The sequence below is a fragment of the Streptomyces sp. NPDC059785 genome (assembly GCF_042732375.1).
Lineage (GTDB): Bacteria > Actinomycetota > Actinomycetes > Streptomycetales > Streptomycetaceae > Streptomyces.
This window is the reverse complement of record NZ_JBHWHV010000020.1, coordinates 1-57,671: the sequence shown is the minus strand read 5'-3', so window position 1 is coordinate 57,671 and position 57,671 is coordinate 1. Positions and strand designations below refer to the sequence as shown.

General features: G+C 74.8%; 16 protein-coding genes (1 of these 16 running past the window's edge). 13 read left to right on the top strand and 3 right to left on the bottom strand.

The window, feature by feature from the left end:
- Positions 1 to 633, bottom strand: the 5' portion of a protein-coding gene (locus ACFV6E_RS17385) for a cytochrome P450 (protein WP_385462578.1). 582 nt of this gene lie to the left of the window's left edge; 633 of the gene's 1,215 nt are visible here — the first part of the coding sequence; its start codon is at positions 631 to 633; the stop codon falls past the left edge of the window.
- Positions 634 to 1,199: 566 nt separating this feature from the next.
- Between ACFV6E_RS17385 and ACFV6E_RS17380 the strand changes: the two genes are divergently transcribed.
- From ACFV6E_RS17380 to ACFV6E_RS17350, 7 genes are all read left to right on the top strand, one after another.
- Positions 1,200 to 3,671: a BTAD domain-containing putative transcriptional regulator gene (locus ACFV6E_RS17380; RefSeq protein ID WP_385462483.1), complete on the top strand. Its 2,472-nt coding sequence runs from the start codon at positions 1,200 to 1,202 to the stop codon at positions 3,669 to 3,671.
- A gap of 402 nt (positions 3,672 to 4,073) precedes the next feature.
- Positions 4,074 to 5,327 (top strand): cytochrome P450, encoded by a 1,254-nt coding sequence (locus ACFV6E_RS17375; RefSeq protein WP_385171413.1) that lies wholly within the window; start codon positions 4,074 to 4,076, stop codon positions 5,325 to 5,327.
- A 55-nt stretch (positions 5,328 to 5,382) separates the two neighbouring features.
- Entirely contained in the window at positions 5,383 to 6,993 is a 1,611-nt protein-coding gene (locus ACFV6E_RS17370) for a BBE domain-containing protein (RefSeq protein ID WP_385171410.1), read from the top strand.
- Between the two features lie 7 nt (positions 6,994 to 7,000).
- Positions 7,001 to 8,347 (top strand): crotonyl-CoA carboxylase/reductase, encoded by a 1,347-nt coding sequence (gene ccrA, locus ACFV6E_RS17365; RefSeq protein WP_385171407.1) that lies wholly within the window; start codon positions 7,001 to 7,003, stop codon positions 8,345 to 8,347.
- A 38-nt stretch (positions 8,348 to 8,385) separates the two neighbouring features.
- Positions 8,386 to 9,414 (top strand): 3-oxoacyl-ACP synthase III family protein, encoded by a 1,029-nt coding sequence (locus ACFV6E_RS17360; protein ID WP_385462480.1) that lies wholly within the window; start codon positions 8,386 to 8,388, stop codon positions 9,412 to 9,414.
- Positions 9,411 to 10,313, top strand: a complete 903-nt coding sequence (locus ACFV6E_RS17355) for a 3-hydroxybutyryl-CoA dehydrogenase (RefSeq protein ID WP_385171402.1) — start codon at positions 9,411 to 9,413, stop codon at positions 10,311 to 10,313. The genes ACFV6E_RS17360 and ACFV6E_RS17355 overlap by 4 nt, the downstream gene beginning before the upstream one ends.
- Positions 10,310 to 11,083: a thioesterase II family protein gene (locus ACFV6E_RS17350; RefSeq protein ID WP_385171400.1), complete on the top strand. Its 774-nt coding sequence runs from the start codon at positions 10,310 to 10,312 to the stop codon at positions 11,081 to 11,083. Before ACFV6E_RS17355 ends, ACFV6E_RS17350 begins: the two co-directional genes overlap by 4 nt.
- Positions 11,084 to 11,110: 27 nt before the next feature.
- On the opposite strand, the gene ACFV6E_RS17345 is transcribed toward ACFV6E_RS17350, so the two are convergent.
- On the bottom strand, positions 11,111 to 11,896 hold the full coding sequence (locus ACFV6E_RS17345; RefSeq protein ID WP_385462575.1) for an endonuclease/exonuclease/phosphatase family protein: 786 nt from the start codon (positions 11,894 to 11,896) through the stop codon (positions 11,111 to 11,113).
- A 1,199-nt stretch (positions 11,897 to 13,095) separates the two neighbouring features.
- On the opposite strand from ACFV6E_RS17345, the gene ACFV6E_RS17340 reads away from it, so the two are divergent.
- The 6 genes from ACFV6E_RS17340 to ACFV6E_RS17315 all read left to right on the top strand — a co-directional run bounded on the left by ACFV6E_RS17340 (position 13,096) and on the right by ACFV6E_RS17315 (position 56,250).
- Positions 13,096 to 14,304, top strand: a complete 1,209-nt coding sequence (locus ACFV6E_RS17340) for a cytochrome P450 (RefSeq protein WP_385462477.1) — start codon at positions 13,096 to 13,098, stop codon at positions 14,302 to 14,304.
- 234 nt (positions 14,305 to 14,538) lie between these two features.
- On the top strand, positions 14,539 to 15,888 hold the full coding sequence (locus ACFV6E_RS17335) for a serine hydrolase domain-containing protein (RefSeq protein WP_385462474.1): 1,350 nt from the start codon (positions 14,539 to 14,541) through the stop codon (positions 15,886 to 15,888).
- A 108-nt stretch (positions 15,889 to 15,996) separates the two neighbouring features.
- The gene (locus ACFV6E_RS17330; protein ID WP_385462471.1) at positions 15,997 to 35,355 is read left to right on the top strand and encodes a non-ribosomal peptide synthase/polyketide synthase; all 19,359 of its coding nucleotides are present in this window, start codon (positions 15,997 to 15,999) and stop codon (positions 35,353 to 35,355) included.
- Positions 35,356 to 35,368: 13 nt separating this feature from the next.
- Positions 35,369 to 55,276 carry a non-ribosomal peptide synthase/polyketide synthase gene (locus ACFV6E_RS17325; protein WP_385462468.1) on the top strand — a complete coding sequence of 6,636 codons (19,908 nt, stop codon included), beginning with the start codon at positions 35,369 to 35,371 and terminating at the stop codon, positions 55,274 to 55,276.
- A 91-nt stretch (positions 55,277 to 55,367) separates the two neighbouring features.
- Positions 55,368 to 55,571, top strand: a complete 204-nt coding sequence (locus tag ACFV6E_RS17320) for an MbtH family protein (protein ID WP_385173583.1) — start codon at positions 55,368 to 55,370, stop codon at positions 55,569 to 55,571.
- Between the two features lie 166 nt (positions 55,572 to 55,737).
- The gene (locus tag ACFV6E_RS17315; protein ID WP_385462465.1) at positions 55,738 to 56,250 is read left to right on the top strand and encodes a GNAT family N-acetyltransferase; all 513 of its coding nucleotides are present in this window, start codon (positions 55,738 to 55,740) and stop codon (positions 56,248 to 56,250) included.
- Positions 56,251 to 56,425: 175 nt separating this feature from the next.
- Here the strand turns inward: ACFV6E_RS17315 and ACFV6E_RS17310 are convergent, their stop codons facing one another.
- On the bottom strand, positions 56,426 to 57,343 hold the full coding sequence (locus ACFV6E_RS17310; protein ID WP_385462462.1) for an aminoglycoside phosphotransferase family protein: 918 nt from the start codon (positions 57,341 to 57,343) through the stop codon (positions 56,426 to 56,428).
- Between the last annotated feature and the right edge of the window lie 328 nt (positions 57,344 to 57,671).

The following is a 57,671-nucleotide window of genomic DNA, read 5'->3' as shown; positions in this document are numbered from 1 at the left end:
GCTGAGCAGGTCCTCGCCGGGGTTCTCGCGCTTGACCCGGATCAGCTTCACCAGGTACTCGCGCATCGCCTGGGTGGCCTCTTCGTAGCCCTCGGGAGCGAGGTCGGACAGCACAGTAGCCGCGTACCGCCCAAAAGCGAGCCGCTCGGCCTCGGGCACGCCGAGGAGCGTGCAGAGCAGCTCCATCGGCACCGGGTAGGCGAGCGCCTCCAGCAGGTCGGTCTCCTCGTGCCGGTCCATCTCGTCGAGCAGCTTGGTGGTCAGCTCCTCCAGCATGGGCCGCATGGCCTCGACCCGGCGGGGGGTGAACGCCTTGTTGACCAGGCGGCGCATCCGGGTGTGGTCCGGCGGGTCGCTGGCCAGCATGTGGCCGACGAGCGCCTCGTCGTACTGCTTCGGGGCGTGGCCCTCCTTGGTCTGCTTGGTCATCAGTTCGTTGAGACCCTTGAAGTTCTTGCTCAGGCCCTGCTCGCCGAGGGCCTGGCGCACCTCGTCGTAGCGGGTCACGATCCACACCAGTGAACCGTTCGGCAGCATCACCTTCACTGCGGGTCCGGCCTCGCGGAGCCGCTTCAGCACCTCGTGGGGAGTCTGCACGAAGCTGACATCCAGTTCCTCGGTCACCTGCTGCATCTCCTGCACGACTGCGCCCTCCTGGCCACGGGTTCGCTTCCCTGCTCCGGGTCCTGCCGGGTTGCTGCGGGGAGCATGTCCCGCCCCCCTTGCCGGGCGCTGGCGGTACGCCTTGCGGAACGCTGAACGGTGCCTTGCGGTGACCTTGCGGGCGGGCATGGCGGCGTAAATGCGTAATGCCATGGCCATGTCATTCCGGTCGGGCGGAATATTCGGATGCCGGGCGGGACCGGGCCACCGGAAAACGTGTCCCGATTCATGCACCGGATATGAACCCGCCATTCGCATTCCCGCAAGTCGCCGGTGCCTTCGGCCTGTCAGCAGGTCAGGCGGGCGAAACGCCTGAACGGCCGACGCCGTACTCATGGGGCGACAAGTGTTCTACGATCGCGCCAGTACCACTGAACGCAGAATTCCGGTGTTCGGGGCCAGTACTGACGCCGATCCGTGTACGGACGACCGCGGCCGAGGAGGTGAACGCAGGCAGGTCTTCCCGCAGTTGGCACCGTGTGCGAACGGTCGGCGTGCGATTGGCCCACCCCCCGCCCCGTGAACGAAGGAAGGGCATGGCTGAACCCTCCGAGCGCGTGACCGTGGAAGAGGCGAGCGTGACGACGCTCGCGCCGAAAGGGGCCGCGCCGGCTCCAGGCCGAAGAGATGAAACACCTCACCCCGCATGGGAGTTGCGCGTCTTCGGCTCGCTCACTCTCCTGCACGAGGGTAACCCGCTGCCCTTGGGACCCTTGCGCCACCGCGCGCTGCTCGGGCTGCTGCTGGTCCGCTTAGGCAACGTTGTCACGGCCGGGCAGCTCGTCGACGAACTCTGGGGCACCCGCCCGCCCCGCCAGCCCGTCGCCACCCTCCAGACCTACGTGTCCCATCTGCGCCGCGCCCTCGCCCGGGCCGAGGAACGGGGCGGCGGCCACGCCCGGCTCCGCTACCGCGCCCCCGGCTACGTCTTCGAGCTCGACCCCGAACTCGTCGACGCCTACCGCTTCGAGCGGCTCCTCGAGCGCGGCCGGCGGCACATCGCCGACCGCCGCTTCGACCGGGCCCGCGACGACCTGACGCGGGCACTCTCCCTCTGGGACGCCCAGCCGTACCACGAACTCGTCTCCTACGGGCCCATCGCGCACGAGAACGAACGCCTCGGACAGCTGCGGCTGACGGCCCTGGAAGCCCAGGCCGACGCCTGTCTGGCGCTCGGCGACGCGGACTGGGTGGTACGGGCGCTGTACCCGGAGGTCCAGCACAATCCCACCCGCGAACGGCTGGTGGGCCACCTGATGACCGGCCTGTACCACCTGGGCCGCCAGGCGGAGGCACTGCGGCTGTACGAGCAGACCCGCCTCCATCTCGCCGAGGAACTGGGCGTGGACCCGGGCGGCGAACTCCAGCGCGTCCACGCGGACATCCTCCGCCAGCGCCTCGACCTGCTCCGGTCACCGGTACGGCTGGTCGGCGGGGGAGCCGGCGAGGAGGGAACGGACGGCGGGGAGCCGCCGACGGGGACGGACGCCCCGGGACGACCGATGGAGCCCCCGGCAGCGGAACCCGTACCGCCGGGCGACATGGACCTTTTGGAGGACACGGACGGCGCCGACCCCGTCGCTTCCGCGGTCGCGCCCGTCGCTTCCGCTCCCGGTACCGGCCTCCGCGCGGCACCCCACGACATCCTGGCCGCCGCGGACCCGATATCCGGCACTGCCCCGGCCGCCCCGGGCGGACTCACCCCCGGCGCCGGCCGCCGCGCCAGGGGCCTGTTCGTGGGGCGGGGCCGCGAGAGCGCCCTGCTCGGCGCGCACGTCCTGGACGCGCTGAACGGCGGCAGCCATCTCACCGCCGTACTGGGGGAGATGGGCGTCGGCAAGACCGAGCTGGTCGAGGAGGTCGCCGCGGACCTCAACGACCTGCTCCAGGAGGTGGTGTGGGGCTGCTGCACCTCGGGGGAGGGCGTACCGGCGTACTGGGTGTGGTCGCAGGTCTTCCGCCAGCTCGCGGTCTCCCGCCCCGAGGCGTTCCGCCGCGCCGAGGCCCGCTTCGGGAGTCTGCTCGCCCCGCTGATGCTCGACCCGGAGGCGGGGCGGCGGTCCCTGACCGCGGAGGACCCGCCGACCCTGGCCCGCTTCCTCATCCAGGACGCGATGTGCGAGACGCTCCTCGCACTGGCCGCCGAGGAACCGCTGGTCGTCGTCCTGGAAGACCTCGACCAGGCCGACGAACGCTCGCTGGAACTCCTCGGGCTGCTGCGCACGCGCCTGCACGGTGAACCGCTCGGCGTCGTCCTCATCGCGGAGGACACCGGAGTCGCCGCGGACTTCATGAAGGGCGGCGCGGTCACCGACATCCTCAGCGACCCCCGCACCCGCACCCTCCGGCTGACCGGCCTCTCGCCCGGCGAGACCGCCGACCTCGTGGGGGTCAGGACGGGCGCCAGGGTGCCGGACGACGTACTGCGCGTCCTGCACGAACGCAGCCGCGGCAACCCGTACTTCCTGCACGAGTTCCTGGCGGGCGTCGGCGACCCGCGGTACCTGCGCGACCGTACGACGACGGAGGCGGCGCTGGTGGACGTGCCGCTCGGGGTGCGGCAGGCGCTGGGCCGGCGGATCGCCGCGCTGCCCGAGGGGGTGGTGGAGGTGCTGCGCTGCTGTGCGGCGCTCGGTGCCCACTTCGACCTGGGGCTGGTCAGGGACGTCGTACCGCCGGACACGGATCCGGAGCCGGCTCTCGAGGCGGCGGCGCGGTGCGGGCTGCTGCGCAAGGAGCCGCGGCCGCCGTTCCGGCTCGCGTTCCGCGAGACGCTGATCCAGGAGGTGCTGCTCGCCGAACTGAGCAGCACGGAGCGGACGCGGCTGCGCGCGAGCGCGCTGCGGGCCGTCCTACAGAAACCGGGCCCGGTCATCACCGAGCGCGACCAGACCCGCCGCCCGCCCCGCCGCACCTCACCGGGGTGCACGGACACCCCGGACACGTGCCGCCCGACCCGCTCGGAGGGCTGGTCCGACCTCGTCAGCACACCCCCGCGCACCGCCTAGAGACCCCCGCCCACCGCCCGGCCTCTCCCGCGCACCGCCTGAGACCCCCGCCCACCGCCCGGCCTCCCCCGCCCATCGCCCGGCCTCTCCCGCCCACCGCCCGGCCTCCCCCTCGCGAGGCGCCCCGCACGGCCGCTCCTCCCTTCCCGCGAGGCGACCGGGCCACCCGTTCGAACCGACCCCACCACCCCCTCGACCCCTCCCGCGACGATCACCAGCCCCCGTGACCTGCCCCGGACGGCCGTCCCCCCACCCCGCGACGCCGTCCCGGCAAGTGAGCCGCAAGCGGTCCCACAAGGACCCGGCAAGGGGGCGGCCGCATGCTCGGCGGTGCGTCGGCACACCAGGCCGTGCCGATCCCCACGGCCCCCCGCGTGCCGCTTCCCCGAGGAGGAGACCCTGGTGACCACCGCGGCCCGGCAGTTCGACACCGCCGACATCTCGTCCATCGACTTCTGGTCGCAGCCCCCGGCGGCGTGGGACGACACCTTCCGCGTCCTGCGCGACGAACGCCCGGTCTCCTGGCACAAGGCACCCGAGGGCAGCCTCCTGCCGACGCCCCCGGACGACGGGTTCTGGGCGGTCGTGCGGCACGCCGACATCGTGGCCGTGAGCAGCCGGCCCGACCTGTTCATCTCCAGCAAGGGCGTGCAGTTCGAGGAGTTGCCCGAGGACATCCTCCAGGCCACCCAGTCCATCGTCGCCATGGACGCGCCCCGCCACCTGAAGGTGCGCAGCCTGGTCACGGCCGCCTTCAGCCCCGCCCGCATGGAGCAGATGCGCGGCTCGATGGAGGCCGAGGTCCGCCGGATCGTCGAGGACTTCGCGACCGCCGGCGAGTGCGACTTCGTCGCCAAGGTGTCGATGCCGATGGCCCGCTGGACGATGACGTACATGCTCGGTCTGGACACCGAGGAGCTCGACCGCTTCACCGAGGCGATCACCATCATGCTGTCCAGCCGCGACGAGGCGGAGAAGTCGGGACGCGAGCGCGGCGACATCGTCAACGAGGTCGTGGGGCTCGTCTCCGGCAAGGCCGTCGAGCTGGCGCAGGCCCGCCGCAAGGAGCCACAGGACGACGTCATGACCGACCTGGTGCAGGCCCGGGTCGACGGCGAAGGTCTGACGGACGCCGAGATCAGCGCCTTCCTGCTGCTGCTGATCGGTGCCGGTTTCGACACCCCGCGCCAGACCATCAGCCACGCGGGCAAGGCCCTGTCCGACTTCCCCGAGCAGCGCGCCTTCCTCACCGCCGACTTCGACGCCCGCGCGGGCAAGGCCATCGACGAACTGCTGCGCTGGTCCACGCCGGTGCTCACGCTGCGCCGCACCGCCGCCCGCGACACCGAGCTGCACGGGCTGCGCATCAGCGCGGGCGACAAGGTGGCCCTGTTCTACCCGTCGGGCAACCGCGACGAGCGGGTCTTCACCGATCCGCACGTGCTGGACCTCGCCCGTACGCCCAACCGGCACATCAGCTTCGGCGGCGGCGGCCCCCACCACTGCCTGGGCAACGTCCTCGCCAAGATGGAGCTGCGCGTCCTGCTGAAGGAACTGCTGCGGGCCGCCCCGGACTTCCACATCGGCGAGCCGGTCCGCGTCACCAGCAACTTCGTCAGCGCCATCACGAGCATGCCGGCGGTGGCCCGTGCCTGAACCGGGCCGCAGGCAGCTACTGGGATACGCGATAGCGGGAGCGGCGGGAGCGAGCGTGGCGGTAACGGCAAGCGGTACGGCACAGGCCGCCGAACCGGCACAGGTCACCGGAGGGACACCGGCCGCCGTCCCCGCGCAGGCCGCCAAAACGGTCGGCGCGCCGATCGTCGTCACCCCCGACGAGGCCCGCTACCCCGACATGACCAGCGGCTACAACAAGCGCTGGATCGGCTCCCCGGACCAGATCCGGGTCATCCGCTCCACCGCCGAGGCGGTCACCGCCGTCCAGGAACTGGTGGACGCCGGCAAGCGCTTCACGGTGCGCAGCGGCGGCGGCTGCTTCGAGAACTTCGTCTACAACCCGGAGATCGAGGCCGTCCTCGACCTGTCCACCCTGGACGAGGTGACGTACGACGAGGAGCGCCGCGCCTTCGCCATCCAGCCCGGCGCGATCCTGATGCACGTCTACGACACCCTGCTGCACCGCTGGGGCGTCACCCTGCCCGCGGGGCTGTGCTACTCGGTCGGCATGGGCGGACATGCGGTCGGTGGCGGATACGGGCTGATGTCACGCCAGTTCGGCCTGGTCGTGGACCACCTGTACGCCGTGGAGGTCGTCGTCGTGGACGCCGAAGGGCGCGCCCGCGCCGTCGTCGCCACCGCCGATCCCGACGACCCGCACCACGACCTGTGGTGGGCGCACACCGGCGGGGGCGGCGGCAACTTCGGCGTCGTCACCCGCTACTGGTTCCGCACCCCCGGCGCCACCGGCGACGACCCGCGCACCCTGCTGCCGCAGCCGCCCTCGCACGTCCTGCTCAATGTCACGGCCATCCCCTGGAGCGCCGTGGACGAGGCCGACTTCGCCCGGCTGCTGCGCAACTACATCGGCTGGCTGAACGAGCACAGCGCCCCCGGCACCCCGGAGACCGCGCTGTCCAGCCTGTTCGGGCTCAACCACGTCGCCACCGGTGTGCTCACCCTCATCACCCAGGTCGACGCGACCGTGGACGGCGCCGAGGACATCCTCGCCGACCACCTCGCCGCGATCGGCGAGGGCACCGCCGACGGCATCCGCCAGGCCCTGACCGCCGCGCCCGCCAAGGCCACCTGGGGCCAGGTCACGCGGTACATCTCCACCTCGAACTACGCGGCCCCCGCCGTCCGCGTCAAGGCCAAGTCGGCCTATCTGAAGGGCAACTTCACCGCCGGGCAGGCGGCCACCATCCACCGCTACCTGACCTCGACGGACTACAGCAACCCGGGCGCCTCGCTGATCATCTTCCCGTACGGCGGGCAGATCGCCACGGTCGCGCCGGACGCCACCGCCATCCCGCAGCGCGACTCGGTCGTCAAGATGCAGTACCAGGCGTGGTGGACCGACCCGGCCCAGGACGACACCCACCTGGCCTGGGTGCGCGGCATGTACAAGGACGTCTACGCCGGTACCGGCGGGGTGCCCGTGCCCGACGGCACCTGGGACGGCTGCTACATCAACTACGCCGACGCCGACCTCGCCGATCCCGCGCACAACGACTCCGGCGTGCCCTGGTCGACCTTCTACTACAAGGACAACTACCCGAGGCTCCAGCGGGTCAAGGCGCAGTGGGACCCCCGCGATGTCTTCCACCACGCGCTGTCCGTCGAGCTCCCCACCGGCGAGTGAGGTATCCATGTCGCTGACCGACGCCGTACTGTCCGGTGCCCCCGCGGACGAACTCGCCCGTGCCGCACTGCCCTCGCACTTCACCGCCGCGCATCTGCGCGTCGAGGACGAGGGCGTCTTCGCCGACGCCACCGACAAGGACGTACGCCGCACCCTGCACGTCGGCGAGGTCCCGATGCCCGAACTCGCCCCGGACGAGGTGCTGGTCGCCGTGATGGCCAGCTCGGTGAACTACAACACCGTCTGGTCGGCGAAGTTCGAGCCGCTGTCCACCTTCCGCTTCCTGCGCCACTACGCCCGGCAGGGCGGCTGGGCGGCCCGGCACGACCAGCCCTTCCATGTGCTCGGCTCCGACGGTTCCGGGGTCGTCGTACGGGTCGGCTCCGGGGTGCGGCGCTGGCGGATCGGCGACCACGTCATCGTCAGCCCCGCCCACGTCGACGACCAGGAGCCGGCCACCCAGACCGACGGCATGCTCAGCGAGGCCCAGCTCGCCTGGGGCTTCGAGACCAACTACGGCGGGCTCGCCCAGTACGCGGTCGCCCGCGCCAGCCAGCTCGTGGCCAAGCCCGCGGTCCTGAGCTGGGAGGAGGCCGCCAGCATCCCCGTGTGCGGCGGCACCGCCTACCGGATGCTCGTCAGCGACCGGGGCGCCCGGATGAAGCAGGGCGACATCGTACTGATCTGGGGTGCCTCCGGCGGGCTCGGCGCGTACGCGGCCCAACTGGTGCGCAACGGCGGCGGGATCGCCGTCGGCGTGGTCGGCTCCGAGCAGAAGGAGGCCATCGCCCGCAAGCTCGGCTGCCACGTGGTGATCAACCGCGAGGAGATCGGCATCGGCGACGACACCGGGGACGATCCCGAGCAGGCCGTCAAGGCGGGCAAACGGCTCGGCGCGGTCATCCGCCGTGAGGTGGGGGAGGACCCGCACATCGCCTTCGAACACGTCGGACGGGCCACCTTCGGCATCTCCGTGTTCGTGGTCCGGCGCGGCGGCGCGGTCGTCACCTGCGGCTCCAGCACCGGCTACCACCACACCTTCGACAACCGCTACCTGTGGATGAAGCTGAAGCGGATCATCGGCAGTCACATCGCCAACCTCCAGGAGATGACCGACTGCGCCCGCCTCTTCGAGCAGGGCAGCATCGCCCCGGTGGTCTCCGAGACGTACCCGCTGGCCGAGGTCGCCGAGGCGACCCGGCTCGTGCAGCTCAACCAGCACATCGGCAAGGTCGGCGTGCTCTGCCTCGCCCCCGCCCCCGGCCTCGGCGTCACCGCGCCCGAACAGCGCGCCCGCATCGGCGAGGACACCCTCACCCCGCTGCGGGAGTTCACCGCTGCCGCAGCGCGCTGACTCCCCCCAGAACCACGCCCGAGAGGCAGGACACGAACATGACCACGGACCCGCCGACCGCCGGCATCGGCATCCTCGCGACCGGCTCCTACCTGCCCGAACGGGTGGTCACCAACGCCGATGTCGTCTCACTGGTCCCGAACACCAGCGAGGAGTGGATCGAGCGCAAGACGAAGATCGTCGAGCGCCGCTTCGCCGCCCCCGACGAGGCCGCCTCCGACCTCGCCGTGCACGCCGCCCGCTCCGCGCTCGACGCGGCCGGTCTCGGCGCCGGCGACATCGACTACCTCATCGTCTCCACCACCACCGGTGACGCGCCCATTCCGGCCACCGCCACCCTCGTACAGCACGCGCTCGGCGCCCACGGCGCGGGCTGCTTCGACGTCAACATCGCCTGCTCGGGCTTCGTCACCTCGCTCGCCCTGGCCCGCGCCCTGATCACCCTGCGGCCCGCCGCCAGGGCCCTCGTCATCGGCACCGACGTCTACTCCCGGTTCATCGACTTCGACGACCGGGCCACCAGCGTGCTGTTCGGCGACGGCGCCGGAGCCGCCGTGGTCGCCGCCGTGGACGACGGCCCCGGCTTCCTCGACCTCGACATGGTCGGCGGCGGCGACGCCCACGACCTCATCGAGATACCCGGCGGCGGCAGCCGCCGTCCCACCTCGCCCGAGACGCTCGCCGAGCGCGGCCACATCCTGCACATGAAGGGCCGCCAGGTCCGCGACTACGTCATGGACAACGTGCCCGGCATCATCGACGCCCTGCTGGAGCGCTGCGACCACAAGGCGGCCGACATCGACCACTTCGTGCCCCACCAGGCCAACGGCATGATGGTCGCCGAACTGGTCGACGCCTGCGGACTGACCGGCGCCGCCACCCACCTGCCGCTGGACCACTCCGGCAACACCGGCAGCGCGTCCGTCGCCATCGCCCTGGACGAGGCCAACCGCTCCGGCGCACTGCGCCCCGGCGACCTCGTACTGCTCGCCGGGTTCGGCGCCGGCATGGCGGTCGCCGCGGGCCTGCTGCGCTGGTCGGCGCCCGCCCTGCGGAGCGCGGCATGAGCGCCCGCCGGATCGGTGTCGTCGGCGGCGGCACCATGGGCGCCGGGATCGCCGCCGAGTGCCTGCGCGCCGGGCTCGGCGTACACGTACTGAGCTCACGGCCGGCCTCCGCCGACCGCGCCCGCGACCGTGTGCTCAGGCTGCTCGACCGGGCGCACGCCAAGGGCCGTATCGACGCGGCGGAACGCGCGGACGCCGAGCGGCGCGCGGTGTTCGGCGCCGACCCCGACGCGCTCGCCGACCGCGACTTCGTCATCGAGGCGGCGCCGGAGGAACGGGACACCAAACTGCGGCTGTTCACCGCGCTCGCCAAGACCGTCGAGGACCCCGCCGCGGTCCTGGCCTCCACCACCTCCTCCTTCTCCATCACCGACCTGGGCAACGCCACCAGCCGCCCCGGCGACGTGATCGGCCTGCACTTCTTCAACCCGGTGCCGACCATGCCGCTGGTGGAGGTGATCCGCTCCACTCACACCACCGACCGCACCGCCCGGCGCGCCGAGACACTCATCACCGAAACACTCGGCAAGCAGATCGTGCGCGCCGAGGACCGCAGCGGCTTCGTCGTCAACGCGCTGCTGATCCCGTACCTCATGGCCGCGGTGCGCATGTACGAGTCCGGGGTCGCCACGGCCGAGGACATCGACCGCGGCATGACCCTCGGCTGCGGGCACCCCATGGGACCGCTCGCCGTCCTCGACCTGATCGGCCTCGACGTCATCGCCGCCGTGGCCCGCAGCATGGAACAGGGCACCGGCGACGCCCGGCACGCCGTACCGCCGCTCCTGGACCGGCTGATCGAGGAGGGGCGCCTCGGCCGCAAGACGGGCCACGGCTTCCACCGCTACGACACCGGCGCCCCGGCGGGCGTGGTGGCCGACCGCGCGCGGGCCTCATGAGCGGCGTCACCGGCGGTGGCAGCCCGCGCGACAGCCTGTGGATCCGCCGCTTCCGGCCCCGCCCCGACGCCCCGGTGCGCCTGGCCTGTCTGCCGCACGCCGGTGGTTCGGCCAGCTTCTTCGCCGGGCTGCCCGCGCTGCTCGGCGACGAGGTGGAGGTGCTGGCGATCCAGTACCCCGGCCGCCAGGACCGCCGCGGCGAGCCGTTCGCGCCGAGCATGGACGCGCTGGCCCGCGACGTGGTGGCCGAGCTGCTGCCGTGGACGGACCGGCCGCTCGCCGTCTTCGGGCACAGCCTCGGCGCGGTCCTCGGCTTCGAGGTGGCCCGCGGACTGCGGAGCGCCGGACGGACGCCGGCCGCCCTGTTCGCCTCGGGCCGCCGCGCCCCTTCGCGGCAGCGCGCCGAACACGCCCACCTGCTGGACGACGACGGTCTGCTGCGCGAGATCCGCGCGCTCAGCGGTACGGACTCGCGTGTCTTCGCAGACGAGGAACTGGTCCGGATGGTGCTGCCGGCGATCCGCGCCGACTACCGCATCGTCGAGAGCCACCGCGCCGCCCCCGGCCCGCCCCTCGACTGCCCGATCACCGTGCTGACCGGCTCCGACGACCCGAAGGTGACCACCGAGGAGGCCGCCGCCTGGCAGGAGCACACCACCTCCGCCTTCGACCTGGTCACCTTCCCGGGCGGCCACTTCTACCTCACCGCGCACACGGTCCAGGTCGCCCGGCAGATCACCACGACCCTGGCCGCCCTGCCGGCCCGGTGACCGGCTCCGTGCCCGCCGGACGACCGCTCAGGTCGAGTCCAGGTCGGCACGGAGCAGATGGTGGTCCGAGTACGGGCTCGGGTGCACCCCGTGTCCGAGGGCGGTGATGCCGCGCAGGAAGACGTAGTCGAACCTGCTGTGCCAGTCGGTGGTCGGCTCGCAGGTGTACGCGGCCGAGGGACGGCACCGCGGATCGGCGTCCATGGCCAGGTTCCACATCCGGTCCAGCTCCGGGGCGTCCGGTACGGCGTTGAAGTCGCCGATGACGATCGCGCGGTCGTGCTCGGCGACGGCCGCCGCGAGGACGCGGGCCTGCCCCGCCCGGACCGACTCCTGGCGCCGCTCGGCGAAGTGGGTGTTGAAGACCCGGACCGGCCGGCCGCCGACCTTCGTGGTGACCGCCATGTAGCCGCGGTCCTCGGAGCCGCCGTCGGGGTACTCCACGGTGACGTGGTCCGTCATCGGTGCCGCCGAGAGGATCGCCTGACCGTAGGCGCCCGGACTCCAGGGCGTGCCCCCGCAGCGGCCCCAGTTGCGGAGCACCGACCCGTACGCGACGTGGTACACCAGCCCGTAGACGCGTCCCAGGTAGTCCCGGATCCGCTCGACGTCCCGCGCGCACGCCTCCTGCACGCCGATGACCTGGGGCGCGTACGTGGCGATCTCCGCCGCCCGGTCGACGTCGCCCGCCCCGCAGGGGTTGCACAGGTTCCACGTCATGACCCGGTTCGGCACGACCTCCCGGGCGGCACCGGCGGGCAGCGACCTGGCGAAGGGCGCCCCGCTCGGCGCGACGGGTCCGGCGAGCAGCATGCACGCCACGATCACGGCGCCCGCCACCAACCGCGCGTCCCTTCCGAGCACCTCGCCCCCTCGCGGCAGATATGGATGACAACCGGCTTTCCTCAGCACGAGGTTAAGCGACGCGGTGAGCGAGGAGGCGAGTCGGGCCGGGGGCGCGCGCCCGCGCACGTCTTCGGGAGCGCGCGCCCTTGTGTGCTCCCCGATGAGATTCGGCCGAAATCGTCGGCCGGGAGCGGCCGGATAACACGCGTGGTGCCGACCGGCCGCTTGGTGCCATCGGGGAGGCGTGAACGGGTGGGGCTGTCTTTGAATCGGTTATTCCGGTTTTTCGTCTCCGAGTTCGTGTGACTCCCGTGGACAATATTCCCGCAGGTGAGCGAAGTTGCCATCCATCCGCACTCGAGAACGGTCGCAGATTCTTCACACACGGCTGTTTAGGCATCCGTGGTGGGGGCACGCGTGGGGGCGGCGATGTGAGGCAGGCCGGTCGCCGTGGTGCTCGTCCCGGGTTCCTCGGCGTCAATGCAAGGCGCTTGGCGGTATACCCTTCGTTCAACTAGTGGGGGTTGCCATCAGTTGACCGGCCGTGAAGACTGTCGCCGAGTTCGACCGGCTCGAAGATGCGCGCAATGTGTAACGCCCGCCACTGTCCAGTGGGTACGCGCATCGCGTGTTTGCGATTGGGGCGTCCGGACCGCAGCTCAGGTCCGGACATGAATAAGGGTTCAGAGAAGTCGCCGCGCAACGGCTGTGCGGTACGTTTACTGGGGGATGTGTGATGTCGGTTCGGCGCACACAACGATTACCGCTGATTTCTGTTGCTCGGGCGCGACGCCGATTCGGCCGGCGGCGGAAATGCTGACGTGGTCGGCGGATATCGGAGACGCGCCGCCGACGACCGTTCACAGGGGCCGGTAACCCGTCCGGGAGCGGGAATTCCCGCTGGACTCCGACATGACTCCGCCTGGGCTCTCCCGGGCCCCTTCCATGAGGTGCACGGCCTTTTCCGGGGTGCGCCGAATACGGGGCCACGGAGCCGCGGCCGAGTGATTGCGCCGGTTCCGCGCTGGTCCACGGCCCCGCGGACACCCGGTGCCCGCCGGCGGCGCGGGAGCGTCGATCGCGGCCCGGCCGCCCGGGCTGGAAGCCCACCATCCGTACGTCGTCCGTACTTTCGCTGTGCACGCGTTCCGCGCGAAGGAGAATCGGTGACCGGCAACACATTCGCACAGGATCACTTACCCTTTGAGACGCTGGTCGACCGGTGGCAGTCCTTGAGCGCATCCGGTCCTGTCCGCTACGACGAGCGGCAGGGCGCTTGGCAGGTGACGGACCACCGGACGGTGTCCGCCATTCTCGCGGACCCGGGCACGTACTCCTCGGACTTCTCATCCATCGCCCCGGCCCAGGAAGACTTCGCCGCCTTCCGGCAGGGCAATTTCGTCGGTATGGACCCGCCGGAGCACCGAAAACTCCGCGCCCTGGTGAGCCAGGCATTCACCCCCCGAGTGGTGAGCTCTCTCGAACCGCGTATCGAAGCGATATGTGCCCGATTACTCGACGACGTCGCCGACCGCGACCGGTTCGATCTGGTCGACTCGCTGGCCTATCCGCTGCCCATCATCGTCATTGCCGAACTTCTCGGCGTACCGGCCGACGATTACGGGCTGTTCCAGGAGTGGGCGAGCATCCTGTTCAGTGGTGACGCTCTCGGCGAGGCGCCCAGCATGGACGATCTGGAACGCGCGCTGGCCGTCATCGCCCCCACCGTGCGGGAGATGAACGGCTATTTCCTGGACCATATCCGGCGCAGACGCGCATCCCCGGGTGAGGACCTGACGAGCAGACTGCTGGCCGCCGAGGTGGACGGTGTCCGCCTGGCCGATCAGGAGATGGTCGGATTCGTGGCCCTGCTGCTGGTCGCCGGACACATCACCACCACGGCCCTGCTGGGCAACGCCGTCGTCACCTTCGACCGGCTCCCCGCAACGCTCCAGCGGCTGCGCGAGGACGTGAGCCGGCTGCCGAGGGCGATCGAAGAAGTACTGCGCTGGCTGCCGCCCTTCGCCGAGCTCGGCCGGCGCACCACCCGGCCCGTGCTGCTCGGCGACCGGGAACTGCCCGCCGAGACCCTGGTGGTAGCCCACCTGGGCGCCGCGAACCGCGACCCCGCCCACTTCGAGGCGCCGCACGTCTTCGATCCGGACCGTCACCCGAACCCCCACCTGACCTTCGGCCACGGCATCCACTTCTGCTTCGGCGCCCCGCTCGCCCGGATGGAGGCCCGGATCGCCCTCCGCATGCTGCTCGAACGCTTCTCCGACCTCGCTGTCCCCGCTTACAGCGACGTCACCTTCCAGAACCCCTCGGTCATCGTCGGCGTACGCCACCTACCGGTCGAGGTCACGCGGCACTAGCAACGGCCGGCCGCGGCCACTGGCACGAGCACGTCGCAGCACCCGCACAGCAGCACCGCACAGAAGAACCCGTACCGGAGCACCCGCACCACAGCACTCGCACCACAGCACCCCCACAACAGCACCCGTACGGAGCACGTCGCAGCACCCGCACCGGCACGCGGGCCGTACCGCTTCTCCCCAAGCGGCCCGCGTGCCACGTCCATGAGTCTCAGCATCTGGAGTCCCCACCTCATGCCGTACCCCACCGCCGCATCCGTCGCCGACCCGCGACCGTCCCTGTTGCGTCAGGCACTGCAGGACCGCCTCGACACCCTCGCGCACACCCACCGGGTGCCCGGCGCCCAACTGGCCGTCGACATCCAGACGGAGGTCCTCAGCGTGTGCACCGGCACGTCCGACGCCGTCGGGGGCCACCCGTTCACGGCCGAAACCGCCGTGCCCCTGGGCAGCGTCACCAAGACGTACACCGCCGCCACCGTCATGCTCCTGGTCGACGACGAGGACCTGGACCTCGACGAGCCCGTCTCCGGCATCCTCCCCGAGTTCGAGGACTTACCCAAGGTGACGGTGCGTCACCTCCTCGCCCACACGGCCGGCCTGCCCGCCGGCCTCGACTCGGACAGCGCGACGGGCACCACCGCCCCCCGCTACCTGTCCCGGGTCTGCACCGACGCCGACGCGCTGTTCCCGCCCGGCACGGACTTCTCCTACTCCAACGCCGGTTACGTGGCGGCAGGCCGGCTGATCTCCACCGTGACGGGCATGAGCTGGCACGACGCCGTCCGCACCCTGCTGCTGGAACCCCTCGGCATCGTGCCGTCCTTCCTCGGCGACACGGCGGACGCCCGCCCGGTCGCCCGCGGACACGCCCTGAACAAGGCCACGGGCGCCATGCGCCCGGCCCACCAGAACCTGGCCCCCGTCGAGGCCCCGGCCGGCGCCCTGCTCGGCAGCGCCGACGACCTGATCGCACTGGGCCGGGCCCTCATCGGCCGGACCGCCGTACTCCCGGCCGCCGCGGCCGCGCAGATGCGGCGCGCCGAGCCAGGCGCCGAACCCGGCGCCCTGGCGGACGGCTGGGGCCTGGGAGCGGCCCTGTTCCAGCAGGACGACGTGTGGTGGTACGGCCACGACGGGAACGCGCAGGGCACGTCCTGCCATCTGCGCGCCGAGCCGCACAGCGGTGTGGTGGTCGCCTTCACCGGCAACTCCGGCGGCGCCACCGCCCTGTGGCGGGACCTCGCCGACGACCTCACCGCGCTCACCGGCCTGCGCGTGCCCACCTCCCGCGCAGCGCTCGGCCGCGGCGGCCCCGTCGCCCTGCCCGAGTGCCTGGGCGTCTACCGCAACGGGGCCAGTGAGTACCGGATCGTCCCCGACGCGAACGGCATGCCCGCGCTGTCCATCGACGGTGACCTGCCGCTGCCCCTGCGCTGCCATCCGGACCTGACCTGCGACCTGGTCGATCCGGACACCGGACGCACGGAACCGGGGGGACGCTTCCACCGCGATCCCGCCGACGGGACCGTCGACCGCGTGCAGATCTCGGGCCGCACGGCCCGCCGCGTCCGCACCGTCTGAGCGCGAGCCCTTCCACCGCGCGGCTCTGCCGCGCGGCCCGCCGCGTCCGCGCGCCCTTCCGCGTCCGCGTGCCTTCCAGCATCAGCACCTTTTTCTGAAGGACCTCCCATGACGGACCTGCACAACGAGCCCGCCGCGACCATCCGTCCGGCGCGGGACGACGGCGGCGACGCCGCCGGAGGCGGGGCGGCGGCCGCGGTGCCGCGACTGCCGCTCGGCGACCTGTTCGGGGCGTGGGTGGCACGCACGCCCGACGCGCCGGCGGTGACCGACGGCCGGCGGACCTGGTCCTACCGGGAGCTGGCGGACCGCACGGAGCGCCTGGCCGCCGCGCTCGTACGGCGCGGGGCCGGGCCGGACCGGACGGTGGCGCTCGTCCTGCCCCGCTCCCTGGAGCTGATCGCCGCCGAGCTGGCGGTGGCCAGGGCCGGTGCCGCCTTCCTGCCCGTGGACCCGCAGTACCCCGCCGAGCGGCGGGCGCTGATGCTGACGGACGCGTCCCCGGCCGTCGTCCTTGACGACCTGGCGCACGTACGGGGCTTACTGGATGCGGATGCGGATGCGGATGCGGATGCGGATGCGGATGCGGATGCCGGTGCCGAGGCTGACGCCGGGGCCGACGCCGTCGACCGGCCGCGCGTCAAGTGCGATCACGCCGCGTACGTCATCTACACCTCCGGGTCCACCGGCACGCCCAAGGGTGTCACCGTCACCCACCGGGGCATCGCCGGCTTCACCGCGGGCGCCGTGGAGCAGTACGCGGTGGGCCCCGGGGACCGGGTGCTCCAGTTCTCCTCGCCCAGCTTCGACGCCTCCGTACTGGAGCTGTTCATCTCCGTCCTGACCGGCGCCACCCTGGTCGTCCCGCCCCACGGCCCCTGGCTGGGCGAGGAACTGGCCGCGGTCCTGGACGAGCACCGGATCACCCACGCCCTGATCCCGCCGGCCGCCCTCGCCACCCTGCCCGCCCCGACGCGCGAACACCCCTGCCCGCTGCGCACCCTGATCGTGGGCGCCGAGGCGTGCTCGGCCGAGCTCGTCGACCGCTGGGCGCCGGGACGCCGGATGATCAACTCGTACGGGCCCACCGAGGCGACCATCGTGGCCTCCTGGACCGGGCCGCTGACCGCGGGCGGCGGCACCCCCGCCATCGGCGCCGCGCTGCCCGGCACCCGGTCGCACGTGCTCGACGCGGCCATGCGGCCGGTGCCGCCGGGCGCCGACGGCGAGCTCTACGTCGGCGGCGACGGCGTGGCCCGCGGCTATCTCAACCGCCCCGGCCTGACCGCCGGGCGCTTCGTCGCCGACCCCTTCGGACCGCCCGGCGCCCGCCTCTACCGCACGGGCGACCGGGCCCGCTGGAACGCCGACGGCGAACTGGAGTACCTGGGCCGGGTCGACCGGCAGGTCAAGGTGCGCGGCTTCCGCATCGAGCCCGGCGAGATCGAGACGGTGCTGCGGCGCCACAGCGGTGTCCGGGACGCCGTGGTCGTGGTGCGCGAGGACGAGCCCGGACGGCGGCAGCTCGTCGGCTACGTCACCCCCGACGACCCGGAACAGCCGCCTGGGACAACCGAGTTGCGTACCTCCGTGGCCGCCGTGCTGCCCGCGCACATGGTGCCCTCCGCGCTGGTCGTGCTGGCCGCGCTGCCGCTCACCCCGCAGCACAAGATCGACCGCGACGCCCTGCCCGCACCGGCCCGTACGGCCGCCCAGGGGCAGGTGGCGCCGCGCACCCCCGAGGAGCGGGTGCTCGCCGACGTGCTGGCGGACGTCCTGGGCGCCGGGACCGTCGGCGTGCTGGACGACTTCTTCGACCTGGGCGGCGACTCGATCCTCGCCGCCCGCGCCCTGTCCCGGATCCGCGAGGACCTGGGCGTCCGGCTGTCGATCCGGGACGTGTTCACCGCGCGTACCGTCGCAGCCCTGGCCCGGCTGCTCGGCGACCCGTCCGCGGCGGCGCCCGAGGAGCCGATCCCGGCCGTCCCGCGCGACCGGCCGCTGCCGCTGTCCAGCGCCCAGCGGCGCCTGTGGTTCCTCGACGACCTCACCCAGGGCGGCACCGAGTACAACACCGGCGTGGCGCTGCGGCTGCGCGGCGAGCTGGACCCCGCGGCGCTGCGCCGCGCCCTGGACCGGCTCGCCGCCCGCCACGACTCCCTGCGCACCACCTTCGCCACCGAGGCGGGCCAGGGGGTGCAGCACGTCCACGCCCACGGCGAACTGCCGCTGCGCACCGCCGAGGTGGCCCACCTGCCCGGGGCCGATCGCGAGGAGGCCGTGGAGCGGCTGCTCACCGATGAGCTGGGCCGCCCCTTCGACCTGGCGACGGGCCCGCTCACCCGCGCCCTGCTCGTCCGCCGCGCCGCCGACGACCATGTGCTGCTCCTCGCCCAGCACCACATCGTCACCGACGGCTGGTCGGTGGGCATCCTGACCCGCGACCTGGCGGCGCTGTACCGCGCCGAGGCGTCCGGCACGGCGGACGGCCTGCCCGCGCCCGGCGTGCAGTACCCCGACTTCGCCGTGTGGGAGCGGAGGCAGCGCACCGGCGACGGCGACGCCGCCGACCTCGCCTACTGGAAACGGCACCTGGCCGGTCTGCCGCAACTGGAGCTGCCCACCGACCGGCCCCGGCCCGCGGTGCGCACCACCACCGGCGCGGCGCACCGCCACGACCTCCCCGCGGACCTGGTCGCACGGCTGCGGCACCTGGCGGCGGGCCGCGGCACGACCGTCTTCACGCTGCTCGCCGGGGCGGCGGCCGTGCTGTTCTCCCGGTACTCGGGTCAGCGCGACATCGTCTTCGGCACCGTCACCAACGGGCGCGGACGCCGGGAACTGGAGGACGTGACCGGGTTCTTCGCCAACACGGTCGTGCTGCGCGGCGAGGTCGACGACACCGTGACCGTCGACCGGTTCGTGGAGACCGTGCGGGCCACCGTCCTGGACGCCTTCGCGCACGACGGGGTGCCGTTCGACCGGGTGGTGGAGGAGCTGGCCCCGCCCCGGGACCCGAGCCGCACCCCGCTGGTGCAGGTGCTCGTGGTGCAGCAGACCGCCCTGACCCACCCGGCGCGGGCCGGCGGGGTACGCGTCGAGGAGCACCCGCTGCCCCGCCCGGCCGCCCGCTTCGACCTGGTCCTGGAGTTCGCGCCGCTGGACGGCGGCGGCTGCGCGCTGACGGCCGAGTACAACGCCGATCTGTTCGCGGCGGCGACCGTCGAGCGGATGTGCCGCCATCTGCACCGGCTCCTCGAAGGCATGGCGGACGGACCGCACCGCACCGTGGGCGAGCTGCCCCTGCTGTCGGCGGACGAACGGCGCACCCTGCTGGAGACCTGGAACCAGCGCTCGGCGGACGTCGCCCCCGAGGAGCGGGCGACCACCCTGCCCGCCCTGTTCGAGGCGCAGGCCGCACGCACCCCCGACCGGACCGCCGTGACCTGCGGACCCGACCGCCTGGACTACGCCGAGGTCAACCGCCGCGCCAACCACCTCGCCCGGCTGCTCGCCGCCCGCGGCGCCGGACCCGAGACCCTGGTCGCCCTGTGCCTGCCGCGCACCGCCGAGCTGCTGCCCGTGCTGTGGGCCGTGCTGAAGTCCGGCGCGGGCTATCTCCCGGTCGACCCCGCCTACCCGGTCGACCGCATCCGCTTCCTGCTCGCCGACGCCGCCCCCGCCCTCGTCCTGGCCACCCGCGAGACCGCCGCGGCGCTGCCCGACGACTGCGCGCCGCTGATCCTGCCGGACGCCCGCGCGGAGGACGCCGCTACCGACGCCCTCATCACCACCGACGCCCCCATCACCACCGACGACCGCAGCACCGCCGACGCCCCCATCACCACCGACGTCCGCAGCACCGCCGACGGCCCCGTCACCGCCGACGTTCGCAGCACCGCCGACGGCCCCGTCACCGCCGACGTTCGCAGCACCGCCGACGGCCCCGTCACCGCCGACGTCCGCAGCACCGCCGACGGCCCCGTCACCACCGACGTCCGCAGCACCGCCGACGGCCCCGTCCCCGGCGTCGGGGACGTCACCGGCGTGGACGCGGACCGCAGCACCGCCGACGCGGATCTCGCCGACGTGGACCTCACCGACGCCGACCGGACCCGGCCGCTCGACCCCGACCACCCCGCGTACGTCATCTACACCTCGGGCTCGACCGGCCGGCCCAAGGGCGTCGTGATCACCCACCGCAGTGTCGCGGCGCTCGCCGCGTGGGCGGGCCGCAGCTTCGGCTCCGAGCGGCTGGCGCACGTCGTCGCCTCCACCTCCCTGAACTTCGACGTCTCCGTCTTCGAGATGCTCTGCCCGCTGCTCGTCGGCGGCAGCGTCGAGGTGGTCGCCGACCTCCCGGCCCTCGCCGACACCGCGGGGCCCCGGCACGCCGGACTGGTCAGCGGGGTCCCCTCGGTGGTCTCCCGGATGCTCACCACGGGCGGCACGCCCGTCGAGGCGGACACCGTCGTCCTCGCGGGCGAGGCGCTGCCCGCGCAGACCGTGCGCGACCTGCGGCGGGCCATGCCGTTCAGCGAGGTCGCCAACATCTACGGCCCCACCGAGGCCACCGTCTACGCCACCGCGTGGTTCGCCGACGCCGCCGACGACACCGAACCCGACCAGGCCCCGCCGATCGGCAGGCCGGTGGCCCGTACCCGCGCCTACGTCCTGGACCGCATGCTGCGCCCCCAGCCGCCGGGCGTGACGGGCGAGCTGTACCTCGGCGGCGGCGGCCTGGCCCGCGGCTACCTCAGGCGTCCCGGACTGACCGCCGCCCGGTTCGTCGCCGACCCCTACGGGGCGCCCGGCGACCGCATGTACCGCACCGGCGACCTGGTGCGCTGGACCTCCGACGGCCAACTCGCCTACCTCGGCCGCATCGACCAGCAGGTGAAGGTGCGCGGCTTCCGCATCGAGCTGGGCGAGGTGGAGGAGGCGCTGCGCGGTCACCCGGGCGTGACCGAGGCGGCGGCCACCGTCCAGGACAGTGACGGCCACCGCCGTCTGGTCGGCTACGTCGTCCCCGCACCGGACGCGCGCGTCGAACCGGAGGAGGTGCGCCGGTCCCTCGGCCGCACCCTGCCCGACTACATGGTGCCGACGGCCGTCGTGGTCCTGGCCGCCCTGCCCCTCAACCCCAACGGCAAGCTGGACCGCGCCCGCCTGCCCGACCCGGCCCCGGTGCACAGCGGCACGCACTCCGTGGCGCCGCGTACGCCCACCGAGCGCACCCTCGCCGCGATCTGGGCGGACATCCTGCGGGTGGACCGCGTCGGCGTGGACGACAACTTCTTCGCCCTCGGCGGCGACTCCATCCTCTCCCTCCAGGTGGTGTCCCAGGCCCGGCAGGCGGGCCTCACGGTGACCTCGCGGGACGTCTACCAGCACCAGACGGTCGCCGCACTCGCCCGCTGCGCCGACGCGGCCGGCGCCCGGCGGCCCGCCGCCGCCCCGGCCCCCGTACCGGCCACCGGGCCCGCCCCGCTGACCCCCATCCAGGACTGGCTGTTCACCGGCGACCCCGGCCACGCGGGCCGCTTCGCGCAGACCCTGTCCGTGCGCCTCCCCGACTCCGTCGACCCGGTGGCGCTGGAGGACGCCCTCAACGACCTCGTCACCCACCACGACGCCCTGCGCTCCCGCTTCGTGTCGGACACCGATACCGATACCGGCGCCGACGGATCGCCCGTCCGCTGGCACATCGACGACCGGGCGCCCCGCCTGCGCCTGGCCCGCCACCCGGGCCCGGACACCGACCTCCCGCACCTCGGCGCCTTCGACCTGCGGCACGGCCCGCTGCTGCGCGCCGTCCTGCACGACCCGGGCACGGGCCGCTCTCCCGTCCTGCACCTGGCCGTGCACCACCTGGTGGTCGACGGCGTCTCCTGGCGCGTCCTCCTCGAAGACCTCGACCGCGCCTACCGCGCCCGCCGCGAGGGCCGGGACGCGAGCACGGCCCTGCCCCCGAAGTCCGCGCCGCTGCGGCAGTGGGCCCGGCGGCTGTCCGCCCACGCGGCCGACGGCGGCTTCGACGACGAGATCGCGTACTGGACCGGGGCCGTCGCGGACGCCGCGACGACCCTGCCCACCGACTCGGCGGGCGGCAACACCTACGCCTCCGAACGCTCGGTCACCGTCCGCCTCACCCCCGAGGACACCGCCGTCCTGCTGCGCACCCTGCCGGACACCTACCGCACACAGGTCAACGACGTGCTGCTCAGCGCGCTCGGCCGGGTGCTGTGCGCATGGACCGGGCACGAACGGGTCCTCGTGGACGTCGAGGGACACGGCCGCGAGGAGCTCTTCGCCGACCTCGACACCAGCCGCACCGTCGGCTGGTTCACCACCCGCCACCCCGTCGCGCTCGCCGTACCGCCCGAGGCCGGCTGGGACACCGTGCTCAAGCAGGTCAAGGAGCAGCTGCGGACGGTGCCCCGGCACGGCATCGGCCACGACGCGCTGCGCCACCTGGTCCGCCCGAGGCCGCTGCCCGAGACCCCGTCGCCACACATCAGCTTCAACTACCTGGGCCGCTTCGGCCTCGCGGACACCGCCGGGGACCTGTACGAGGAGCTGGTCCGCCCGCTGGAACTGGACGCCGACCCCTCGGCCGTACGCCCGCACGCCCTGGAGGTCGTCGGCCGGCTCGATGGCGACGCCCTGGAGTTCACCTGGTTCCACTCCGCCGGCCTGCACCGGCACGAGACCGTCGCCGGTCTTGCCGCGCGGTTCGCCGACGCGCTGGCCGGACTCGCCCGGCACGCCGCCCGCCCCGGCAGCGCGGGCCGCACCCCGTCCGACTTCCCGCTGGCCGCCCTCGACCAGGCGGCCGTGGACCGCATTGTGGGGGAGGACCCCGGCGCGGTGGAGGACATTCACCCGCTCACCCCCACCCAGGCCGGCATGCTCTTCCACCGGCTCTCCCAGGACGACCGCGGCGTCTACTTCCAGCAGCTCACCTTCGACCTGGACGGCGTGCCCGAGCCGGCCGCGCTTGCGGCGGCCTGGCAGCGCGTCACGGACCGCACCCCCGTACTGCGCGGCCGCGTCGTCTGGCAGGACGTACCCGAACCGCTGCTGGTCGTCGAGCGCCGTGCCGCCGTGCCCGTCACCCACCTCGACTGGCGCGGCCTGGACGAGCGGGAGCGGCACGACCGGCTGCGCGAACTCCTCGACCGGGACCGCGAGCAGGGCATCGACCTGGCCCGCGCCCCGCTCCAGCGGCTGGTCCTCGCCAGGACCTCCGACACCGGCGTCCGGGTGGTGTGGTCCTTCCACCACCTGGTCCTGGACGGCTGGAGCCTGTTCCAGGTGCTCTCCGACGTCTTCACCAGCCACAGCACGGCCGGGCGCGAACCCCTGCCCGAGCGGCGCCCGTTCCGCGACTACGTGGCCTGGCTCGGCGAACGCGACCGGGCCGAGGCCGAACGGCACTGGCGGCGCCGCCTGTCCGGCCTCACCGAGGCCACCGCGCTGCCCTACGACCGCGAGCCGCGCGAGAGCCACCGCGCCGAGTCCACGGGCGCGGTCCGCGTCAGCGTCCCCGAGACCACCAGCCGGGCCCTGGCGGAGCTGGCCAAACAGGCGGGACTGACCCTCAACACCCTCGTGCAGGGCGCCTGGGCGGTGCTGCTGGGCCGGCAGGCCCGCAGGGACGACGTGGTGTTCGGCACGACCGTCTCCGGGCGGCCCCCCGAGCTGCCGGGGGCCGACAGCATGACCGGCCTGTTCATCACGACCCTGCCCGCCCGGGTCACGGTGCCGCACGAGAAGCCCCTGCTCGACTGGTTGCGCGAACTCCAGCAGGACCAGAGCGAGGACCGCCGCTTCGACCACGTACCGCTCAACCGGATGACGCAGTTCACCGAACTGCCCGAACGGGCCGCCCTGTTCGACTCCCTCGTCGTCTTCGAGAACTACCCGGTCGACGACGGCCTCGCCGCCGCCCACGGGCTGCGGCTCAGCGGCCTGGACGGCGTCGAGACCACCAACTACCCACTCAGCCTCGTCGCCTACCCGGGCGCCGAACTGGGTCTGCGCCTGGGCTACGACCCGGAGCTGTTCGACGCCGACACCGTCGAGCGTCTGGCCGAGTACCTCACCGTCCTGCTCGACGGCATGGCCGCACACCCCGAACGCCCGCCCGCGCGGCTGCCGCTGCTCACGCCCGCCCGCCGCCGGCAGGTGGTCGAGGAGTGGAACGACACCGCGACCGAGCTGCCCGAGGCCACCGTCGCCGAGCTGTTCGCCGCGCAGGTGCGGCGCACCCCGGACGCGGTGGCCCTGGAGGCGGGGCAGCGGCGGCTCAGCTACCGGGAGCTCGACGCCCGCGCCGCGGAACTGGCCGCCCGGCTGGCCCCGTACGGCGTGGCGCCGGAGACCCCGGTGGGCGTGCTCATGGACCGCTCGGCCGATCTCGTCGTCGTGCAGCTCGCTCTCGTCCGCACCGGCGGCGTGTTCGTCCCGCTGGACGGCCGGGCACCGCGCGAGCGGCTGCGCCGGACGCTCGCCGAGGCGGACGCGCGGCTCCTGCTCACCGACGCGGGCCGGGAACCGGCGGCGCGGGAGCTGCTGCCGGAGGGCACCGTGCTGCGGGCGGACGACGGGGGAACGCGGGACGCGGACGGCAGGCGCACGCCGGACGCGACGGGCGGGCGTACGCCTGACGCGGACGGCGAGCGCACGCCGGACGCGGACGGCAGGCGAACGCCGGACGCGATGGACGGGCGCACGCATGATGCGGCGGACGGGCGCGCGCCTGACACGGACGGCAGGCGCACGCCGGACGCGACGGGCGGGCGTGCGCCGGACTCGGATGGCAGGCGCACGCCGGACGCGGATGGCAGGCGCACGCCGGACGCGATGGACGGGCGCACGCATGATGCGGCGGACGGGCGCACGTATGACGAGGACGGTGGGCGCACGCCTGACGAGGACGGTGGGCGCACGTCCGGGGAGGGTGGCGGGTACGCGCCGTCCCCGTCCGGCGGGACCGCCGTCCCGCCCCCGCCGCACCTCGACCACGTCCAGTACCTGATGTTCACCTCCGGCTCCACCGGTACGCCCAAGGGTGTCGCCGTGCGCCAGCGGGACGTCGCCGCGCTCGCCCTCGACCGCGCCTTCGCCGGGCACGACCGGGTGCTGGTGCACTCCCCGCACGCCTTCGACGCGGCCACCTACGAGCTGTGGGTGCCGCTGCTGCGCGGCGGCACGGCCGTCCTCGCGCCGCCCGGCGACGTGGACGCCGCCGTCGTGCGCCGCGCGATCGGCGAGCAGGGGGTGTGCTGCCTGTGGCTGACCGCGGGCCTGTTCCGGCTGCTCGCCCAGGAGGACCCGGCCTGTCTGCGCGGCGCCCGGGAGGTGTGGACCGGCGGCGAGGCCGTACCGGGTGCGGTCGTGGGCCGGGTCCTGGCCGCCTGCCCCGGCCTGACCGTCGTCGACGGCTACGGCCCGACCGAGACCACCACCTTCGCCACCCGGCGCTTCTTCCGCGCCGGTGACCAGCTGCCCGCCGTACTGCCCATCGGCCGCCCGCTCGACAACACCCGCGTGTACGTCCTCGACGGCGCCCTCCAGCCCCAACCGCCAGGCTTACCGGGCGAGTTGTACGTCGCGGGCGCCGGGGTGGCCCGCGGTTACGCCGGACGGCCCGGCGCGACCGCCGCCCGCTACCTCGCCGATCCGTTCGGCCCGCCCGGCGGACGCATGTACCGCACCGGCGACATCGTGCGCTGGAGCCCCGGGGGCGAACTGCACTTCGTGGGGCGCGCGGACGATCAGATCAAGATCCGCGGGTTCCGGGTCGAACTCACCGAGATCGAGGCCCGGCTCACCGCGCACCCGGCCGTCGCCGAGGCCGTCGTCTCCGCGTACGAGCACGGCGGACGCAAGCGCCTGGCCGCGCACCTCGTGCCCGCCCCGGGCGACGGCGTACCGTCCGCCACCGCGCTGCGCGCCCACGTCGCGGCCGAACTGCCCGACTACATGGTGCCCGCCGCCTTCGTCACCCTGGCGGAGCTGCCCCTGACCGGCAACGGCAAGGTGGACCGGCGGCGGCTGCCCGCACCCGACTGGTCGGCCGCCGGGGACACCGCCTACCGGGCACCGGGCACGGACGCCGAGCAGGTCCTCGCCGCGATCTGGGCGGAACTGCTCGGCGTCGAACGGGTCGGCGCCGACGACAACTTCTTCATGCTGGGCGGCGACTCGATCCTCTCCATCCAGGTCGTCTCCCGCGCCCGCGCCGCCGGGCTCGCGCTCACCCCGCGCGACCTCTTCCGGCACCCGACGATCGCCGCCCTGGCCGCCGCGGCGGCCGCGGGCACCGCCGCGCCCGTCGCCGGGACCGGCCCGGTCAGCGGCGAGGTCGCGCTCACCCCGATCCAGCACTGGTTCCTCGACCCCGGGCCCGAGCGGCCCGAGTTCTTCAACCAGTCGGTGGTGGTGGAGACGCCCGGGGACGTCGACGCGGACGCGCTGCGGCACGCCCTGCGCGCCGTGTACGCCCACCACGACGCCCTGCGCTGCCGCTTCGTGTGCTCGGCCGACGGCTCCTGGCGCCAGGAGTGCCCGGCGGCGGGGGAGGAGGCACCGGAGCTGCTGGCGGTCCACGACCTGAGCGGGCTCGACGCGGCGGCGGCCGGGGCGACCGAGGCCCGGGTCACGGGCGAGGCGCACGCCGCCTTCCGGCCGGCGAGCGGACCGCTGCTGACGGCCCGCCTGTTCACGGGCGACGGTGCCGGCCGGCTGTTCCTCGCCGCCCACCACCTGGCCGTCGACGGCGTCTCCTGGCGGATCCTCCTGGAGGACCTGGAGACCGCCTACCGGCAGGCCCGCGCCGGTGAACCGGCGCGCCTGCCCGAGCGGACCACCTCCGTGCAGGAGTGGACGCGCCGGCTGCGCGCGCACACCGACGGGGGCGGCTTCGACGGGCAGCGCGCGCACTGGGCCACGGTGGCCGGGCACTGCGCCGCACCGCTGCCGGTGGACCACGACGGCTCCAACACCATGGCCGACGTGCGCGCCGTGACCGTACGCCTGGACCGGCGGCGCACCGCCGACCTGCTGCGCAAGGTCCCCGGCGTCTACCGCACCCGCATCGACGACGTCCTGCTGACCGCGCTCGGCCGGGTGCTCGCCGACTGGACCGGGCGGCGCGCCGTCGCCGTAGGGCTGGAGGGGCACGGCCGCGAGGACCAGCTCTTCGAGGACGTCGACCTGTCCCGTACGGTCGGCTGGTTCACCAGTCTGTTCCCCGTCGCCCTCGAGCTGCCGGACGGGGACTGGGGCGCCGCCCTGAAGTCCGTCAAGGAGCAGCTCAGGTCCGTTCCCGGACGGGGCATCGGCCACGGCGCCCTGCGCCATCTGGCCCGCGACGAGCGGCTGGCGGAGGCGCCGATGCCGGGCGTGAGCTTCAACTACCTGGGCCGGTTCGACTGGTCCGCCGAGGGCGGCGCCCTGGTGCGCTCCGTGCCCGGCGGCCTCGACGGCGCCGAGGACCCCGGGGCGGTGCGCCCGCACCTGCTCGACGTGGTGGCCCGCGTCGAGGACGACGCGCTGGAGATCACCTGGCACTACAGCCGGGAGCTGCACCGCGAGGAGACGGTCACCGCTCTCGCGGACGGCATGCTGCGGGCTTTGGAGGACGTCGTCGCCCACTGTGCCGGGCCCGGCGCGGGCGGCCGTACGCCCTCGGACTACCCGCTGGTGCGGATCGACCAGCGGGCCGTCGACCGGATCGTGGGCGACGGCCGGGACGTCGAGGACCTGTACCCGCTGACGCCGATGCAGGCGGGCATGCTCTTCCACAGCCTGATGGACCCCGACGCCCGCACCTACGTCAACCAGGTGCAGCTGGTCCTGTCCGGGGTCACCGACCCGCACGCGCTGGCCGAGGCGTGGCAGCGCACGGCGGACGCCAACCCGATGCTGCGCACCCGCCCGGTGTGGCAGGAGAGCGCCGAACCCCTCCAGGCGGTGCAGCGCAGGGCGGTCGTGCCCGTCACCCACCACGACTGGACCGGATGGCCCGCCGGGCGCCGCGCGGCCGAACTCGCCCGCCTGGTCGACGAGGACCGGCAGACGGGCATCGACCTGGACACGGCCCCGCTGATGCGGCTCGCCCTGATCCGGCTCTCGCCCGAGCGGGTGCGGATGCTGTGGACGTTCCACCACGCGCTGCTCGACGGCTGGAGCGCGGCCCAGGTCTTCGACGAGGTCTGCGAACGGTACGCGGCGCTCACCGCCGGGCGGCCCCCGCAGGTACCGGGCCGCGCCCCGTACGGCGACTACCTGGACTGGCTGACCCGGCAGGACACGGAACGGGCGCAGACCTTCTGGCGCGGGGCGCTGGCCGGGTTCCCCGTCGCCACCGAACTGCCGCGCGACCGGCGGCCCGCCGAAGCACACCGCACCTCGTCCTCGGGCTCGGTGCGGGTGACGCTCGACGCCGGACTGTCGGCGCGGCTGCGCGAGAGGGCGCAGTCGGCGGGCCTGACCGTCAACACCGTGCTCCAGGGGGCCTGGGCGCTGGTGCTGTCCCGTTACGGCGGCGGGGACGACGTGGTGTTCGGCACCACCGTCTCCGGGCGTCCGGCCGACCTGCCGGGCGTGACCTCGATGGTCGGCGTGTTCATCAACACCCTGCCGACCCGGGCGCGGATCGACGGACGGCGCCGGCTGCTGGACTGGCTGGGCGAGTTGCAGGCCGCCCAGTCGGAGGCCAGGCGGCACGAGTTCGTCTCCCTCGCAGAACTCCAGACCTGGAGCGACGTGCCCGGCGGCACCCCGCTGTTCGACTCCATCGTGGTCTTCGAGAACTACCCCTTCGACGCGGACGCCCTGGCCCGGCACGGCCTGGCCATGGAGCAGGAACGCGACGTGGAGCCGACCAACTACCCGCTCAGCGTGGTCGTCGCGCCGGGCGACACCCTGACGGTCACCCTGGACTACGACCCGGCGGCCTTCGACGCCGCAACGGTCGACGGCATCGGCGCGAGCCTGCGCACCCTGCTGACCGAGATGGCCACCGACCCCGACCGCCACCTGGCCGAGCTGCCGCTGCTCTCCCGCGACGCGGGCCGCGCACTCGTGGAGCGCTTCAGCGGTCCGGTGGTCCGGGCGCCGTACCGGACCCTGCCCGAGGCGTTCCGCGCGCAGGCCGCGCGCACCCCGGACGCCCCGGCCGTGCTCGGCGGCGCGCAAGAGCTGGCCTACCGGGAACTGGACGAGCGCGCCAACCGGCTGGCGCGGCTGCTCATCGAGGCCGGCGCCGGACCCGAGCGGTTCGTCGCCCTCGCCCTGCCGCGCACCCCGGACCTGATCGTGGCGCTCCTCGCGGTCCTCAAGAGCGGCGCCGCCTACCTGCCGGTCGACCCCGGCTACCCGGCCGAGCGCATCGCCTTCCTCTTCGCGGACGTACGGCCCGAGGCGGTCGTCACCTGTGCCGAAACGAGCGAGCGGCTGCCGGACGGGCCGTACACCCGGATCGCCCTGGACGACCCGGCGTGCGCCGCGCGCCTGGCCGTCCTGTCCGGCGACGACGTCACGGACGCCGAGCGGCGCGCCCCGCTGCTGCCCGATCACCCCGCCTACGTCATCCACACCTCCGGCTCGACCGGCCGCCCCAAGGGCGTCGTCGTCGCCCACGCGTCGGTGGCGGCGCTGACGGACTGGGCCGCCGCCGAGTTCGGCGGGCGCGGCCTCGACCACGTCGTGGCCTCCACCTCGCTCAACTTCGACGTGTCCGTGTTCGAAATCTTCTCGCCGCTCCTCTCCGGCGGACGCGTCGAGATCGTCCGCGACCTGCTGGCCCTCGCCGAACGCGCCGGGCCGTGGCGGGCGGGGCTGCTCAGCGCGGTGCCCTCCGCGCTCGGGCGGCTGCTCGCGGAGGACGCCGCCCGGGTCACCGCCGACACCGTCGTCCTCGCCGGTGAGGCGCTGCCCGTGCACACCGTCCGCCAGGTCCGCGCGGCGGTGCCCGGCTGCCGGGTCATGAACATCTACGGCCCCACCGAGGCCACCGTCTACGCCACCGCCTTCACCTGCGACCCGGCCGAACCCGACCGGCTCCCGCCCATCGGCAGGCCGGCCGGCGGCGCCCGCGCCTACGTCCTGGACGCCCGCCTTCGCCCGGTGCCCGCCGGTGCGCCCGGCGAGCTGTACCTCGCCGGTACCGGTGTGGCCCGCGGCTACCTCGGCCGGCCGGGACTGACCGCCGCCCGCTTCCTGCCCGACCCGTTCGGGCCGCCCGGCGCCCGCATGTACCGCACCGGCGACCGGGTGCGCTGGACGGCCGACGGCGACCTGATCTACCTCGGCCGCTCGGACGACCAGGTCAAGGTCCGCGGCTTCCGCATCGAACCGGGCGAGGTGGAGGCCGCCCTCGCCAAACACCCGCGGGTCTCGGCCGCCGCCGCCCGCGTGGCCGAGCACGACGGCCACAAACGGCTGGTGGCGTACGCGGTCCCGGACGGCGGCGGCGACCTGCCCGACTCCGCCGACCTGCGTGCCTTCCTGGCCCGTACGCTCCCCGACCACCTGGTCCCCGCGCTGGTGGTGCCGCTTCGGCGGCTGCCGCTCGGGGCCACCGGCAAGCTGGACCGGCGGGCGCTGCCCGAGCCGGTGTGGTCCGCGCCGGCCGTGTCCGGCGACCGGCCGCCGCGCACCCCGGCCGAGCAGACCCTCGCCGCGATCTGGGCCGAGGTCCTCGGCGTGCCCGAAGTCGGCGCGGAGGACAACTACTTCGCGCTCGGCGGCGACTCCATCCTCGGCATCCAGATCGTCTCCGCCGCCCGCAGGGCCGGTCTCGTCCTGACGCCCCGGCACCTGTTCACCCACCCCACGATCGCCGAACTGGCCGCCGCGGCCGAGGACCTGGCGGCCCCCGCCACGGCCGCGGAACAGGGCCCGGTCGTCGGCGAGGTGCCGCTCACCCCCGTACAGCACTGGCTGTTCGGCACCCTCGACGGCGACCCGGCGCAGCTCACCCAGGCCGTCTCCTTCCGGCTGGCCGCGGGGACGGACGAGACGCTGCTGCGGGCCGCGCTGGCCGTCGTCACCGACCACCACGACGCGCTGCGGCTGCGGTTCGAGCAGGTCGGCGGGGGACGGTGGCGGCAGCACGGCACCGCGTCCGGCGCGGCGGTCTCCCTGGAGGTCCACGACCTCACCGGCGGCACCGGCGACACCGGCGACACCGGCGCGGCGGTGCGCGAGGTGTCCGCCCGGCTGTGCGCCGGGTTCGACCTCGGCGCCGGACCGCTGCTGCGGGCCGCGCTGTGCCGGACCGGCGACGACGAGCGCCCCGTCCTGCTGCTGGCCGCCCACCACCTCGTCGTCGACGGGGTGTCCTGGCGGGTGCTCCTGGAGGACCTGGACACCGCCTACCGGGCGCTGCGCGCGGGCGAACGGGCCGACCTCGGGCCGAAGACGACGTCCTTCCGCGCCTGGGCCCAGCGGCTGGCCGCCCACACCGCGGCCGGCGGCTTCGACGACGAACTCGCCCACTGGCGGGCCCTCGCCGACGCCCCGGCGACGCTGCCGACCGACCTCGACGGAGCCAACACCGGCACCTGCGAGGAGACGGTGACGGTGTGCCTGGACGGCGACGACACCCGGCGGCTGCTCCAGGACGTGCCGGAGGCGTACCGCACCCGCGTCAACGACGTCCTGCTGTGCGCGCTCGGCCGGGTCCTCGCCCGCTGGACGGGACGCGACCGGGTCACCGTGGCCCTGGAGGGACACGGCCGCGAGGAACTGTTCGGGGACGTCGACCTGTCCCGTACGGTCGGCTGGTTCACCAGCGTGTTCCCCGTCGCCCTCGACGTCCCCGCGGACGCCGACACCGGGACGGCGCTGAAGTCCGTCAAGGAGAGCCTGCGGGCCGTGCCGAAGGGCGGACTCGGCTACGGTGCCCTGCGGCATCTGCACCCGGACGGCGACCGCGGACTGCCGGGCCTGCCCCAGGTCGGCTTCAACTACCTGGGGCGGCAGGACCGGAAGCCGGCCGCCGACGGTCTGGTCCGGGCCCCCTACGACGGACTGGCCGGCGGCATGGACCGCACGGCGGAGCGGCCGCACCTCCTCGACGTGCTCGGCCGGGTCACCGGCGAACGCCTCGAGTTCACCTGGTCGTACTCGCGCGAGGTGCACCGGCACGAGACCGTCGCCCGGCTCGCCGACGCGCTGGCCGGGGAGCTGCGGCGGATCGTGCGGCACTGCGCCGAACCCGGCGCGGGCGGGCGTACCCCCTCGGACTTCCCGCTGGCCGCGCTCGACCAGGCGGCCGTGGACCGGCTGGTGGGCACGGGCCGCGAGATCACCGACCTCTACCCGCTCACGCCCACCCAGGCGGGCATGGTCGTGCACGGCCTGGACGAGCCCGGCGAGGGCCTGTACACCGAGCAGATCACCTTCGTCGTGGACGGGGCGCGCGACGTACGGCTGCTCGCCGCCGCCTGGCAGCACGTGGTCGACCGCACCCCGGTCCTGCGGACCTCCGTGGTCCTCAGCGGTGTGCCCGCCCCGCTCCAGGCCGTCCACCGCACCGCCGCCCTGCCGGTCACCGAGCACGACTGGACCGCCCTGTCCGAGGGCGAACGGGACGCGGAGCTGGAGCGGCTGCTCGCCGCGGACAAGGCCCGCGGCCTCGCCCTGGACCACGCCCCGCTGCTGCGCCTGGCCCTGATCCGGCTCGGCCCCGGCCGGGTACGGGTCGTGTGGACCTTCCACCACGTCCTGCTCGACGGCTGGAGCGTCTTCCACGTCCTCGCGGACGTCATGGCCGCGCACGCCGCGCTCGTCCGGGGCGAGGAGCCCCGGCTGCCGGAGCGCCGCCCGTTCGCCGACTACGCCGCCTGGCTCGCCGCCCGGGACACCGCCCGCGCCGAGGAGCACTGGCGCGGCGTCCTCGGGGGCCTCACGGCGGCCACGCCGCTGCCGTACGACCGCAGGCCCGCCCGGCACACCGCGGCCCGCTCCGGCACCTGGCTGTCGCAGTGGCTGGACGCCGACGAGACCGGGCGTCTTGAGGACTTCGCCCGCCGCCACCGCCTCACCCTCAACACCGTGGCGCAGGGCGCCTGGGCGCTGCTGCTGTCGCGGTGGAGCGGCGAGAAGGAGGTGTGCTTCGGCACCACCGTCTCCGGGCGGCCCGCCGACCTGCCCGGCGCCGACACCATCACCGGCCTGTTCATCACCACGCTGCCCGCCCGGGTCACCGTGGACTCCACTGCCGCCTGCGCGGACTGGCTGCGCGGGACACAGACGGCACGGGCCGAGGACCGCCGCTTCGACCACGTGCCCCTGACCGCCCTCGGGGCCTGGAGCGGACTGCCCTCCGGCACCCCGATGTTCGACAGCCTGCTGGTCTTCGAGAACTATCCGGTCGGCGACGCCACGGCGGGCGCCCACGGCGTCCACGTACGCGAACTCGACGCCCGGGAGGCCACCAACTACCCCCTCACCGTGGTGATCTCGCCCGGTCAGCGGCTCGGCGTCGAACTCGGCTACGACCCCCGGCACTTCGAGGACTCCACCGCGGCGTCGCTGGCCGCTCAGCTGCTGCACACCCTGCGCACCCTGGCCGCCGCGGGGGACACCACCCGGGTGGACTCGGTCGACGTGCTGCCGCCCGGGGAACGGGCCCGCGTCCTGCGCGGCCCGGCACGCCCCGAGCTCGCACCGCCCCCGCCGGCGACCCTGCCGGCTCTGATCGAGGCCGCGGTGGACCGCCGTCCGGCCGGACCGGCGATCGGCGCACCCGGCCTGACCCTGTCCTTCGCCGAGGCGGAGGAGCGGGCGAACCGTCTGGCGCACCGGCTCATCGCGCGCGGCGCGGGCCCCGGCGGCCTGGTCGCCCTGGTCCTGCCGCGCTCGGCGGACATGGTCCTGGCCCAGCTCGCGGTGGCCAAGACCGGCGCCGCGTTCCTGCCGGTCGACCCCGACTACCCGGCCGAGCGCGTCGCGTTCATGCTGCGCGACGCGGCACCCGCCGTCACCCTGGACGCCGCCGAGGCCGCCGCCCTGCTCGCGGCGGACGCCGACGGCGCGCCCGCCCGCCGTCCCACCGACGCCGACCGCACCCGCCCCCTGGACCTGGACGACCCGGCCTACGTCATCTACACCTCCGGCTCCACCGGCACCCCCAAGGGCGTGGTGGTCACCCACCGGGGCCTCGCCGCCTTCGCCGCCGCCGAGGCCGCGCACTACCAAGTGGCCCCCGGCGACCGGGTGCTGGCCTTCGCCACCCCGAGCTTCGACGCCTCGGTGCTGGAGGTGTGCATGTCCCTGCCGCAGGGCGCCCGGCTCGTGGTACCCCGCCCCGGACCGCTGCTCGGCGCCGAACTCGCCGCCGTCCTGCGCGAGGAGCGCGTCACCCACACCCTGCTGCCCCCGGCCGCGCTCGCCACCCTGCCGCCGGACACCCCGGGCACCCTGCCCGACCTCAAGACCCTGACCGTCGGGGCCGACGCGTGCGGCGCGGAACTGGTCGCCCGCTGGGCCCCGCACCACCGCATGGTCAACTCCTACGGGCCCACCGAGGCCACCGTCGTCGCCACCTGGTCGGACCCGCTCGAACCGGACGGCACCGCCCCGCCCATCGGGCGCCCGCTGCCCGCCACCGGCGCCTACGTCCTGGACGCGCGGCTGCGCCCGGTCCCCGACGGCGTGCCCGGCGAGCTGTGGCTGAGCGGCCCGGTGCTGGCCCGCGGCTATCTGAACCGGCCCGGCCTGACCGCGTCGCGCTTCACCGCCGACCCCTTCGGGCCGCCCGGCAGCCGCATGTACCGCACCGGCGACCTGGTACGCCGGGACGCCCGGGGCGAGCTGCACTATCTGGGCCGCACCGACCACCAGCTCAAGCTGCGCGGCCACCGCATCGAGGCGGGCGAGGTCGAGGCGGCCCTCGTCCGCCACCCGGCCGTCCTCGACGCGGTGGTGAGCGTACGGGAGGACGAACCGGGGCTGCCCCGCCTCGTCGCCCACCTGCTTCTCGCGCCCGGCGCCGAGCCGCCCGCCGCCGCCGGCCTGCGGGCGTCGGCCGCGGCCACCCTGCCGGCCCACATGGTGCCCACGGCGTACGTGGCCCTTGAGCGGTTCCCGCTCACCGAGAACGGCAAGACCGACCGGGCCGCCCTGCCCGCGCCCCCGCCGCAGGCGGCACCGCCCACGGAGCACATCGCTCCGCGCACGCCCACCGAGGAGGTCCTGGCCGCGCTCTGGGAGGAGACCCTGCACACGGCCGTCGGCGCGGAGGACGACTACTTCGCCCTGGGCGGCGACTCCCTGCGCGCCCTCCAGATCGCCTCCCGGGCCAACGACGCCTTCGGGGTGACCCTGACGCCCCGGGACATCCTCGTCCACCGCACGGTCGCCGCCCTCGCGGACCTGGTGGAGGAACAGGTGCTGAGCGAACTCGAAGACGCCGCACGCGGCGACAGCGACCCCGACGAGCGGTGAGGACCGGACGACCATGACGTCTTCGAAGCGAAACCGTGCCGAGGCCCTGCCCCAGGACCTCCAGGAGGCGCTGCGCCGCCGGCTCGCCGGACGGGCCGCCGCCGCACCGGGCGGAACCTCCCCGCGAGGCATCCCGCGCGCCGACCGGGACAGGCCGCTGCCGCTGTCCTTCGCCCAGCAGCGGCTGTGGTTCCTGGACCGGCTGCGTCCCGGCGACCCCCGCTACAACAGCGCGGTCGCCCTGCGCCTGACCGGACCGCTGGACACCGGCGCCCTCTCCCGCGCCCTGGACACCGTGGTCGCGCGGCACGACGCGCTGCGCACCACCTTCGAGGAGAACGGAGGGCGCCCGGCGCAGACCGTGCACCCGGCCGGTCCGGTGCCGCTGCCGGTGCGCGACCTCGCGCCCGGCGCCGATCTCGGCGACACTCTGCTCGCGGAGTACGACCGCCCCTTCGGCCTGGACACCGGACCGCTGCTGCGGGCCCTGCTGCTGCGTGAGCCGGACGGTGCGCACGTCCTGCTCCTGACGGCACATCACATCGTCACCGACGGCTGGTCGATGGGCGTGGTGCTGGACGAGCTGTGCACCGCCTACGACGCCCTGGCGCGGGGCGCGGCGCCGGACCTGCCGCCGGTGGCGACGCAGTACCCGGACTTCGCGGTGTGGCAGCGCGAACAGCTCGCCGGACCCGGCCTGGACCGCCGGCTCGACTACTGGAAACGGCAGCTGACCGGATCCGTGCCGCCGCGGCTGCCGCTCGACCGGCCCCGCGGCGGAGAGGAGTCCGGAGCGGGCGCCACCCTCTCCTTCAGCGTCCCGGCCGACATCACCGCCCGGCTGCGGGCCCTCGCCGCCGAACAGCACACCACCCTGTTCGCCGCCCTCGTCGCCGCCTGCCAGGCGCTCCTGGCCCGCTGGTCGGGACAGGACGACAGCACCGTCGGCTCCCTCGCGCCGGGACGCTCCCGCACCGATCTGGAGCGCGCCGTCGGCTTCTTCGCCGACACCGTCGTCCTGCGCACCCCCGTCGACGCCGCCGGCTCCTTCCGCGACCTGCTCGGGGCCGCCGCGACCACCGTCAACGACGCCTTCGCGCACGCCGACACCCCCTTCGAGCGGCTGGTGGAGGCCGTGGGCGCGCCCCGCGAGGCGGGCCGCAACCCGCTGTTCGACGTGATGGTGCTGCTCCACCCGGCCCCGCCCGTCGCCCCCGCCCTGCGCGACCTGACCGCCTCCCCGGTCGCCGTGCCCCGGCAGGCGGCCACCTTCGACCTCAGCATCGAGTTCGTCCCCGACGGGGACGGTCTCACCGGCCTGCTGGAGTACCGCACCGACCTCTTCGACGCGGAGACGGTCCGGCGGACGGCCGGCCAACTGCTGCGCGTCCTGGACGGCGCGGCCACCACCCCCGACCGTCCGCTGGGCGCCCTGCCCCTGCTCGGCCCGGACGAGGCCCGGCGCATCATCCATGAGTGGAACCCGACCGCCAGGCCCGCCCCCGCCACCACCGTGCCGGAGATGTTCGCCCGGCAGGCGGCCCGCACCCCGCAGGCCACCGCCCTGGTCGCGGGGGACGAGCGCCTCGACTGCGCGACGCTCGACGCCCGCGCCGACCGGCTCGCCCGCCACCTGATCGCGCGGGGCGCCGGTCCCGAACGCCTCGTCGCGCTGCGGCTGCCGCGCACCGCCGACATGATCGTGGCGCTGCTCGCCGTCTGGAAGTCCGGCGCCGGTTATCTGCCGCTGGACCCCGCGCTGCCCGAGGAACGCGTCCGGTTCCTGCTGGACGACGCACGCCCCGCCCTCGTCCTGGACGAGGCCGCGCTGCGCGCGGTGCCGGAGGTCCCCGCGGACACCGCCCCGCTCGCCCCGCCGGACCCTGACACCACCGCGTACGTGATCTACACCTCCGGCTCCACCGGCCGCCCCAAGGGCGTCGCCGTCTCCCACCGCTCGCTCACCCGGCTGCTCGCCGCGCACCGCGAGGGGTTCGTCGCCGAGGCGGGCGGCGGCCCGCTGAACGTGGCGCTGACCGCCTCGTTCTCCTTCGACACCTCCCTCGAAGGCGTGCTGCTGATGGCCGAAGGCCACCCGCTGCACCTGGTGGACGAGACGACCCGGCTGGACGCCGCCGCCCTGGTCGAGTACGTCGTCGCCCACCGCATCGACTTCCTCGACCTGACCCCGTCCTACCTGCGCCAGCTGCTGCCCGCCGGGCTGCTCACCGACCCCCGGCACCACCCGCGCGTCCTCATGCTCGGCGGCGAGGCGATCGGCGCGACGCTGTGGCGCGAGCTGGCCGCCCACCGGGACGTGGCCGCGTACAACTTCTACGGCCCCACCGAGTGCACGGTCGACGCGCTGGCCTGCCGGATCGAGGGTGACGGACGCCCGCTCGTGGGACGTCCGCTGCCCGACGTCCGGGCCTACGTCCTCGACGGGCGGCGCCGGCCGGTGCCGCCCGGTGTCGGCGGCGAACTGTATCTGGCGGGCGGGCAGCTGGCCCGCGGCTACGCGAACCGGCCGGGGCTGACCGCCGCCCGCTTCGTCGCCGACCCGTACGGGCCGCCCGGGACCCGGATGTACCGGACCGGCGACCTGGCCCGCTGGACCGCCGACGGGCGCCTGGACTACCTCGGGCGCGCCGACGACCAGGTGAAGGTGCGCGGCCACCGCATCGAGCCCGGCGAGATCGAGGCGGCGCTCCTCGACCTGCCGGACATCGGCGCCGCCGCGGTCGTCGCCCTGCCCGACGCGCACGGCCATCTGCGGCTGGCCGCCTACCTCGTACCGGCCACGGGCGCCGAGCCGCCCGCCGCCGCGGAGCTGCGGGCGGCCTGCCGCCGTGTCCTGCCCGACCACATGGTGCCGTCGTCGTTCACGGTCCTCGCCGCGCTGCCGATGACCACCAGCGGCAAGCTGGACCGCCGTGCCCTGCCCGCCCCCGACCTCGAAGCCGCTCCGCGCGAGCGGGAGTTCGTCGCGCCGCGCACCCCGGAGGAGGAGACGCTCGCCGGGATCTGGGCCGAGGTGCTAGGGGTGTCGAGAGTGGGCGTCACCGACAATTTCTTCGAGCTCGGCGGCGACTCCATCCTCTCCATCCAGGCCGTCTCCCGCGCCCGCGCGGCCGGGCTGCACCTGACCTCCCGGGACGTCTTCCGCCACCAGACCGTCGCCGACCTGGCCGCCGCCGCCTCCCGGCGCACCGCCGACGCACCCGCGCCCGCGCGGCCGTACACCGGCGGGCCCGCGCCGCTGGCCCCGGTCCAGGAGTGGTTCGCCGCCACGCACGGCGAACCGGACGGGCGGCTGCGTCACTTCGGCATGTCCCTGCTGCTCGACCTGCCGTACGACGTGGACGAGCCCGCGCTCGGCCGTGCCGTGGAGGCGCTGGCCGCCCACCACCCGGCGCTGCGCACCCGCTTCGAGCGCACCGGCGAGGGCTGGCAACAGCATCCAGGGGCGGGCTCCGCCACCGGGCTGCTGGCCCGCCACGACCTGTCCGGCGCCGCCGACCTCCCGGCCGCCCGCGCCGAGGCCGCCGACGCCGCCCGCGCGGGACTGGACCCGGCGACGGGCGCCCTGCTGCGCGCCGCCCTGCTGCTGCTCCCGCCCGGCGGACGGCCCCAACTGTTCGTCACCGCCCACCACTTGGCCGTGGACAGCGTCTCCTGGCGGATCCTCCTCGCCGACCTGGAGACGGCCTACCGGCAGGCGGCGGCCGGGGAGCCGGTCCGGCTGGAGCCCGTGGCGACGCCGTTCGCCCACTGGGCCGCGCACCTGTCCCGCCGGGTACGGGCCGGCGACCTGGACGCCGACCTGCCGTACTGGACGGCCGAGGCCGCCGAACCCCGTACCCCGCTGCCCGTGGACCGCCCTGGCACCCCGCTCGCCGGATCCGTGCGCACCGTCCGCACCCGCGTGGACCGCGCCACCACCGAGGCGCTGCTGCGCCAGGTGCCCGCCGTCTACCGCACCCAGGTCAACGACGTGCTGCTCAGCGCGCTCGGCCGGGTTCTCGCCGACTGGACCGGCGCCGAACGGGTCACCGTCGCGCTCGAGGGCCACGGACGCGAGGACGACACTCTCGACCTGTCCCGTACGGTGGGCTGGTTCACCAGCCAGTACCCCGTCACCCTCACTCCGGCCGGACCGGCCGGCGCTCCCGACTGGGGCGCCACGCTCAAGGCCGTCAAGGAGCGGCTGCGGGCCGTGCCCCGGCAGGGCCTGAGCCACGAGGCGCTGGCCCGGCTCGGCTCGCCCGACCCGGCCGCCCGCGCCCTGCGCGAACTGCCGCTGCCGCAGGTGTGCTTCAACTACCACGGCCAGTGGGACACCGCCGCCGGAGCCGACTTCGCCCCCGCCGCCGAGGTGCCCGGGCGGGAGACGGCCGCCGACGAACCCCTCGACCACCTGCTCGACATCTCGGCCGTGGTCGCCGACGGCGAGCTGGAGATCACCTGGCACCACAGCGACCGCACGCACGACACGGAGACCGTACAAAACCTGGCGGACGGCATGGTGGCGGCGCTGACCGCGATCGCCGAGCACTGCGCCCGCCCGGACGCCGGCGGCCGCACCCCCTCCGACTTCCCCCTCGCCCGCCTCGACCAGGCGGGTGTGGACCGGCTGGCGGGTGACGGCCGCCGGGTGGCGGACCTCCTTCCGCTCACCCCGCTCCAGGAAGGCATGCTCTTCCACCGCCTGGTCGGCGGCCCCGACGACGTGTACGTGGACCAGGCCGCCCTGTTCCTGGACGGCGTGGCCGACCCGCACGCCTTCGCCCGCGCCTGGCAGCGGGTCACCGACCGGACGCCCGCCCTGCGCACCTCGGTGGTCTGGCAGGACGTGCCCGTGCCGCTCCAGGTCGTGCACCGCGAGGTCCGGGTGCCGGTCACCCATCTCGACTGGCGGGAGGTGCAGGAGGCGGAGCGCGCCGAACGGCTCGACCGGCTGCGCTCCGAGGACCTGGCCCAGGGCATCGACCTCACCGCCGCGCCGCTGATGCGGCTCACCCTGATCCGGCTGCCCGACGCCCGACTGCACCTGCTGTGGACCTCCCACCATCTGATCCTGGACGGCTGGAGCCTGGCGCAGGTGCTGACGGAGGTGTGCGAGGAGTACGCGGCGCTCACCGCCGGGACCGAGTACCGGCCGCCCGTGCGGCGGCCCTTCGCCGACTACGTGCGCTGGCTGGCCGAGCAGGACACCGGCGCCGCGCGGGCGCACTGGCAGCGGGTCCTCGACGGCTTCGCCACCCCGACCCCGCTGCCCGCCGACCGCCCCCTGACCGGCGCCCACGAGGCCCGGTCGGCCGGCGTCCACACCGTCGAGCTGTCCGAGGGGGCGTCCGCGGCGCTGGCCCGCAGCGCCCGGGACGCCGGACTGACCGTGAACACCGTGGTGCAGGGCGCCTGGGCGCTGCTGCTGTCCCGCTACGGCGCCGAACCCGACGTGGTGTTCGGCACCACCGTCTCGGGCCGCCCCGACGAACTGCCGGGCGTGGAGTCGATGGTGGGCATGTTCATCAACACCGTGCCCACCCGCGTCCGGGTCGACGGCCGCCGTGCCGCCGCCGGCTGGCTGCGCGAACTCCAGGACGCGCAGGCCGAGTCGAGGCGCTTCGCCGCCGTCTCCCTGGCCGAACTGACCGCCCTGAGCGACGTGCCCTCCGGCACCCCGCTCTTCCACAGCATGGTCGCCTTCGAGAACTACCCCTTCGACGCGGCCCGCACCTCCGGCTCCGGCGTCCGTCTGGTGGACGTCGCCTCCCGCGACGCCACCAACTATCCACTGGTGCTCCGCGCCTACCAGGGCGAACGGCTCGGCTTCGACCTCGCCCACGACCCGGCGTTCTTCGACGCCGCCACCGTCCGCGCGCTCGCCGACCGGCTGTGCCTGCTGCTCACGGAGCTCGCGGAGAACCTCGACCGGCCCCTGCGCGCCCTGGCCTGGACGACCGCGGACGAGCGGGCGTCCGCCCGTTCCCGGGTCGCCGGGCCCGGCCGTCCGGCCGACACCCTGGTCGACCTCTTCGAGGCCCAGGCGGCCCGTACCCCCGATGCCACCGCCGTCACCTGCGGCGCCGACCGACTCGACTATGCCGCGCTCGACGCGGCGGCGAACCGGCTCGCCCACCGCCTCGCCGAGGAGGGCGCCGGACCCGAGCGGTACGTGGCGCTCGCGCTGCCCCGCTCCACCGACCTCGTCGTGGCGGTCCTGGCCGTCCTGAAGACGGGCGCCGCCTATCTGCCGATCGACCCGAAGTCACCCGCCGAACGCGTCGCCCACCTGCTGTCCGACGCCCGGCCCGTGACCCTGGTGACGACCGGCCGGACGCAAGGTGGCGCGGTGCCGCTGCTGGCGCTGGACGACCCCGGCGTCCGCGCCGACCTCGCCCGCCGCCCGGCCACCGGCCCCGACCGGGCCCACCGTCCGCTGCCGGAGAGCCCCGCCTACGCCATCTACACCTCCGGCTCCACCGGCCGCCCGAAGGGCGTGGTCATCCCGCACGCGGGCGTGGTCCGGCTGTTCACGAGCACCCGCCACTGGTTCGGCTTCGACGAGAACGACGTGTGGACACTGTTCCACTCCTACGCCTTCGACTTCTCCGTGTGGGAGCTGTGGGGCCCGCTGCTGCACGGCGGCCGGCTCGTCGTCGTGCCCGACGACACGGCGCGCTCCCCGGAGGACTTCCTGCGCCTGCTCGCCGACGAGCGGGTGACCGTCCTCAACCAGACCCCGTCCGCCTTCTACCCGCTGATCCGCGCCGACGCAGAACACCCCGGCCTGAGCGCGCGCCTGGCCCTGCGCACCGTGGTCTTCGGCGGCGAGGCACTGGACGTCGACCGCCTCGCCGACTGGTACACCCGGCACGGCGACACCGCCCCGTGCCTGGTCAACATGTACGGCATCACCGAGACCACCGTGCACGTCACCCACCAGCCGCTGGACCGCACGACCGGCCGCACCGGCGCCGCGAGTCCCATCGGCACCGCGATACCCGACCTGCGCGTGTACGTCCTGGACGCCGACCTGGCCCCCGTACCGTCCGGAGCCGTCGGCGAGATGTACGTGGCCGGGGAGGGCCTGGCGCGCGGCTATCTCGGCCGCCCCGGACTGACCGCCGCCCGCTTCCTCGCCGACCCGTTCGGCGGGCCGGGGGAGCGGATGTACCGCACCGGCGACCGGGCCCGCCGCCGCGCCGACGGCACCCTGGAGTACCTGGGCCGCACCGACCAGCAGGTGAAGATCCGCGGCTACCGCATCGAGCCCGGCGAGATCGAGGCCGCGCTGCACACTCACGCGGGCGTCGGCGCCGCGGCGGTGGGCGTGTACGAGGACGGCTCCGGGACCCGGCGCCTGGTGGCCCACGTCGTCGGCCGCGGCGCCGACGGGCCGCCGACCGCCGCCGAACTCCGCGCCCACCTGGAACAACTGCTGCCCGCGCACATGGTGCCCGCCGCCTACGTGCCACTGGCCGCCCTGCCGCTGACCGTCAACGGCAAGCTCGACCGGCGCGCGCTGCCCGCCCCCGGACCCGACGGCTTCGCCACCGGCGCCGCACGCACAGCGCCGCGCACCCCCGCCGAGCGAGCGGTGGCCGCAGCCTGGGCCGACGTCCTCGACACCGACGGGATCGGCGCCGACGACGACTTCTTCGCCCTCGGCGGCGACTCCATCCTCGCCGTGCGCGTCGTCTCCCGGCTGCGCGCGGCCTTCGCCGCGGACGTCTCGCCCCGGCTGCTGTTCACCCACCCGACCGTCGCCGCCCTCGCCGCCGAACTCGGCGACCCGGCGGACGGCGACGGCGCACCGGCCGACACCATCCCGGCCGCCGACCCGGACGGCCCGGCGCCGCTGTCGTACGCGCAGCAGCGGCTGTGGTTCCTCGACCGCTTCGAGCCGGGCGGCTCCGAGTACACGACGCTGTCGGTGCTGCGGCTGCGCGGCCCGCTCGACACGGGCGCCCTGCGCGCCGCCCTCGACGGACTCGTGGCCCGGCACGAGGCACTGCGCACGACGTACGCCGAACAGGACGGCCGGGCCCGGCAGTTCGTGCACCCGCCGTACCCGGTGGACCTGCCGGTCGAGGACCTCACCGGCGCCCCCGAGCAGTTGGACGCCCTCGTGGAGCGCGAGGGGACCCGGCCCTTCGACCTGGGCACCGGACCGCTGCTGCGGGCCCGGCTCGCACGACTCGCCGACGATGAGCACGTGCTCATCCTGGCCGTGCACCACATCGCCACCGACGGCTGGTCGACCGGCGTGCTCGGCCGCGACCTGGCCGAGCTGTACACCGCCGCCCACGACGGACGGGCTCCCCTGCTGCCCGAACTGCCCGTGCGGTACGCCGACTTCGCCGCCTGGCAGCGCACCCGTACGCGAAAAATGGACGACCAACTCGCGTACTGGCGCGAGGCGCTGGACGGCGTCGCGCCGCTGGAGCTGCCCACCGACCGGCCGCGGCCCGCCGTGCGCACCCGGGACGGGGCGCTGGTGACCTTCCACCTCCCCGCCGGGCTGACCGAGCGGCTGCGCGCCACCGGCCGGGACGCGGACGCCACCCTCTACATGACCCTGCTGACCGCCTGCACGGTCCTGCTCTCGCGCTGGGCGGACCAGGAGGACGTCGCCGTCGGCACCGTCACGGCGGGCCGCGAGCGGCCCGAACTCCACGACGTGGTCGGCATGTTCGTGAACACCCTGGTCCTGCGCAACCGGGTGGAGCCGGGCGCGTCCTTCCGTACGCTCCTCGAACGGGTGCGCACCACCGTCCTGGAGGCCTTCGCCCACCAGGACGTGCCCTTCGAGCAGTTGGTGGACGCCCTCCAGCCGGAACGGGACACCAGCCGCACCCCGCTGTTCCAGGTCATGGTCGCGCTGCACAACCTGGGCGCCGAGGTGCCCGGACTGCCGGACCTGGCCGTGGAGCCCCTGACCCCGCCGGTCCGGCACGCCACCTTCGACCTCTCCTTCGACTTCGTGGAGAGCGACGGCGGCGTCACCGGCTACCTGGAGTACAGCACCGGCCTGTTCGACGCGGACACCGCCGAACGCCTCGCCGCACAGCTGCGGCTGCTGCTCGAAGCCGCCGCCGAGGACCCGCACCGGGACGCCGCCGCGCTGCCGCTGATGACGGCCGCCGAACGCCGCCAGGTGCTCCAGGACTGGCAGGCCCCGCGCCCGCTCCTGGCGGACGCGACCTTCCCCGCCCTGTTCGAGGCCCAGGTGGCGCGCACGCCCGGCGCCACCGCCCTGGTCGCCCGCGACGCCACGCTCGACTTCGCCGCACTGGACGGGCGCGCCAACCGGCTGGCCCACCACCTGATCGCGCGGGGCGTCGGCCCCGAGCGCGTGGTCGCCGTACGGCTGCCGCGCACCTCGGAGCTGCTGGTGGCCCTGTTCGCCGTGCTCAAGGCGGGCGGCACCCTGCTCTGCCTCGACACCGACCTGCCCGAGGAGCGCCTCGACTTCCTGCTGCGGGACGCCGCGCCGCGCACGGTCCTGACGGCCGACGCGCTGCGCGAGGTGCCCTGGGACCGGCTGCCCGCGCACGCCCCCACCGACGCCGACCGGCTCGCCCCCCTGCACCCCGCCCACGCCGCCTACCTCATCTACACCTCCGGCTCCACCGGCCGCCCCAAAGGCGTCACGGTGGAACACCGCCACCTGGCCAACCTCTGCCACGACCACCGCGAAGGGCTCGTCGCCCCGCACACCGCGGACGGCCGCCGGCTCAGGGCCGCGCTCAGCGCCTCGTTCTCCTTCGACACCTCCTGGGAGGGACCGCTGCTGCTCGCCCTCGGCCAGCAGCTCCACCTGATCGACGAGGACGTCCGTCTGGACCCGGAGGCGTACTGCGCCCAGATCCGCGACCAGGAACTCGACCTGGTCAACGTCACCCCGTCCTTCCTGCGCGAGCTCACCGCCGCCGGACTCCTCGCCCCCGGCCGCCACCACCCGCGCGTCCTGCTGGTCGGCGGCGAGGCCGTCGGCCCCGACGCCTGGCGCGAACTGTGCGCGGCCCAGACCGACTTCGGCCTCACCGCGTACAACATGTACGGGCCCACCGAGACCACCGTCGACGCCGTCTACGGCCGCTGCGCCGACCGTCCCGACCGCCCGGTCATCGGCCGTCCGGGCCGCGGCGTGCGCGCCTACGTCCTGGACGGCGCCCTGCGCCCGGTCCCGCCCGGGGTGCCCGGTGAGCTGTACCTCGCCGGGGCGCAGGTGGCGCGCGGCTATCCGAACCGGCCGGGACTGACCGCCGCCCGCTTCCTCGCCGACCCGTTCGGCGCACCGGGGGAGCGGATGTACCGCACCGGCGACCGGGCCCGCTGGGACGCCGACGGACGCCTGGAATTCCTCGGCCGGGCCGACGAACAGGTCAAGATCCGCGGGTTCCGCATCGAACCCGGCGAGATCGAGGCCGCGCTCCTCGCCCACCCGGACGTCGCCGACACCGCGGTGGCCGCCCGCGAGCACGCCGGGCGCACCATGCTCGTCGCCTACCTGGTGCCCGCCGGTGACCGCACCCCGCCCGCCGACGAACTGCGGGTGCGGCTGCGCCGGAGCCTGCCGGACCACATGGTGCCCGCCGCGTTCGTCCCGCTGACCCGCATCCCGCGCACCAGCAGCGGCAAGACCGACCGGCGCGCGCTGCCCGCCCCGCCGGACCGGCCCGACAGCGGCACCCCGTACGTGGCCCCGCGCCCCGGCACCGAGGAACGCCTCGCCGCCATCTGGGCCGACGTGCTGGGCGTGGAACGGGTGGGCGCCCGGGACAATTTCTTCGCGCTCGGCGGCGACTCGATCCTCTCCATCCAGATCGTCTCCCGCGCCCGCCGCGCGGGTCTCGCGCTGACGACGAAGGACGTCTTCCGCCATCAGACGGTCGCCGAACTCGCTTTGTGCGTAGGCGAGTCGCGTCCTGCGGAGGGCGTGGTTGCGGACGCCGCCCCGCCCGCCGAGGCGCCGCTCACCCCCATCCAGCGCTGGTACCTGGACGGCCGGAGCCCCGGCGACGCGCTGCGCTTCACCATGACCCAGCGTCTGGCACTGGCCCCCGGCACCGACCTCGCGGCCTTCGAGCAGGCGGTCGACGCCGTCGTGCGCCGCCATCCGGCGCTGCGGACCCGGTTCCTGCGGACCGGCGACGGCTGGCGCCAGGAGGTGCTGCCGCAGGCACCGGAGGGTGTGTTCACCCGGCACGTGGTGGAGCAGGAGGACGAGGTGCAGCGGCTCGCGGAGGTCGCGCAGCTCTCCCTCGATCCCCTCGCGGGCCGGGTGGTCCGGGCCCTGGTCCTCGACCGCGGCCCCGACCACCCCGCCGAACTGGTCGTCACCGTGCACCACCTGGTGGTGGACGGCGTCTCCTGGCGGATCCTGCTCGCCGACCTCGAAAGCGCCCACCGCGCCGCCGCGGCCGGACGGCCCGTCAAGCTGCCCCCGGCCGGTACCGCGTACGGCCACTGGGCCGACCGCCTCCAGCGGCACACCCGCTCCGGCGCCCTGGACGCCGACCTCGCGTACTGGACGCGCACCGGCAGCGCCCCGGCCGCCGCCCTGCCCGCCGGCCGCCCCGGCCCCGACACCTACGGCTCCGCAGCCACCGTCACGGTCACGCTGGCCCCCGAGGAGACCGAGGCGCTGCTGCGCCAGGTCCCCGACGTCTACCGCACCCAGGTCAACGACGTGCTGCTCAGCGCGCTCGGCCGCACCCTGGCCCGCTGGTGCGCCCGCGACACCGTACTGATCGGGGTCGAGGGACACGGCCGGGAGGACCTGTTCGAGGACCTGGACCTCTCGCGCACCGTCGGCTGGTTCACCGCCGAGTTCCCCCTCGCCCTGACCGTCCGGCCCGGCGCCGGCTGGCGCGACACCCTCCGCTCCGTCAAGGAACAGCTGCGCTCGGTCCCGCTGCACGGACTGAGCCACGGCGCCCTGCGCCACCTGCTGCCGGACAGCCCCCTCGCGGACGCCCCACAGCCGCAGGTCGGCTTCAACTACCACGGCCAGTGGGACGCGGGCGACGCCGACGGCACCGGCCTGTACCGGGCCGCGCTCCCGCCGGCCGGACGCGACACCGACCCCGACGCCCCGCGGCCCTACCTGCTCGACATCACGGGCGTGGTCCAGGGCGGCCGGCTCGAACTCGGCTTCACCTATCCGCCCGGCGTCTACGACGAGTCCACCGTGCGGGAGCTGGCCGAACAGACGCGCACGGCGCTGCGCGAGATCGTGGCGCACTGCGCCGAGCCGGAGGCGGGCGGCCGCACGCCCTCCGACTTCCCGCTCGCCGGCCTCACCCAGGACCGGCTCGACCGGCTGGTGGGCGACGGACGGCGGATCGCCGACGTCCTGCCGCTGACCCCGCTCCAGTCCGGCATGCTCTTCCACGGCCTGGTCGACACGGCCGGGGCGTACTTCGACCGCACGGCGGTACGGCTGACCGGCGTCGCCGATCCGCGGGCGTTCGCGGCGGCCTGGCAGCAGGTCGCCGACCGCACCCCGGCCCTGCGCACCGCCGTCCACTGGCAGGGCCTGCCGCACCCCGTGCAGCTCGTGCACCAGCGCGTGGAGCTGCCCGTCACCCACCTGGACTGGCGCGGGCTGACCCCCGGGGAACGGGCGGACGCGACCGAGCGGCTGCTCGCCGAGGACCGCGCCGCGGGCATGGACCTGACCACCGCACCCCTCACCCGCGTCACCCTCGCCGCCCTGACCGGCGACGAGGTCCTGCTGCTGTGGTCCTCCCACCATCTGATCCTCGACGGCTGGAGCACCGGGCAGCTCCTCACCGAGGTGTGCGAGCGCTACGCCGCGCTCACCGGCGGCCAGGACGCCGCGCCGCCCGTGCGGCGGCCGTTCGCGGACTTCCTGCGCTGGCTGCGCGACCAGGACGAGGACACCGCCGAACGGCACTGGGCGGACACCCTTGCCGGTTTCACCGAGGCGACCCCGCTGCCGTACGACCGCGCGCCCGCCGAGGCGCACCGCGCCCGCTCGGCGCGCGCCGTCCACCACGAGCTGGACGAGGACGTGTCGCGGCGGCTGCGGGAGACGGCGGCCCGCGGCGGGCTGACCGTCAACACCGTGGTGCAGGCCGCCTGGGCGCTGCTCCTCGCCCGCTACAGCGGACGCCGTGACGTCGTCTTCGGCACGACCGTCTCCGGCCGCCCCGCCGAACTGCCCGGCGTGGACACCATGATCGGCATGTTCATCAACACCGTACCGACCCGGGTACGGGTCCCCGGCGGCGGTGTGCTGCCCTGGCTGCGCGGTCTCCAGGAGCGGCAGAGCGAGGACCGGCGCTTCGACTTCCTCGCGCTCTCCCGCATCCAGGCACTCGGTGAACTCCCGGCGGGGAACGCCCTGTTCGACAGCATGGTCGTCTTCGAGAACTACCCGGTCGACGAGTCGGCCGCCGCCAGGACCGGCGTGCACGTGGCGGAGGTGCGCGCCGACGACGCCACCACCTTCCCGCTCTGCCTGCGCGCCCACCTCGCCGACCGGCTCGGCTTCGACCTGGCCTACGACGCCGCCCTCTTCGACCGCGCCACGGTGGAACGCGCCACCGGCCGGCTCGCCGCCCTGCTCACCCGGCTCGCGGACGGTCTCGACGGCGACGTGGACGACCTCGACCTGCTCACCGCCGGGGACCGGGAGCTGCTGGGCCGGTGGAACCGCACCGCCCGCCCGACGGCGCCGCGCAGCCCGGTCGACCTGTTCGCCGAGCAGGCCCGCCGCACCCCGGACGCCCTCGCGCTGCACGACGGCGAGCGCCGCGTGACCTACCGGGAGCTCGCCGACTGGTCCGACCGCGTGGCCGCCCGGCTGCGCACGGACGGCCTCGCCGCCGAGGACGGGGTGGCGCTGCTCATGGGCCGCTCCGCCGAACTCGTCGTCGCGCAGCTCGCCGTCCTCAAGGCGGGCGGCGCCTACGTACCGGTCGACGCCCGCGCCCCCGAGGAGCGGCGCCGGACGATGCTCGCGCAGGCGGGCGTCACGGCCCGGCTCACCGCCGGGGAGGTCACCGGGGCCCGGCGGATCCCCGTACCGGACACGGCCTTGGTCCCGGCGGACCCGGATCCGGACACGGCCGTCGTCCCCGCGGACCCCGACCGGCTGGCCTACGTCATGTTCACCTCCGGCTCCACCGGGGTGCCGAAGGCCGTGGCGGTGCGCCACCGCGACGTGGCGTCGCTGGCCACCGACGGCCGCTTCGCCGACGGGGTGTGCGAGCGGGTGCTGCTGCACTCGCCGGTCGCCTTCGACGCCGCCACCTTCGAGGTGTGGGCACCCCTGCTGACCGGCGGCTGCGTGGTCGTGGCCCCCGGGGAGACGGTGGACGCGGCCCTGCTGCGGCGGATCGCCGGTGACGGAGGGCTCACCGCCCTGTGGCTGACGGCCGGGCTCTTCCGGCTGCTCGCGCAGGACGCCCCGGACTGCTTCGCGGGCCTGCGCCAGGTGTGGACCGGCGGCGACGTGGTCCCCGCCGCGGCCGTACGCCGGGTCCTGGCCGCCTGCCCGGGACTGACCGTGGTGGACGGCTACGGGCCGACCGAGACCACGACCTTCGCCACCTCCCACGCCCTCGCCGACGCGACGGCCGTACCCGGCACCGTGCCCGTCGGCCGCCCGCTGGACGACAAACGCGTCCACGTCCTGGACGCCCGGCTGCGCCCCGTGCCACCGGGCTGCGCGGGCGAGCTGTACGTGGCGGGCGAAGGCGTGGCGCGCGGCTATCCGGGCCGCCCCGGCGAGACCGCCCGCCGCTTCCCCGCCGACCCCTACGGGCCGCCCGGCGCCCGGATGTACCGCACGGGCGACCTGGCCAGGCGCCGTCCGGACGGCACGGTCGAGTTCCTGGGCCGCGCCGACGACCAGGTCAAGATCCGCGGCTTCCGGGTCGAGCCCGGCGAGGTGGCGGCCGTCCTCGCGGCCCACCCCGGCGTCACGGACGTGACGGTCGCGGTCCGCGAGGACCGGCCCGGCGCCCGCCGCCTGGTCGCCTACGTCGTCGGCCCCGCCGGGGCGGACGCCGACGAGCTGCGCGCGTTCGCCCGCCGCACCCTGCCCGACTACCTGGTGCCCGCCGCGTTCGTCCCGCTGACGGCCCTCCCGCTGAGCGGCAACGGCAAGGTCGACCGCGCCGGACTCCCCGCGCCCGAGCCGGAGACCGGCACCGGCGGGGACACCCGCACCGCACCCCGCACCGAGGCCGAACGGCGTACCGCCGAGGTCTTCGCCGACGTGCTCGGTGTCGAACGGCCCGGCACCGGCGACGACTTCTTCGCCCTGGGCGGCGACTCGATCCTCAGCATCCGCCTCGCCTCCCGCCTGGCCGAGGAGTTCGGCACGCAGGTCTCCCCGCGCGCGGTGTTCACCCACCCGACGCCCGGCGCGCTCGCCGCGCTGCTCGCCGAGGAGCGCACCGCCGACGAGGACCGTCCCGCGCTGGTCCCGGTGGACCGGGACGCGGCGGTCCCGATGTCGTACGCGCAGCAACGCCTGTTCTTCCTGGAGGAGTTCGCGCCCGGCGGCAGCGAGTACGTCACCGCGCTCGCGCTGCGGCTGCGCGGCCGGCTCGACGTCTCCGCGCTCGCGGCGGCCCTGGGCGCGCTGGTGGCCCGGCACGAGTCGCTGCGCACCACCTTCGACACGGTGGACGGCCACGGCGTGCAGACCGTCCACCCGCCGCGGGAGGTGCCGCTGCCGCTGCACGACCTGTCCGCACTGCCCGCCGCCGAGCGCACGGCACGCCTGGACGAGCTGCTGGCGGCCGACCGCGCCCGGCCGTTCGACCTGCGGCAGGGGCCGTTGTTCCGCACCGGACTGATCCGGCTGGCCGACGGTGAACACGTCCTCGCCCTCACCCTGCACCACATCGTCACCGACGGCTGGTCCACGGCCGTCCTCACCGGCGACCTCGCCCACCTCTACCGGGCCGAACTCGACGCGGCCACCGGCCAGTTGCCGCCCCTTCCGGTGCAGTACGCCGACTACGCCCACTGGCAGCGCACCGCACCCGGCGGCGACCGGCAGCTCACCTACTGGAAGGAGCGGCTGGCGGGCCTGGAACCGCTGGAGCTGCCCACCGACCGGCCGCGCCCGCCGATCCGCACCCAGCGCGGTGCGACCGCCCGGCTCGCACTGCCGCCCGGTACCGCCCGCCGGCTCACCCAGGTCGGCCGGGACCGCGGAGCCACCCTCTTCACCACGCTCGTCGCCGCCGCCCAGACCTTCCTGGCCCGGCTGTCGGGAAGCCGGGACATCGCCGTCGGCACCGTCACCTCCGGCCGCGACCGGGCCGAGATCCAGCATCTCGTCGGGTTCTTCGTCAACACCCTGGTGCTGCGCTCGGAGGTGGACGGTGACCGCCCCTTCCCCGACTTCCTCGACGACGTACGCCGGACCGTGCTGGCCGCCCTCGAGCACCAGGAGGTGCCGTTCGAGCAGGTGGTGGACGAGGTGCAGCCGGTGCGCGACACCAGCCGCACCCCGCTGTTCCAGGTGATGGTGGTGCTCCAGAACACCCCGGCCGCGGGCCTGGACCTGCCGGGTCTGGAGGTCTCCGACATCGAGACGGAGCTCGAGAGCGCCGCGTTCGACCTCACCCTGGAGTTCGCCGAGGCCGACGACGGCGCGCTGCACGGCATGCTCACCTACAACACCGACCTGTTCGACACCGCCACGGCCGAGCGGATGGCCGACCAGCTCGCCACCCTGCTGACCGCCGTTGCCGACGACCCGCACCGCCCCCTCGGCGCCCTGCCGCTCGCCTCCGACGAGGAGCTCAAGGCCCTGCTCGACCAGGGACGGGGCACGGCCGGGGCGGTACCGGTGGCGACCCTGCCCGAACTCTTCGAACGGCAGGCGGCAAGCACCCCCGACGCGGTGGCACTGGCCGACGGCGACCGGCAGCTCTCGTACGCGGAGACGGACCGCGCCGCCAACCGGCTCGCGCACCGCCTGATCGCCCGCGGGGCGGGACCCGAGGAGATCGTCGCCCTGGCCCTGTCCCGCACCGCCGAGACGGTGGTGGCCCAGCTCGCCGTCGCCAAGGCGGGCGCCGCCTTCCTGCCCGTCGACCCCCACTACCCCGCCCAGCGGCGGGAGTTCATGGTGCGCGACGCGGGCGCCCGGCTCGTCCTCGACGACCCGGCGGACCTCTGGGCGGCGGACGGCCCGGACACCGCGCCCACGGACACCGACCGCACCGCACCCCTGACCCCCGACCATCCGGCGTACGTCATCTACACCTCCGGATCCACCGGCACGCCCAAGGGCGTCGTGGTGACCCACCGGGGACTCGCGGGCTTCGCCGCGGCCTGCGCCGAGCGGTACGCGGCGGGCCCCGGCGACCGGGTGCTCCAGTTCGCCTCGCCCAGCTTCGACGCCTCCGTCCTCGAACTGTGCACCTCCCTGCTGAGCGGCGCCGCCCTCGTCACCGGCGAGGAAGGGCCGCTGGTCGGCGAACGCCTCGCCCAGGTGCTCGCCGAGCGCCGCGTCAGCCACACCCTCATCCCGCCCGCCGCCCTTGCCACCGTGGCGCGGGAGACCGCGGGCGCCCTGCCCGACCTGCGCACCCTGATCGTCGGCGCCGAGGCGTGCCCGCCCGACCTCGTGGAACGGTGGGCACCGGGCCGACGCATGATCAACTCCTACGGGCCCACCGAGGCCACCGTCGTCGCCACCTGGACAGGACCGCTGAGCCCGTCCGCCGCCGCCCCGCCCATCGGCCGCCCGGCCGGCGCCACCCGCGTCCACGTCCTCGACGCCGCCCTGCGGCCCGTCCCGCCCGGCGTGACGGGGGAGCTGTACGTGGCGGGACCGGGCCTCGCCCGCGGCTATCTGCACCGCCCCGGGCTGACCGCCCGGCGGTTCGTGGCCGACCCGTTCGGCGCGCCCGGCGAGCGCATGTACCGCACCGGCGACCTGGTCCGCTGGGGCGCCGACGGCGAGCTGCGCTTCGCCGGACGCGCGGACGACCAGATCAAACTGCGCGGTTTCCGCATCGAGCCGGGCGAGGTGGAGAGCGAACTGCGGCGCGGCCCGCACGTGCGCGACGCGGTGGTCACCGTGCGCGCCGACGGCCCCGCGGGCCCCGGCCGGCTCGTGGCGTACGTCGTCCCCGCCCGCGGAGGTGTCGAGGAGTTCCCCGTCGCCGAGGTGCGCGAGCACCTCGCCGGGACGCTGCCGCCGCACATGGTCCCGGCGGTGTTCGTACCGCTGGAGCGGATCCCGCTCACCCCGAACGGCAAGACCGACCGGCGGGCCCTGCCCGCACCCGGGCCCGCGCACACGGCGGGCGGTACGCACACCCCGCCCCGCACCGACACCGAACGCCGGATCGCGCACGTCTGGTCCGATGTCCTGGGCGTCGACGGCATCGGCCGGGACGACAACTTCTTCCACCTCGGCGGCGACTCGATCTTGAGTATGCAGGTGGTCTCCCGGCTGCGCCGCGAGGGGCTGCACCTCGCCACCCGCGACCTGTTCACCCACCAGACCGTCGCCGAACTGGCCACCGTCGTCGGCGTCGCGCCCCGGCGCACCGGGGACGGCCCGGTGACCGGCGAGGTCCCGCTCACCCCGATCCAGGAGTGGTTCCTGACCACACCGCGCGCCGACCACACCCACTTCAACCAGTCGGCGCTGCTGGAACTCGACGGCGTCCCCGACCCGGCCGCCCTGGACACGGCCCTGGCCGCCCTGCTCGAACACCACGACGCCCTGCGCATGCGGTTCACCCGGGACGCCGACGGCTGGCACCAGTTCAACCCGCCGCCGGAGCCGGGCGACCTGCTCGTCCGGCACGACCTGACGGGACTGTCGCCACAGGACGCCGACACGGCCATGGAGAAGGCCGCCGACGACCTGCACACCGGCTTCGACCTCGGCCACGGCCCGCTGCTGCGGGCGGCCCTGTTCACCGGCGACGACAGCCGTCCGGTGTTCCTGCTCCTGGTCGGCCACCACCTCGTCGTGGACGCCGTCTCCTGGCGGATCCTCGCCGACGACCTGGAGGCCGCCTACCGGCAGTCCGTCCGCGGCGAACCCGTCGCCCTGGGGGAGCGCACCACCTCCTTCCGCGACTGGGCCCGCCGGCTCGCCGCCCACGTCGCCGACGGCGGCCTCGACCACGAACTGCCCTACTGGGAAGAGGCCGTGACCGCCGAGCCGCTTCCCCCCGCCCACGCCGACGGCACGGACGACGGCGACGACGCCGCGCTCACCGTGGAACTGGAGGAGGACGACACCACGGCCCTGCTGCGTGCCGCGCCCGCCGCCTACCGCACCCGCGTCAACGACGTCCTGCTGACGGCGCTTGCCCTGTCGCTGGCCCGCTGGACCGGGAGCGAGCGGGTCCGCCTGGACCTCGAAGGACACGGCCGCGAGGACGTGCTCGACGACGTCGACCTCTCCCGTACGGTCGGCTGGTTCACCACCGTGCACCCGGTCGCCCTGCGGATCCCCGAACCGGACGACCTCTCCGCCGCCCGGGACTGGCGGGCCCTGGTGAAGTCGGTGCGCCGCCAGCTGCGCGCCGTACCCGGCAACGGCCTCGGCTTCGGCGCCCTGCGGACCTTCGGACCGCCGGAGGTGCGTGAACGGCTCGGTGCGGGGGCACACGGGCAGGTGGTCTTCAACTACCTCGGCCAGTGGGACGCCCGCCCCGCCGCCTCAGGGGGTGGACTGGTCCGCACCGAGCACGGCTCCTTCGGACAGGACCACGACCCCCGGGACAGCGGTTCGCACCCGCTGGAAGTGGTCGGCGCGGTGCGGGACGGGCGCCTCGCCTTCACCTTCAACCACCGCTCCGGCGGCCTCGGCGCGGCGGCCGTACGGCGCGTCGCCGAGGAGTTCGCCCAAGCACTGCGCCACATCGCCCACCACGCGAGGGGCTGAGCGTCACCGGCCCCCGACCGCCTCCGACAGAACCTGAACCGGCCGAGTCCGCCGGACCGGCCCGACCGCACACACGACAGGAGAGCACGGCATGGACGAGAACACCCGCTACCAGGTGCTGCGCAACGACGAGGACCAGTACTCGCTCTGGCCGGTCGAGGTCGAGGTACCCGCGGGCTGGCAGCCCGTCGGCAAGGAGGGCACCGAGGAGGAGTGCTCCGCCCACGTCGACGAGGTGTGGACCGACATGCGCCCGCGCAGCCTGCGCGAGCGCATGCAGAACGCGCAGGCGTGATCCGCCCGCGTCCGAAGGACCGTGGGTGCGCGGGGACGGTGACCTCCGCCCCCGCGCACCCGCGGTCCGCACCCTCCCGGCACCGCCCGCCGACCCCGGGCGGCGTCCCGCGACCACGGCCCCCCGGCGTACCCGTTCCGTCCGCCCCGCCACCAGGAGCCCGCAGATGACACCCGCCCTGAGAACCGAACGGCTCGACTTCACGCCCTACCGCCCCGAGGACGAGGACCACTTCGTGGCCCTGCTCCAGGAGGAGCGGGTACGGCACTGGATGGGCCAGGGCCAGGTGCCCGACGCCGAACTGCGCGCCCTGTTCCGCGCCATCCTCACCGACGTCTACCCCACGCGGCGGTTCGACGTGTGGGGCCTGTGGCGGCAGGACACCTACGTCGGCCATGCGGAGGTCAAGCAGACCGGCAACGTCGACGGCCACGAACTCGTCGTCGCCCTCGCGCCCGGGTACTGGGGCCAGGGCATGGGCACCGAGGTCATCCGCGGCCTGCTGCGCCACGCCGCCGACGACCTCGGCCTGACCGAGGCGTACGGCATGGTGGGCGCGGAGAACACGGCGAGTCTCGCCCTGTGCAAAAGACTGGGCTTCCGCCATGTGCGGGACGTGACCGGCGACGACGGCACGGTGACCCAGATGGTCGTCATCTCCACCACGGGGGCGGCCTGAGCCCTCGGAGCACATGCGCTCAGAGCCCGTGATCTCAGGGGGTCAGCACGATCCTGCCGAACACCTCGCCCGCGTCCATCGCGCGGTGGGCCGCCGCCGCCCGGTCCAGCGGCAGCACCTCGTACACGCCATCCTGTGCAGCCGCTTCCCCCGGCCGCAGGAGCCGACAGTGCGCTCAGCGCGGGAGCGTCGAGGTGAGGCGCCGCAGCGCGGCCCGGCCGGGCGGGCCCCAGGTGGCTTTGCCGCCCAGGCGGCCGTGGACGCCCGCCTCGCCGATGAGGACGCAGGCGAACGCCTTGAGCACCGCCCAGCCGCGGGCGCGGCGAAGGGTCGCCGGGTCCGGGGCCGGCCGGTAGGCGGCGTGGAACCGGCCGGCGGCGCCGTCCGGCAGCAGCAGCCACGCGGCGGCGAGATCGCAGGCCGGATCACCCGCGAAGAGGTCGCCGAAGTCGATCACGCCGCAGAACGTGCCGTCCGCCGTGAGGACGTTGGCCGGATGCAGGTCACCGTGCAGCCACAGCGGCGGCCCGGCCCACTCGGGCGCGGCGACGGCGTCCTCCCACACGGCACGTACGGCGTCCGGGTCGGAGATCAGCCCCGCTTCGGTGACCGAGGCCAGCCCCCGTTCGAAGCCCTCGGCCTGCCCGGTCAGCGGCCCGCCGCGGTCGCGTCCGGCCGGTGCTCCGTCGGGAGCGGGCCGGTGCAGGGCGGTGAGGAACGCGGCCAGGGTGTCGGCCGCCTCCGCGGCGCGTGTGGCGGGGGCACGGTCGGCGGGCGTTCCCCGTACCCAGGTGGTGACGATCCAGGGCCGCGGGAACCGTTCGGAGGGCTCGCCGAGGCGCTGCGGGACGGGGACCGGCAGGGGCAGCCGCGGGGCGAGCGCGGGCACGTGGGCGTGCTCCTTGCGCAGCAACTCGTCCGCGGAATCGGTGGCCCAGGGCAGTCGTACGGCCAGGTCGTCGCCGAGCCGCCACAACTGGTTGTCCCAGCCGCGCGGGCCGAGCCTCACGGGCCGGTCGGCCAGGTCGGGATGCTGGTCGCGCAGTAACTCCCGTATCAGTTCCGCGGTCATCTCGATCTCGCTGTGGGTCATGCGGAGCCACGATAGCCGGGCGGTGATCCACTGCCCGTGACACGGCACGGCACCATCCGCGGGTGGTCGTGGCGTTCCGTCGTGCGCGGGCACCGTGCCCGCCCGCATCGGGACACCGGCCCCACGCTCCCAGAGGCCCGTCGGCGCACGGTGGTTGCCGCTCCTCCCGTCCGGGCGGGACCGCTACCACCAGGGAGGCAGGGATGACGATGGATCGCCGACAGCTGACGGCCGCCGGGCACCGACTCCGTAACCGGGGTGGGGGCCCCGCCCCGCCGGCCGGCCCCCCCCCCAGCCCCCCCCAAACCCCCGCCCCCACGGACCCCAG

What these genes read in the sequence shown, in the direction of transcription:
- ACFV6E_RS17360 (WP_385462480.1), top strand. Translation starts at nt 8,386, where the DNA reads ATGACCACGGACCCGCCGACCGCCGGCATCGGCATCCTCGCGACCGGC.
- ACFV6E_RS17315 (WP_385462465.1), top strand. Translation starts at nt 55,738, where the DNA reads ATGACACCCGCCCTGAGAACCGAACGGCTCGACTTCACGCCCTACCGC.
- ACFV6E_RS17345 (WP_385462575.1), bottom strand. Translation starts at nt 11,896, where the DNA reads ATGCTGCTCGCCGGACCCGTCGCGCCGAGCGGGGCGCCCTTCGCCAGG.
- ACFV6E_RS17380 (WP_385462483.1), top strand. Translation starts at nt 1,200, where the DNA reads ATGGCTGAACCCTCCGAGCGCGTGACCGTGGAAGAGGCGAGCGTGACG.
- ACFV6E_RS17335 (WP_385462474.1), top strand. Translation starts at nt 14,539, where the DNA reads ATGCCGTACCCCACCGCCGCATCCGTCGCCGACCCGCGACCGTCCCTG.
- ccrA (WP_385171407.1), top strand. Translation starts at nt 7,001, where the DNA reads ATGTCGCTGACCGACGCCGTACTGTCCGGTGCCCCCGCGGACGAACTC.
- ACFV6E_RS17310 (WP_385462462.1), bottom strand. Translation starts at nt 57,343, where the DNA reads ATGACCCACAGCGAGATCGAGATGACCGCGGAACTGATACGGGAGTTA.
- ACFV6E_RS17325 (WP_385462468.1), top strand. Translation starts at nt 35,369, where the DNA reads ATGACGTCTTCGAAGCGAAACCGTGCCGAGGCCCTGCCCCAGGACCTC.
- ACFV6E_RS17355 (WP_385171402.1), top strand. Translation starts at nt 9,411, where the DNA reads ATGAGCGCCCGCCGGATCGGTGTCGTCGGCGGCGGCACCATGGGCGCC.
- ACFV6E_RS17320 (WP_385173583.1), top strand. Translation starts at nt 55,368, where the DNA reads ATGGACGAGAACACCCGCTACCAGGTGCTGCGCAACGACGAGGACCAG.
- ACFV6E_RS17350 (WP_385171400.1), top strand. Translation starts at nt 10,310, where the DNA reads ATGAGCGGCGTCACCGGCGGTGGCAGCCCGCGCGACAGCCTGTGGATC.
- ACFV6E_RS17330 (WP_385462471.1), top strand. Translation starts at nt 15,997, where the DNA reads ATGACGGACCTGCACAACGAGCCCGCCGCGACCATCCGTCCGGCGCGG.